Origin of the sequence: Aquabacterium sp., assembly GCF_035476535.1 — a bacterium.
GTDB lineage: Bacteria > Pseudomonadota > Gammaproteobacteria > Burkholderiales > Burkholderiaceae_C > Pseudaquabacterium.
In genome coordinates, this window is sequence record NZ_DATILJ010000084.1 from 1 (window position 1) to 55,338 (window position 55,338).

At 66.9% G+C, this 55,338-nt stretch carries 60 protein-coding genes, 1 tRNA gene and 1 pseudogene (1 of these 62 only partly in view); 36 read left to right on the forward strand and 26 right to left on the reverse strand.

Going from position 1 to position 55,338, the window contains the following annotated elements:
• The 5 genes from kdsB to VLK61_RS08095 form a co-directional block, all read right to left on the reverse strand.
• Positions 1-494, reverse strand: a 494-nt coding sequence (gene kdsB, locus VLK61_RS08075; RefSeq protein ID WP_325419978.1) for a 3-deoxy-manno-octulosonate cytidylyltransferase, incomplete at its 3' end; no start/stop codon positions are given.
• A gap of 18 nt (positions 495-512) precedes the next feature.
• A complete protein-coding gene (locus tag VLK61_RS08080; protein ID WP_325420194.1) occupies positions 513-710 on the reverse strand; it encodes a Trm112 family protein in 198 nt (65 codons plus the stop codon).
• A gap of 2 nt (positions 711-712) precedes the next feature.
• Complete coding sequence (lpxK, locus tag VLK61_RS08085) at positions 713-1,765, reverse strand: tetraacyldisaccharide 4'-kinase (RefSeq protein ID WP_325419980.1); 1,053 nt, start codon at positions 1,763-1,765, stop codon at positions 713-715.
• A gap of 6 nt (positions 1,766-1,771) precedes the next feature.
• Positions 1,772-2,200 carry an ExbD/TolR family protein gene (locus tag VLK61_RS08090; protein WP_325419982.1) on the reverse strand — a complete coding sequence of 143 codons (429 nt, stop codon included), beginning with the start codon at positions 2,198-2,200 and terminating at the stop codon, positions 1,772-1,774.
• A 17-nt stretch (positions 2,201-2,217) separates the two neighbouring features.
• A complete protein-coding gene (locus VLK61_RS08095) occupies positions 2,218-2,865 on the reverse strand; it encodes a MotA/TolQ/ExbB proton channel family protein (protein WP_325419984.1) in 648 nt (215 codons plus the stop codon).
• A gap of 374 nt (positions 2,866-3,239) precedes the next feature.
• Here VLK61_RS08095 and xseA point away from each other — a divergent pair, with 374 nt between their 5' ends.
• The 4 genes from xseA (at position 3,240) to VLK61_RS08115 (ending at position 7,512) form a co-directional block, all read left to right on the forward strand.
• Positions 3,240-4,553, forward strand: coding sequence for an exodeoxyribonuclease VII large subunit (xseA, locus tag VLK61_RS08100; protein WP_414636785.1), 1,314 nt, complete (start codon positions 3,240-3,242; stop codon positions 4,551-4,553).
• 149 nt (positions 4,554-4,702) lie between these two features.
• Entirely contained in the window at positions 4,703-5,287 is a 585-nt protein-coding gene (locus VLK61_RS08105) for a superoxide dismutase (protein ID WP_325419988.1), read from the forward strand.
• A 77-nt stretch (positions 5,288-5,364) separates the two neighbouring features.
• Complete coding sequence (locus VLK61_RS08110) at positions 5,365-6,075, forward strand: response regulator transcription factor (RefSeq protein ID WP_325419989.1); 711 nt, start codon at positions 5,365-5,367, stop codon at positions 6,073-6,075.
• A 3-nt stretch (positions 6,076-6,078) separates the two neighbouring features.
• Positions 6,079-7,512 carry a sensor histidine kinase gene (locus tag VLK61_RS08115; RefSeq protein ID WP_325419991.1) on the forward strand — a complete coding sequence of 478 codons (1,434 nt, stop codon included), beginning with the start codon at positions 6,079-6,081 and terminating at the stop codon, positions 7,510-7,512.
• Between the two features lie 25 nt (positions 7,513-7,537).
• On the opposite strand, the gene VLK61_RS08120 is transcribed toward VLK61_RS08115, so the two are convergent.
• On the reverse strand, positions 7,538-7,999 hold the full coding sequence (locus VLK61_RS08120) for a DUF192 domain-containing protein (protein ID WP_325419993.1): 462 nt from the start codon (positions 7,997-7,999) through the stop codon (positions 7,538-7,540).
• Positions 8,000-8,126: 127 nt separating this feature from the next.
• Positions 8,127-8,312, reverse strand: a complete 186-nt coding sequence (locus VLK61_RS08125; protein WP_325419995.1) for a hypothetical protein — start codon at positions 8,310-8,312, stop codon at positions 8,127-8,129.
• A 152-nt stretch (positions 8,313-8,464) separates the two neighbouring features.
• Here VLK61_RS08125 and icd point away from each other — a divergent pair, with 152 nt between their 5' ends.
• Entirely contained in the window at positions 8,465-9,736 is a 1,272-nt protein-coding gene (icd, locus tag VLK61_RS08130; RefSeq protein ID WP_325419997.1) for an NADP-dependent isocitrate dehydrogenase, read from the forward strand.
• 37 nt (positions 9,737-9,773) lie between these two features.
• On the opposite strand, the gene VLK61_RS08135 is transcribed toward icd, so the two are convergent.
• The 8 genes and pseudogenes from VLK61_RS08135 to VLK61_RS08170 all read right to left on the reverse strand — a co-directional run bounded on the left by VLK61_RS08135 (position 9,774) and on the right by VLK61_RS08170 (position 15,463).
• Entirely contained in the window at positions 9,774-12,167 is a 2,394-nt protein-coding gene (locus tag VLK61_RS08135; protein ID WP_325419999.1) for an excinuclease ABC subunit UvrA, read from the reverse strand.
• A 12-nt stretch (positions 12,168-12,179) separates the two neighbouring features.
• The gene (locus tag VLK61_RS08140; RefSeq protein WP_325420001.1) at positions 12,180-12,590 is read right to left on the reverse strand and encodes a VOC family protein; all 411 of its coding nucleotides are present in this window, start codon (positions 12,588-12,590) and stop codon (positions 12,180-12,182) included.
• 37 nt (positions 12,591-12,627) lie between these two features.
• Positions 12,628-13,077, reverse strand: coding sequence for a helix-turn-helix transcriptional regulator (locus VLK61_RS08145; protein ID WP_325420003.1), 450 nt, complete (start codon positions 13,075-13,077; stop codon positions 12,628-12,630).
• A 79-nt stretch (positions 13,078-13,156) separates the two neighbouring features.
• Positions 13,157-13,360 (reverse strand): annotated as a pseudogene (locus tag VLK61_RS08150) (TonB family protein); the annotation flags it as partial.
• Positions 13,361-13,483: 123 nt separating this feature from the next.
• Positions 13,484-13,924, reverse strand: a complete 441-nt coding sequence (locus tag VLK61_RS08155; protein WP_325420005.1) for a hypothetical protein — start codon at positions 13,922-13,924, stop codon at positions 13,484-13,486.
• Between the two features lie 162 nt (positions 13,925-14,086).
• Entirely contained in the window at positions 14,087-14,716 is a 630-nt protein-coding gene (locus tag VLK61_RS08160) for a DUF3501 family protein (RefSeq protein WP_325420007.1), read from the reverse strand.
• Positions 14,713-15,045 (reverse strand): hypothetical protein, encoded by a 333-nt coding sequence (locus tag VLK61_RS08165; RefSeq protein WP_325420008.1) that lies wholly within the window; start codon positions 15,043-15,045, stop codon positions 14,713-14,715. The genes VLK61_RS08160 and VLK61_RS08165 overlap by 4 nt, the downstream gene beginning before the upstream one ends.
• 193 nt (positions 15,046-15,238) lie before the next feature.
• Entirely contained in the window at positions 15,239-15,463 is a 225-nt protein-coding gene (locus VLK61_RS08170; RefSeq protein WP_325420010.1) for a cold shock domain-containing protein, read from the reverse strand.
• A 250-nt stretch (positions 15,464-15,713) separates the two neighbouring features.
• Here VLK61_RS08170 and clpS point away from each other — a divergent pair, with 250 nt between their 5' ends.
• Entirely contained in the window at positions 15,714-16,070 is a 357-nt protein-coding gene (clpS, locus tag VLK61_RS08175) for an ATP-dependent Clp protease adapter ClpS (RefSeq protein ID WP_325420012.1), read from the forward strand.
• A complete protein-coding gene (gene clpA / locus VLK61_RS08180; protein WP_325420014.1) occupies positions 16,067-18,370 on the forward strand; it encodes an ATP-dependent Clp protease ATP-binding subunit ClpA in 2,304 nt (767 codons plus the stop codon). Before clpS ends, clpA begins: the two co-directional genes overlap by 4 nt.
• A 14-nt stretch (positions 18,371-18,384) precedes the next feature.
• Here clpA and VLK61_RS08185 read toward each other — a convergent pair whose 3' ends face one another.
• Genes VLK61_RS08185 through VLK61_RS08205 form a run of 5 tightly spaced genes read right to left on the reverse strand, consistent with a single transcriptional unit; the run spans position 18,385 to position 21,604 of the window.
• Positions 18,385-19,161 carry a zinc-dependent peptidase gene (locus tag VLK61_RS08185; RefSeq protein ID WP_325420016.1) on the reverse strand — a complete coding sequence of 259 codons (777 nt, stop codon included), beginning with the start codon at positions 19,159-19,161 and terminating at the stop codon, positions 18,385-18,387.
• Positions 19,158-19,925, reverse strand: coding sequence for a UDP-2,3-diacylglucosamine diphosphatase (locus VLK61_RS08190; RefSeq protein ID WP_325420018.1), 768 nt, complete (start codon positions 19,923-19,925; stop codon positions 19,158-19,160). The genes VLK61_RS08185 and VLK61_RS08190 overlap by 4 nt, the downstream gene beginning before the upstream one ends.
• A 7-nt stretch (positions 19,926-19,932) precedes the next feature.
• Complete coding sequence (locus VLK61_RS08195) at positions 19,933-20,436, reverse strand: peptidylprolyl isomerase (protein ID WP_325420020.1); 504 nt, start codon at positions 20,434-20,436, stop codon at positions 19,933-19,935.
• 1 nt (position 20,437) lies between these two features.
• The gene (locus tag VLK61_RS08200; protein ID WP_325420022.1) at positions 20,438-21,004 is read right to left on the reverse strand and encodes a peptidylprolyl isomerase; all 567 of its coding nucleotides are present in this window, start codon (positions 21,002-21,004) and stop codon (positions 20,438-20,440) included.
• Positions 21,005-21,046: 42 nt separating this feature from the next.
• Positions 21,047-21,604, reverse strand: a complete 558-nt coding sequence (locus VLK61_RS08205) for a tetratricopeptide repeat protein (RefSeq protein WP_325420024.1) — start codon at positions 21,602-21,604, stop codon at positions 21,047-21,049.
• 201 nt (positions 21,605-21,805) lie between these two features.
• Here VLK61_RS08205 and cysS point away from each other — a divergent pair, with 201 nt between their 5' ends.
• The 20 genes from cysS to VLK61_RS08305 all read left to right on the forward strand — a co-directional run bounded on the left by cysS (position 21,806) and on the right by VLK61_RS08305 (position 40,100).
• Complete coding sequence (gene cysS / locus VLK61_RS08210) at positions 21,806-23,188, forward strand: cysteine--tRNA ligase (RefSeq protein ID WP_325420026.1); 1,383 nt, start codon at positions 21,806-21,808, stop codon at positions 23,186-23,188.
• Between the two features lie 2 nt (positions 23,189-23,190).
• A complete protein-coding gene (locus tag VLK61_RS08215; RefSeq protein WP_325420028.1) occupies positions 23,191-23,844 on the forward strand; it encodes a DNA-3-methyladenine glycosylase family protein in 654 nt (217 codons plus the stop codon).
• A gap of 153 nt (positions 23,845-23,997) precedes the next feature.
• Complete coding sequence (locus VLK61_RS08220) at positions 23,998-24,969, forward strand: acetyl-CoA carboxylase carboxyltransferase subunit alpha (RefSeq protein ID WP_325420030.1); 972 nt, start codon at positions 23,998-24,000, stop codon at positions 24,967-24,969.
• Positions 24,970-24,995: 26 nt separating this feature from the next.
• Positions 24,996-26,342: a tRNA lysidine(34) synthetase TilS gene (gene tilS / locus VLK61_RS08225; RefSeq protein WP_325420032.1), complete on the forward strand. Its 1,347-nt coding sequence runs from the start codon at positions 24,996-24,998 to the stop codon at positions 26,340-26,342.
• A gap of 59 nt (positions 26,343-26,401) precedes the next feature.
• Positions 26,402-27,682: an aspartate kinase gene (locus VLK61_RS08230; protein WP_325420034.1), complete on the forward strand. Its 1,281-nt coding sequence runs from the start codon at positions 26,402-26,404 to the stop codon at positions 27,680-27,682.
• A gap of 54 nt (positions 27,683-27,736) precedes the next feature.
• Positions 27,737-27,829 (forward strand) — tRNA-Ser (locus tag VLK61_RS08235).
• A 94-nt stretch (positions 27,830-27,923) separates the two neighbouring features.
• On the forward strand, positions 27,924-28,847 hold the full coding sequence (locus VLK61_RS08240; RefSeq protein ID WP_325420036.1) for a LysR family transcriptional regulator: 924 nt from the start codon (positions 27,924-27,926) through the stop codon (positions 28,845-28,847).
• 108 nt (positions 28,848-28,955) lie between these two features.
• Entirely contained in the window at positions 28,956-29,645 is a 690-nt protein-coding gene (locus tag VLK61_RS08245; RefSeq protein WP_325420038.1) for a substrate-binding domain-containing protein, read from the forward strand.
• A 31-nt stretch (positions 29,646-29,676) separates the two neighbouring features.
• Positions 29,677-30,705 carry an amidohydrolase family protein gene (locus VLK61_RS08250; protein ID WP_325420040.1) on the forward strand — a complete coding sequence of 343 codons (1,029 nt, stop codon included), beginning with the start codon at positions 29,677-29,679 and terminating at the stop codon, positions 30,703-30,705.
• A gap of 7 nt (positions 30,706-30,712) precedes the next feature.
• The gene (gene ligK, locus VLK61_RS08255; RefSeq protein ID WP_325420196.1) at positions 30,713-31,396 is read left to right on the forward strand and encodes a 4-carboxy-4-hydroxy-2-oxoadipate aldolase/oxaloacetate decarboxylase; all 684 of its coding nucleotides are present in this window, start codon (positions 30,713-30,715) and stop codon (positions 31,394-31,396) included.
• Positions 31,397-31,410: 14 nt separating this feature from the next.
• Positions 31,411-32,343, forward strand: a complete 933-nt coding sequence (locus tag VLK61_RS08260) for a DUF1932 domain-containing protein (RefSeq protein WP_325420042.1) — start codon at positions 31,411-31,413, stop codon at positions 32,341-32,343.
• Positions 32,344-32,429: 86 nt separating this feature from the next.
• Entirely contained in the window at positions 32,430-34,070 is a 1,641-nt protein-coding gene (locus VLK61_RS08265; RefSeq protein ID WP_325420044.1) for a tannase/feruloyl esterase family alpha/beta hydrolase, read from the forward strand.
• Positions 34,071-34,097: 27 nt separating this feature from the next.
• Positions 34,098-35,015: an amidohydrolase family protein gene (locus VLK61_RS08270; protein ID WP_325420045.1), complete on the forward strand. Its 918-nt coding sequence runs from the start codon at positions 34,098-34,100 to the stop codon at positions 35,013-35,015.
• Between the two features lies 1 nt (position 35,016).
• Positions 35,017-35,433, forward strand: coding sequence for a protocatechuate 4,5-dioxygenase subunit alpha (gene ligA / locus VLK61_RS08275; protein WP_325420047.1), 417 nt, complete (start codon positions 35,017-35,019; stop codon positions 35,431-35,433).
• Entirely contained in the window at positions 35,433-36,278 is an 846-nt protein-coding gene (locus VLK61_RS08280; RefSeq protein ID WP_325420048.1) for a class III extradiol dioxygenase subunit beta, read from the forward strand. The genes ligA and VLK61_RS08280 overlap by 1 nt, the downstream gene beginning before the upstream one ends.
• Positions 36,275-37,234: a Gfo/Idh/MocA family oxidoreductase gene (locus VLK61_RS08285; RefSeq protein WP_325420050.1), complete on the forward strand. Its 960-nt coding sequence runs from the start codon at positions 36,275-36,277 to the stop codon at positions 37,232-37,234. The genes VLK61_RS08280 and VLK61_RS08285 overlap by 4 nt, the downstream gene beginning before the upstream one ends.
• Before the next feature lie 8 nt (positions 37,235-37,242).
• A complete protein-coding gene (locus tag VLK61_RS08290) occupies positions 37,243-38,247 on the forward strand; it encodes an aldo/keto reductase (RefSeq protein WP_325420052.1) in 1,005 nt (334 codons plus the stop codon).
• An 89-nt stretch (positions 38,248-38,336) separates the two neighbouring features.
• A complete protein-coding gene (locus tag VLK61_RS08295; RefSeq protein ID WP_325420054.1) occupies positions 38,337-38,939 on the forward strand; it encodes a helix-turn-helix domain-containing protein in 603 nt (200 codons plus the stop codon).
• Entirely contained in the window at positions 38,936-39,487 is a 552-nt protein-coding gene (locus tag VLK61_RS08300) for a GNAT family N-acetyltransferase (protein WP_325420056.1), read from the forward strand. The genes VLK61_RS08295 and VLK61_RS08300 overlap by 4 nt, the downstream gene beginning before the upstream one ends.
• Positions 39,488-39,524: 37 nt before the next feature.
• A complete protein-coding gene (locus tag VLK61_RS08305; RefSeq protein ID WP_325420057.1) occupies positions 39,525-40,100 on the forward strand; it encodes a class I SAM-dependent methyltransferase in 576 nt (191 codons plus the stop codon).
• 30 nt (positions 40,101-40,130) lie between these two features.
• On the opposite strand, the gene VLK61_RS08310 is transcribed toward VLK61_RS08305, so the two are convergent.
• On the reverse strand, positions 40,131-41,930 hold the full coding sequence (locus VLK61_RS08310; RefSeq protein ID WP_325420058.1) for a feruloyl-CoA synthase: 1,800 nt from the start codon (positions 41,928-41,930) through the stop codon (positions 40,131-40,133).
• Positions 41,931-42,107: 177 nt separating this feature from the next.
• Complete coding sequence (locus VLK61_RS08315; RefSeq protein ID WP_325420060.1) at positions 42,108-42,347, reverse strand: hypothetical protein; 240 nt, start codon at positions 42,345-42,347, stop codon at positions 42,108-42,110.
• A gap of 261 nt (positions 42,348-42,608) precedes the next feature.
• On the opposite strand from VLK61_RS08315, the gene VLK61_RS08320 reads away from it, so the two are divergent.
• From VLK61_RS08320 to VLK61_RS08335, 4 genes are all read left to right on the forward strand, one after another.
• A complete protein-coding gene (locus VLK61_RS08320) occupies positions 42,609-43,622 on the forward strand; it encodes a sulfate ABC transporter substrate-binding protein (protein WP_325420061.1) in 1,014 nt (337 codons plus the stop codon).
• A 177-nt stretch (positions 43,623-43,799) separates the two neighbouring features.
• On the forward strand, positions 43,800-44,633 hold the full coding sequence (cysT, locus tag VLK61_RS08325; protein ID WP_325420063.1) for a sulfate ABC transporter permease subunit CysT: 834 nt from the start codon (positions 43,800-43,802) through the stop codon (positions 44,631-44,633).
• 5 nt (positions 44,634-44,638) lie between these two features.
• Entirely contained in the window at positions 44,639-45,550 is a 912-nt protein-coding gene (gene cysW, locus VLK61_RS08330; protein WP_325420065.1) for a sulfate ABC transporter permease subunit CysW, read from the forward strand.
• Between the two features lie 12 nt (positions 45,551-45,562).
• A complete protein-coding gene (locus VLK61_RS08335; RefSeq protein ID WP_325420067.1) occupies positions 45,563-46,624 on the forward strand; it encodes a sulfate/molybdate ABC transporter ATP-binding protein in 1,062 nt (353 codons plus the stop codon).
• 2 nt (positions 46,625-46,626) lie between these two features.
• On the opposite strand, the gene VLK61_RS08340 is transcribed toward VLK61_RS08335, so the two are convergent.
• Together VLK61_RS08340 and hemP are read right to left on the reverse strand one after the other, a co-directional pair.
• Positions 46,627-47,880, reverse strand: coding sequence for a DUF2325 domain-containing protein (locus VLK61_RS08340; RefSeq protein WP_325420068.1), 1,254 nt, complete (start codon positions 47,878-47,880; stop codon positions 46,627-46,629).
• 43 nt (positions 47,881-47,923) lie between these two features.
• Positions 47,924-48,145, reverse strand: a complete 222-nt coding sequence (hemP, locus tag VLK61_RS08345; protein WP_325420070.1) for a hemin uptake protein HemP — start codon at positions 48,143-48,145, stop codon at positions 47,924-47,926.
• Positions 48,146-48,309: 164 nt separating this feature from the next.
• Here hemP and VLK61_RS08350 point away from each other — a divergent pair, with 164 nt between their 5' ends.
• The 5 genes from VLK61_RS08350 to VLK61_RS08370 are packed head-to-tail and all read left to right on the forward strand — an operon-like array spanning position 48,310 to position 51,966.
• A complete protein-coding gene (locus tag VLK61_RS08350) occupies positions 48,310-49,371 on the forward strand; it encodes an ABC transporter substrate-binding protein (RefSeq protein ID WP_325420072.1) in 1,062 nt (353 codons plus the stop codon).
• Between the two features lie 25 nt (positions 49,372-49,396).
• Positions 49,397-49,981: an SCO family protein gene (locus tag VLK61_RS08355; protein ID WP_325420074.1), complete on the forward strand. Its 585-nt coding sequence runs from the start codon at positions 49,397-49,399 to the stop codon at positions 49,979-49,981.
• On the forward strand, positions 49,978-50,439 hold the full coding sequence (locus tag VLK61_RS08360; protein WP_325420076.1) for a cupredoxin domain-containing protein: 462 nt from the start codon (positions 49,978-49,980) through the stop codon (positions 50,437-50,439). Before VLK61_RS08355 ends, VLK61_RS08360 begins: the two co-directional genes overlap by 4 nt.
• Positions 50,421-51,191 (forward strand): ABC transporter permease, encoded by a 771-nt coding sequence (locus tag VLK61_RS08365; RefSeq protein ID WP_325420078.1) that lies wholly within the window; start codon positions 50,421-50,423, stop codon positions 51,189-51,191. The genes VLK61_RS08360 and VLK61_RS08365 overlap by 19 nt, the downstream gene beginning before the upstream one ends.
• On the forward strand, positions 51,181-51,966 hold the full coding sequence (locus tag VLK61_RS08370) for an ABC transporter ATP-binding protein (protein WP_325420080.1): 786 nt from the start codon (positions 51,181-51,183) through the stop codon (positions 51,964-51,966). Before VLK61_RS08365 ends, VLK61_RS08370 begins: the two co-directional genes overlap by 11 nt.
• A 68-nt stretch (positions 51,967-52,034) precedes the next feature.
• Here the strand turns inward: VLK61_RS08370 and VLK61_RS08375 are convergent, their stop codons facing one another.
• Positions 52,035-55,175 (reverse strand): efflux RND transporter permease subunit, encoded by a 3,141-nt coding sequence (locus VLK61_RS08375; RefSeq protein WP_325420082.1) that lies wholly within the window; start codon positions 55,173-55,175, stop codon positions 52,035-52,037.
• Between the two features lie 15 nt (positions 55,176-55,190).
• Positions 55,191-55,338, reverse strand: the 3' end of a protein-coding gene (locus VLK61_RS08380) for an efflux RND transporter periplasmic adaptor subunit (RefSeq protein WP_325420084.1). 1,079 nt of this gene lie beyond the right edge of the window; 148 of the gene's 1,227 nt are visible here — the last part of the coding sequence; its start codon lies beyond the right edge, outside the window; the stop codon is at positions 55,191-55,193.

The following is a 55,338-nucleotide window of genomic DNA, read 5'->3' on the forward strand; positions in this document are numbered from 1 at the left end:
CGCCACCAGGCGATGGGTGCGCGGGAGAAGTACAGCGCGCGCGACTGCGCATCGAGCACCACCTTGACGACGTTCGGGTTGCTGAACTCGGCCACGTCGTCGATGGCATGGGCGACGGTGGACATCACGCAGTCCGGCCGATCGCGCAGCAGCTGCGCGCAGGCATCGATCATCGCGGCGCCGATCAGCGGTTCGTCGCCCTGCACATTGAGCACCAGGTCGTCGCCGTCCAGTCCCAGCTGTTCGCAGGCTTCGGCCAGGCGGTCGCTGCCGCTGGGGTGGTCGCTGCGCGTCAGCAGCGCCGCCACGCCGTGCTGCGCGCAGGCCTCGACGATGCTGGGGGCATCGGCCGCTACCACCACGCGGGTCGCGGCGCTGGCGGCGGCGGCCTGCGCCACGCGCACGATCATCGGCAGGCCGGCGATGTCGGCCAGCGGCTTGTTCGGCAGGCGCGAACTGGCCAGCCGCGCGGGAATCAGCACCGTGAAGCTCATTGCGTGGTCCTCAGGCGCTCATGGCGCCGCGGTGGCGTCGGGGTCGAAAGTCCGCGCCTCGGACTCCAGCATGATTGGGATGCCGTCGCGGATCGGGAAGGCCAGCCGGTCGGCCGGGCATTGCAGTTCGGTGCCGCGATTCTGCGCATCGCGGGCCAGCGTCAGCGGGCCCTTGCACAAGGGGCAGACGAGCAGTTCGATCAGGCGGTGGTCCAGGCTCATCGGGTGGGTGCGGCGGGCGGCAGCAGGCGCTGCAGCGCCGCCTGGAAGTCGGCGGGCAGGGCGAAGTCTAGCGTTGCCACCCAGACCTGGGTCCGGCCCACGCGGTCGGGCCGCAGCTTGACGGCATCCTTCTCGGTGACGATGACGTCCGGCGTGTCGGGCGGCCAGGGCAGGGTGGCGTAGTCGAAATGATCCGGCAAGGGCAGGCGTGTGATCTTCAGGCCCTGCGCTTCCAGCATCGTGAAGAAGGCTTCCGGCCGCGCCAGTCCGGCCGCCGCCAGCAGTGGCCGGTCGCGCAGGCGCACGACGCGGCTGGTCACCGCGTCGGTGACCCACCAGTCCTGCAGCGTGAAGATGGTGCCCAGTCGGCGCCAGCCGATGAAGCCCGGCAGCGGCGTGCTGGGCTGGCCAGCGCCGTAGATCACCAGCGTGCGCGGCGGCAGCGCGGCGGGTAGGTGCTGGCGCAGCGGCCCGGCAGGCAACAGGCGGCCGTTGCCGATGCCGCGATCGTCGAACACCAGCACGTCCAGGTCGCGGGCCAAGGCCAGGTGCTGCAGGCCGTCGTCGGCCACCAACACGGTGACCGCCGGGTGGGCCTGGCACAGCGCCTGGGCGGCCAGCACACGCTGCCGTGCCACCGCCACCGGCGCACCCGTGCGCAGGTGGATCAGCAGCGGCTCGTCGCCGACTTCGGCCGGGTCGCTGCTGTGGGTCACCAGCCGCGCGCCATCGGTATGGCGGCCGCCATGGCCGCGCGAAATCACGCCGGGTACGTGGCCCATCTGCCGCAGCAGTTGCACCAGCGCGATGACCACCGGCGTCTTGCCGGCACCGCCGGCGATCAGGTTGCCGACCACGATCACCGGCCGCGGCACTGCATGGCTGCGCAGCACACCCCAGCGGTACAGCTGCCGACGCGCGGCGGACAGCCCGGCAAACAGCCACGACAGCGGCAGCAGCACCGCCTGGGCCGGGCCCGGTTGTTGCCACTGCGCGATCCACCAGGCGGCCCGGCGGGCCCGCCCGGACCCTGCAGGGTCCGCGCTCATCGGGTGTTAGCGATTGCCGCCATTCACCTGCGTTGCGAAGGTCAGCCGCGGCAGCGCGGCGCGGCGCGCCGCATCGAGCACGTTGATCACCGACTGGTGCGCGGCCAGGGCATCGGCCGAGACGATCACCACGCTCTGCTCGCCGCTGCCGGCCGCGGCCGCCGCCTGCAGCGCGGCGGTGAGCAGTTCGACACTGCGACCCTCGATCGGCTGCCGGTTCACCAGGTAGCGGCCCTCGGCGCTGACCGACACCAGGATTTCGCCCGGGCGTTCCTTCAGCCGCTCGGCATCGGCCACCGGCAAGGTGATCTGCAGCTCGGAATACTTGCTGTAGGTCGTGGACAGCATCAGGAAGATCAGCACCACCAGCAGCACGTCGATGAACGGGATCAGGTTGATTTCCGGCTCTTCGGGCCGGCGATGGCGGAAGTTCATGATCGACCCGGTGAGGTTCAGACCGCCGGGGTCGACGGGGCGGAACGCAGCGCAAAGCGCAGCAGGTGCGGCACCATGCGCTCGGCCGCCTGCTCCAGCGCCAGCGCATATTCATCGACCCGGCCGCGGAAGTAGCGGTAGGCGATGAGTGCCGGAATGGCGATGATCAGCCCGAACGCGGTGTTGTACAGCGCCACCGAGATGCCGTGCGCCAGCAGCGCTGGGTTCGAGGCCCCGGTGGGCGCCTGGGAGCCGAAGATCTCGATCATGCCGACCACCGTGCCGAACAGCCCCAGCAAGGGCGCCGCGGCGGCAATGGTGCCCAGCGTGTTCAGGTAGCGCTCCAGCTGGTGCACGCTGACGCGGCCGGCGTTCTCGAACACCAGCCGCAGCGTGGACTCGTTGATGCGGGGATCCGCGCTCACCGCGCGCAGCCCGGTGGCCAGCACCTGCCCAAGCACCGAGTTGTCGTTCAGCTTGGCGACCACATCGGCGGCGGGCAGGCTCTGGCGGGTAACGGTGAGCACCTCGTCCAGCAGTTTCGGGGGGGCGATGCGGCGTTCGCGCAGGCTGATCAGGCGCTCGACCACCAGCGCCAGGCCGACCACGGAACACAGGATCAAGGGCCAGATCGGCCAGCCGGCCGCTTGTATGATCGACAGCAAAAGGGTCCTCTTCGGATGTCTTCGGGGGCTTGCGGAAGCCGGGCACACTGCCGGCGTGGCGGGATTATGGCGGTATGCGCCGGGCCGTCTTGGCCGGGAGGCCCGGTGGGTGCGAGGTGCATCCCTTCCGGGGCGGCTGGGCCACGAACTACCTCCCCGCCGAACTATTCACTGCTTCTGTGGATAAGTTTGTGGGCAAGCCGGTGCGCGATGGTCCCGAATGGCGCAGATTCGGCCTTTCGATTAGATTGCCTCATTTTTGCGCAGCATTTTCTGCTTTCAAATCAAGGACTTGCACCATTGCGACAGTTTCGTGACGGGTCTCCGGGCGAGCCCCCGCTTGGTGCGCTGCCTGGGGAAATCCGCAGCGCGGCATGGCCGCGGAGGGGCGCCCAGTGAGCGATGGTCCGCATGTGCACACCTGGACCGTGGCGGCCTTGCTGTTGGCCGCCAGCGACGCGCTGCAAGCTCGCCTGGGCTCGGTGACGATCCGCGGTGAGCTCTCCAGCTTCACCCGGGCCAGCAGCGGCCATTGCTACTTCACGCTGAAGGACGATGAAGGCCAGGCGGCCGTGCTGCGCTGCGCGATGTTCCGGCGTGCCGCCAGCCTGCTGGACTTCCGGCCAGCGGACGGCCAGCTGGTCGAGCTGCGCGGCCGCGTGTCGGTCTATGAAGCGCGCGGTGAGCTGCAATGTGTCGTCGAGGCGATGCAGCGCCTGGGGGCCGGCTCGCTGTACGAGTTGTTCCTGCGCCTGAAGGCCAAGCTGGAGGCCGCGGGCCTGTTCGATCCCGGCCGCAAGCGGGCCATCGACCCGTTCCCGCGCCGCATCGGCGTTGTCACCTCGCTAGGCGCGGCAGCGCTGCACGATGTGCTCACCGCCATCGGTCGTCGTGCGCCGCAGGTCGAGGTGGTGGTTTATCCGAGCGCAGTGCAGGGCAGCGAGGCACCGGCCCAGCTGGTGCGCGCGATCGAACTGGCGGGCGCGCGTGCCGAAGTGCAAACCCTGATCGTCTGCCGCGGCGGTGGCAGCCTCGACGACCTGTGGGCCTTCAATGACGAGCAGGTCGTGCGGGCGGTGGCGGCCTGCCCGATCCCGGTGGTCTGCGGCGTCGGCCACGAGACCGACCTGACGCTGGCCGAGCTGGCCGCCGACCTGCGCGCGCCCACGCCCACCGCTGCCGCCGAGCTGGCCACGCCGCGGCGCGACGAAGCGCTGGCGCGCCTGTCGCAGCTGCAATCGCAGCTGCAGCGCGCGGCCCATCGCCGCCTGGACAGCCAGGCGCAGCGCCTGGATCTGCTGGCTTTGCAGTTGGGCCGGCCGGCCCGCTTGCTGGCGCAGCAACAAGCGCGGCTGGACCAGCTGCGCACACGCGGCCGCTTGGCCGTGGCGCATGCGTCGCAGCTGCGCCGGCTGACACTGGACGACCTGGCGCACCGCCTGCGCAATGCTGTGCAGCGCCGACTGCAGGGCCAGCAGGATCGCTTGACGCAGATGCAATGGCGGCTGCAGGCAGCCGACCCGCACCATGTGCTGGCGCGCGGCTATGCCTGGCTGACCGATGCCGATGGCCATGCCATCACGTCGAGTCGCCGCCTGCAGCGCGGCCAGCGCCTCAGCGCGCAATGGGCCGATGGCCAGGCCCAGGTGGACGTGGTCGATATCCAGCCCACGCCGCCGGCGGATTGAGCCCCGCGCGGGCATGTGCCATGCCCCCGGCAAAGCCCGCGCCGGCAGCGGGATCTCGACCTTGAACGGCCGTGGCCACTGCCTACAATGCGGCCGAACCCAACCCCCGGGGCCCTCGTGGGGCGCCGCTTCTGTCAAGGACACATCGCATGTCAAGCTTCACACTGCCGCCACTGCCGTATGCCAACGACGCGCTCGCGCCGCACATCTCGAAGGAGACCTTCGAGTTCCACTACGGCAAGCACCATCAGGCCTATGTCACCAACCTGAACAACCTGGTGCCCGGCACCGAATTCGCCGGCCTGCCGCTCGAAGACGTGGTGCGCAAGTCCAGCGGCCCGATCTTCAACAACGCTGCCCAGGTCTGGAACCACACCTTCTTCTGGAACAGCATGAAGCCCGCCGGCGGCGGTGAGCCCGGCGGCGCGCTGGCCGCGGCGATCAATGCCAAGTGGGGCAGCTACGCGGCCTTCAAGGAAGCCTTCACGAAGAGCGCGGTCGGCAACTTCGGTTCCGGCTGGACCTGGCTGGTCAAGAAGACCGACGGCTCGGTGGACCTGGTCAACACCAGCAACGCCGCGACGCCGCTGACCGGCACCGACAAGCCGCTGCTGACGATCGATGTGTGGGAACACGCCTACTACATCGACTACCGCAATGCGCGGCCGAAGTTCGTCGAGACCTTCCTGAGCTCGCTCGTGAACTGGTCGTTCGCCGAAGCCAACTTCGGCTGACCGTTCGGGGTTTTCCCCAGATCGGGCCGGTCCTCGACCGGCCTTTTTCATGGAGCGCGGCCTTAGCATTCCGGCCCATGCGAATCCTGCTGGTTGAAGACGACACCGCGCTGAGCCTGGGCATCAGCCGCGCGTTCGAGCGCGAAGGCTGGCGTGTCGACGTGCTGGGCGATGGCCAGCAGGCGATGGCCGAAGGCCTGGCCGGCCAGTACGACGTGGCGGTGCTGGACCTGGGCTTGCCGCGGCGCGACGGTATGGAGGTGCTGCGCCACTGGCGCAGCCGCGGCGCGCGCCTGCCGGTGCTGCTGCTGACCGCCCGCGACGAGCTGAGCGACCGGGTGCAAGGCCTCAACGCCGGTGCCGACGACTACCTGACCAAGCCCTTCGATGTGCCTGAACTGGTGGCCCGGCTGCGGGCCCTGAAGCGCCGCTCCGATGGCCGCATCGACGAGGTTCTCACCGTGGGTGAACTGACGCTGGACCTGGCGCACCGCGAGCTGATGCACCGCGGCGAACGGGTGCGCATGAGCCCGCGCGAAATCGCCCTGACGCAGTTGCTGATGCAGCGCGCCGGCCGGGTCGTGCCCAAGGAAAGCATCATCGGCACGATGTCGAGCTGGGACGCCGACTTCAGCGAAAACTCGGTCGAGGTCTACGTGCACCGGCTGCGCAAGCGCTTCGCCGAACTGGGCGTGGTGATCAAGACCGTGCGCGGCTTCGGCTACGTCATGGAGCCCGCACCGCCGCCCGGCGAGCCGCCGCCCGCGCCGGCCCATGGCCTGGCCTGAGCCTTGAGCACCGCCCCGGGCCGGCTGCCTGCGCACGGCCCCAGCCTGCGCCGCCAGCTGCTGCAGCCGCTGTTCTGGGTCTGGGCGCTGGGCATGGCGATCGCCGTGGCCGGCGCGCTGCTGCTGGCCCGCGCCGCCGCCAATGCGGCCTTCGACCGCGGCCTGCAGGACGAGGCCAGTGCGCTGGCCAGCAAGGTGATCTGGACCGACCGCGGGCCGCTGCTGGACCTGACGCGCCAGGCCATGGAGCTGGTCACCTGGGACCGCGCCGACCGCAATGCCTTCGCGATGATCGATGTCGATGGTTATGTGCTGGCCGGCGAGGGCCGCATCCCGATACCGGTGGCCCTGCTCGGCCACAGCGTGCAGCAGCCCACGGTGTTCGACGATGTCTACGCCGGCGAGCCGGTGCGCGGCGCGGTGTTCACGGTGATGTCGCCGATGCTGGACCGGCGCGTCTCGATCATCGTGGTCGAGAGCACGCGCAAGCGCGCCGATGCGATGCGCGACATCCAGATCGGCATCGTGCTGCCCTCGGTGGCGCTGGGCGCCATCACCTTCGCGCTGCTGGCCTGGGGCATCCGCCGCGGCCTGCAGCCGCTGCGCGACGTCGCCAGCGAAGTGGCAGCCCGGGCCACGCAGGACTGGCGACCGCTGCCGCTGCAGCAGGTGCCGGCCGAAGCGGTGCCGCTGATCGAGCGCATCAACACCTTGCTGGACAACGTGCAGCGATCGATGTCGGTGCAGCGCCGCTTCATTGCCGATGCGGCCCACCAGCTGCGCACGCCGGTGGCCGGCATGCGCGTGCTGCTGCAGGACCTGCAGCAGGAGCTGGCGGCGGTGACGCCGGCCGACGCCAACCGGCCCTGGCAGCCGGTGCTGGCGCAACTGCTGAGTTCAAGCGACCGCATGGCGCGGCTGATCGGCCAGCTGCTGAGCCTGGCCCGCTCGGAGACCTCGCTGGCCGTCGACGCCGAGCACCACACTCAGGACATCGTGCCTGTATTGCGCGAAGCCACCGAGCCGCTGGTGCTGCGGGCCTTGAAGGCCGGCCGCTCGATCACGCTGGAAGCGCCTGACGCGCCGGTGGCGGCGCGCATCCACCCGCTGTGGTTCGGCGAGGTGCTGGTGAACCTGCTGGACAACGCGCTGCGCTACGGCGGCGAGCACATCAGCTTGCGCGTGCAGCCGGCCGATGCGCAGCTGCCGGCGCGCGTCGAGGTCGAGGACGACGGTCCCGGCGTCGCGCCCGAGCAGTTGGGCCGCCTGTTCGAACCGTTCTGGCGCGGCGAGCGCGCCGATGTGCGCAACGACGGCGGCACCGGCCTGGGCCTGGCGATTGCGCGCGAGATCGTCGAGCGCATGGGCGGCACGCTGGAGGCGGCAACGCGGCCGCAGGTGCCGGGCATGCGCTTCACGATCCGGCTGGCGGCCTGAGCCTGCCAGACCGCCGTGCCGCGGGCTACTTTGCGAACGGCGCGCCGCCCAGCTTCATGCCGGCTTTGATGCCGCGCTTGGCAAACCAGCCCTGGTTCATCTCCAGTGCATAACGCACCGGTTTGGCCGAGCAGTGCGAGGCCTCGTTCATCGGCTGCATATCGGCCAGGTTGACGATGCTGCCATCGTCGGCGACGAAGGCGATGCTCAGCGGCAGCAGCGTGTTCCTCATCCAGAAGCATTGCGGCTGCGGCTCCTCGAAGACGAACAGCATGCCCTCGTTGGTCGGCATTTCGCGGCGATGCATCAGGCCGATCTGGCGCTGCTCCGGCGTCAGCGCCACCTGGGCGCGGATGTTGTGCATGCCTGCGCTCAAGGTGATGGCCTGCAACTGCTGCGGCTGGCCGGCGGCCTGGCCAAGAGCCGCGGTGCCGATGAAGGCCAGCGTGAGGGCGGCCACCGAGGCGCCGAACTTGATGGGGATCATGCAGAGACTCCGGATCGGAGCCACGGATTATCGGCGGTGTGCCGCACGTCTGAATGAAAAACGCCCAGCCAAGGCTGGGCGTTTCGGTAGGCAACCACCGCAGGGCGGTTGCCGAGCCAAACCAAGATTACTTCTTGGCAGCGGAAGCGGCCGGAGCGGCTTCAGCCTTCTTGGCTTCCTTCTTCTCGGCCTTGGCGCCGGAAGCGGCGGCAGCCGGAGCGTCGGCCTTCTTTTCTTCCTTCTTGGCGTCAGCGGCGTAGGCGCCGGCGGTGGCGAAAGCGGCGGCGATCAGGGCGGCCAGGAGCTTGTTCATGTGAAAGTGCCTTTCGAAAGTTTGAATTCACCCCGCCTACATTGGGCAGGGCCTCACCGAAACGTGGCGGCCAGCGAGTCGGTTGACAGCACGTGTGACATAAAATCTTTTGGTTAACCCCAATTCGAGCGCAGCGCGCGGAGCCAAACCTCATGTATCAGCACATCAAGGTGCCCGAAGGCGGGCAGAAGATCACCGTCAACGCTGACTTCTCGCTCAACGTGCCCGACCAGCCGATCATTCCGTTCATCGAGGGTGACGGCACCGGCCTGGATATCACGCCGGTGATGATCAAGGTCGTTGATGCTGCGGTGCAAAGGGCCTATGCCGGCAAGAAGAAGATCCACTGGATGGAGATCTACGCCGGCGAAAAATCGACCAAGGTCTATGGCCCCGATGTTTGGCTGCCCGAAGAATCGCTGGCTGCCCTGCGCGAATACGTGGTTTCGATCAAGGGCCCGCTGACCACCCCGGTTGGCGGTGGCATCCGTTCGCTGAACGTCGCGCTGCGCCAGGAACTGGACCTCTATGTCTGTCTGCGTCCGATCCAGTACTTCAAGGGCGTGCCCTCACCGGTGAAGGAGCCCGAGAAGACCAACATGGTGATCTTCCGCGAGAACTCGGAAGACATCTACGCCGGCATCGAGTACGAGGCCGAGAGCGACAAGGCCAAGAAGCTGATCAAGTTCCTGATCGACGAAATGGGCGTCAAGAAGATCCGCTTCCCGAACACCTCGGGCATCGGCATCAAGCCGGTCTCGCGCGAAGGCACCGAGCGTCTGGTGCGCAAGGCCATCCAGTACGCCATCGACAACGACAAGCCCAGCGTCACCATCGTGCACAAGGGCAACATCATGAAGTTCACCGAGGGTGGCTTCCGTGATTGGGCCTATGGCCTGGCACAGAAGGAATTCGGCGCCGAACCGATCGACGGCGGCCCGTGGTGCAAGTTCAAGAACCCGAAATCCGGCAAGGACATCGTGATCAAGGATTCGATTGCCGACGCGTTCCTGCAGCAGATCCTGCTGCGCCCGGCCGAGTATTCGGTGATTGCGACGCTGAACCTGAATGGCGACTACATCTCCGACGCGCTGGCGGCGCAAGTCGGCGGCATCGGCATTGCGCCGGGCGCGAACATGTCCGATTCGGTGGCCTGCTTCGAAGCCACGCACGGCACGGCGCCCAAGTACGCCGGCAAGGACTACGTGAACCCGGGTTCGGAAATCCTCTCGGCCGAGATGATGCTGCGCCACATGGGCTGGAAGGAAGCCGCCGACCTGATCATCTCGTCGATGGAGCAGTCCATCCTCAGCAAGAAGGTCACCTATGACTTCGCGCGCCTGATGGACGGTGCGACGCAGGTTTCGTGCTCGGGCTTCGGACAGGTGATGATCGACGCCATGGGTCCCGCGGCGCCTCAGTAAGGCTCGCTGCATCTGACGCAACGCGTCGGCAGCGCGATCAGCTGCCGACGTAGGCCGCGAGGTGCTTGCCGGTGAGGGTGGAGCGCGCGGCGACGAGCTTGGCGGGTGGGCCCTCGAAGACGATGCGGCCGCCGTCGTGGCCGGCGCCAGGGCCGAGGTCGATGATCCAGTCGGCGTGCGCCATGACCGCCTGGTGGTGCTCGATGACGATGACCGACTTGCCGGCGTCGACGAGCCGGTCGAGCAGGCCGAGCAGTTGCTCAACATCGGCCAGGTGGAGGCCGCTGGTCGGCTCGTCGAGCACGTAGATGCCGCCCTTCTCGGCCATGTGGGTGGCCAGCTTGAGCCGCTGCCGCTCGCCACCGGACAGCGAAGGGAGCGGCTGTCCCAGGCTGAGGTAGCTCAGCCCCACGTCGGCCAGCCGCTCGAGGATCGCGTGCGCGGCCGGCGTGTGTGCCTTGCCGCTGCCGAAGAACGCCTGGGCCTCGCTCACCGACATCGCCAGCACCTCGCTGATGTCGCGGCCGCCGAGGTGGTAGTCCAGCACAGAGGCCTGGAAGCGCTTGCCCTCGCACTCCTCGCAGGGGATGGCGACGCCGGCCATCACGCCCAAGTCGGTGTAGATCACGCCGGCGCCGTTGCAGCCGGGGCAGGCGCCCTCGGAGTTGGCGCTGAACAGCGCCGGCTTCACGCCGTTGGCCTTCGCGTAGGCATTGCGGATCGGGTCCAGCAGTCCGCTGTAGGTCGCCGGGTTGCTGCGTCGCGAGCCGCGGATCGCGCCCTGGTCCACCGTGACCACGCCGGTGCCGGCGGGGATCGACCCGTGCACGAGCGAACTCTTGCCCGACCCGGCGACGCCGGTGATCACGCAGAGCACGCCGAGCGGGATGTCGACGTCGACCTGCTGCAGGTTGTGGGTGCTGGCGCCGCGGATCGAAAGCCTGCCGGTGGCGGTGCGCAGCGTCTGCTTGAGCGTGGCCCGGTCGTCGAGGTGGCGGCCCGTGAGGGTGCCGCTGGCCCGCAGGCCTTCCAGGCTGCCCTCGTAGCAGACGGTGCCGCCCGCCGTGCCGGCGCCGGGGCCGAGGTCGACGACGTGGTCGGCGATCGCAATCGCCTCCGGCTTGTGCTCGACGACGAGCACCGTGTTGCCCTTGTCGCGCAGCCGCAGCAGCAGCTCGTTCATGCGTTGGATGTCGTGGGGATGCAGGCCGATGGTGGGCTCGTCGAAGACGTAGGTGACGTCCGTGAGCGAGGAGCCGAGGTGGCGGATCATCTTGACGCGCTGCGCCTCGCCGCCCGACAGCGTGCCGGAGGGCCGGTCCAGCGAGAGGTAGCCGAGGCCGATCTCCACGAACGAGTCAAGCGTCTGCCGCAGCGTTGCGAGCAGCGGCGCGACCGAGGGCTCGGCCAGGCCCCGGACCCACTCGGCGAGGTCGCTGATCTGCATCGCGCAGGCGTCGGCGATGTTGAGCTTCTTGATCCTGGAGGACAGTGCGGTCTCGCTGAGCCGCGTGCCGCCGCACTCGGGGCAGGTGCTGAACGTCACCACCCGCTCCACGAACGCGCGGATGTGCGGCTGCAGCGCGTCGACGTCCTTGGACAGGAAGGACTTCTGGATCTGCGGGATCAGCCCGGTGTACGTCAGGTTGATGCCGTCGACCTTGATCTTGGTCGGCTCCTTGTAGAGCAGGTCGTTCAGCTCTTTCTTGGTGAACTTGCGGATCGGCTTGTCCGCGTCGAAGAAGCCGCAGCCGCGGAAGATGCGGCCGTACCAGCCGTCCATGCTGTAGCCGGGGATCGCGAGCGCGCCCTCGTTGAGTGACTTGCTGTCGTCGTACAGCGCGGCCAGGTCAAAGTCGGTGACCGAGCCCATGCCCTCGCAGCGTGCACACATGCCGCCGAGGCGGTTGAAGGTCTGCTTCACGGTCTTGGTCTTGCCTTCACCGCGTTCGACGGTGATCGCACCGACGGCCCGGACCGAGGGCACGTTGAAGGCGAACGCGCTGGGCGAGCCGATGTGCGGTTGCCCCAGCCGGCTGAAGAGGATGCGCAGCATCGCGTTGGCGTCGGTCGCGGTGCCGACCGTGGAACGGGCGTCGGCGCCCATGCGCTGCTGGTCGACGATGATCGCGGTCGTCAGCCCTTCCAGCACGTCGACCTCGGGCCGCGCCAGCGTCGGCATGAAGCCCTGCACGAAGGTGCTGTAGGTCTCGTTGATCAAGCGCTGCGACTCGGCGGCGATGGTGCCGAACACCAGCGAACTCTTGCCCGAGCCGGAGACGCCGGTGAACACCGTCAGCCGGCGCTTCGGCAGCTCGACGCTGATGTCCTTGAGGTTGTTCACGCGCGCGCCTTGCACGCGGATCCGATCGTGGCGGTCGGCGCCGCGCTGCGCAGGCGCCTGCGGGTCCTTGCTCTTCACCTTGTTCATCGTGTCCTTGCTTCAGCGCAGCTGGTTGATGCGGATGTGGTTGCCAGCGGGATCGCGAAAGGCACAGTCGCGCACGCCGTAGGGCTGATCGATGGGCTCCTGGATGACCTCGGCGCCGCTGGCCTGCAAACGCTCGAAGGTGCCGTCGAGGTCGGCCGTGGCCAGGATGAGGCGGGCATAGGTGCCCTTGGCCATCATTTCGGCGATGGTGCGGCGCTCGTCGTCGGTGAGGCCGGGGTCGGCGGCCGGCGGCTCCAGGACGATGGACGTGTCGGGCTGCCCGGTGGGGCCGACCGTGATCCAGCGCCTGCCGCCATAGGCGACGTCCTTGCGGACCTCGAAGCCGAGGGTGTCGCGATAGAAAGCCAGAGAGGCGTCCGGGTCGGTGTGCGGCAGAAAGCTGGTGTGGATGGTGATGGCCATGGTGCTCAGTCTCCGAAAGGGGTGAAGTCCATGGCGGTCAGTCTAGTGGCGGGTCGGTGACCGGCGCTTCTCGATTCCTGATCGGTCGAGTGACCTGTTTCGATACGCAGGACGGGATCCCCGCGGTCTCGGGCGCCCCTTGGCGCCGATAGGCACTGGGCGACAAACCAACCAGTTCGGTGAAACGGGTGCTGAAGGTGCCCAGCGACGCACAGCCGACCTCGAAACAGATCTCGGTGACGCTCAAATCGCCACGACGCAGCAGCGCCATCGCGCGCTCGATGCGGCGCGTCATCAGATAGGCGTAGACGGACTCGCCGTAGGCCAGCCGGAACTGGCGGCTGAGGTGCCCGGCCGACATGTGCACGCCGCGGGCGAGCGCTTCGACGTCCAGCGGCTGCGCGTATTCCCGGTCGATGCGGTCGCGAACGCGGCGCAGCCGTGCAAGGTCGCGCAGGTGCTGAGCTGCGGTGGGTCTGCTGGTCACCGGCATGATCCTGCCACGCTGCACCGGCGTGCTCAAGCCCGGCAGCGGGCCATGCGCAGCGACGTGGCTTCGTCGAGCGTCAGCTGTCCAGTTCGAAGACGATGGGCACCGTGGTCCACACGACCAGCGGCTCGCCGTTTTCGGTGTAGGGCTTGAAGCGCGCGGCGCGCACGGCGGCCAGGACCGCTTCGCCCAGCCGATTGGCGCCGGACGATTGCGTCAGTAGCACCTGGCGTGCGCGGCCATGGGTGTCGATCTCCACACGCACGACCAGCCGGCCAGCCCATGGATGCCGATCACGCCTGCCACCAGCGCTCGGCGCGCCAAGGGCGAAGCCTGCTCATGGTCGGGCGACAGCAGCCGCTGCGACAAGGGCGGACGACTTGCACTCACGACGGGCGAGCTCTCAACGCCGGCCTGGTCGTGCGTGTGCCGCGGCCAGCACGTCGTGCGTACTCTGCACGGCGCAGTCCAGCGCGTGGCAGGCCATCGGGTCGTGATGCTTCATCAGCGCATGCAGCCGGGCCAGCGGCAGCGTGGTGTACTCCAGGCACACGCTGCGCCAGTACCAGGGCAGCGCTTCGTCGTGCGCGGTTTGCAGCAGCACGGTCAGCATGCGGCGGTGCACCAGCAACTCGGACAGCACGCCGCAGGAAACCACCCGCCGACCGGCATCCAGATAGTGCCGCAAGGCAGAGGGCCCCATCGGGTTGTAGGCGCAGCGCACGCCAATGCCGATGCGGTCCCAGCGCCGTAGCAGCGCGGCGTCGCGCACGCCGAACGCGTGGGCTAGCGTGCGGCGGGTTACGGGACGGCTTCGTTCGCCAGCGGGGTCGGACTTGCACATGGTGATGCCTCGCGTTCAATGCACCGGCGGCGCGTCGAGGGTCGAAGGGGCTTGCAGTGCCGGCAGCGCGGGGTCGCCGGTCAGGCAGGGGCCGTGTTCGTCGGTGTCGAGTTGATGCATGACAGGCGTCTGGGTGAATTGATTGAGGCGAGCAAGCCTGCGTCAGCGATCGAGCAGGGCTGAGGAAACCACGCCGTCCAGCTTGTGCGTCCCGACCATCAGGTCGCGGCGCAGTCGCTCGATCGTCGCGGTCGGAATGACGCGACGGAATTCGTACTGGCAGTGCGCGCAACCCAGCGTGGCAGGGGCACCGCCCAGCAGCGCGGCGCGCAGCGACTCTGGCAGCTGAAAGCGCAGGAAGTGCACCGCCGATGGCCGCGTCAGGTGGCGGTCGGGCTGGTCTTCGTTGGCCTGTGCGACGACACGGGCGTGGCGCGGCACGTCCACATAAACGGCGTGCGCGGCTTCGTTGAGCAGCGGCAGTTCGCGGCGGCGTTCGCCGGCGTCCGGCAGCTCGATCATCAGCGTTGCCGTCCAGTTGCTGCCGTCGGGCACCAAGTGGGCGTAGGTGTCGATTTCGTGCTGCACGGCGTCCGGATGAGCGAGGCGCTCGACGTGCAGCACTTCCTGGATCTGATAACGGATGATCTGCTCGTCCTCGAACTGCAGGCGCATGCAGGGCCCGAGCGCCACGCTGCGCTCGCGCCGGTGGCGAATGAGCTGCTGCTTCCGGGCGCGCCGGCCGAGGCTGTAGGACTGCAGGCTCATCAGGGTTCCGACCGTGATGTTCATGGTGTCAGTTGGGGGGCGCCTTCGTTGCCCGCCCGTGCCGTGCCGCCGGACGAACTGAAGCGTGTGGGCTGAGCGCGCACGGTGATGTCCAACTCGTCGCGGAACACGTCCTTGATGTCCCGTGCGCCAGCCTTTTCTATGGCCGAGGCGGGCGTCACCGTCACGGTGTTGGGCACCTCGTCCACGTGCCGTTCCGTGCGTGTTGCGGTGACGGTGATCGCAGGCGGGCTCGAGGCGTCAGGGACAGCAGCCTGGGCCAGGGCGGCATGAGGAGCAGCGGTCGCGAGTGCAGCCAGTGCGAGCGCGACGGGTGTCTCATTCAGGTTCATCGTTCAGTCGTGTTCTGAAGGAAGCACGGCTTGCGACGGAGCTGGCGTGTGCGGGCCGACGGCGGTGATGTTCAGTGAACGAATACTAATGCGAATCGTTCCTGTTTGCAATCATGGATTGGCTGTCGCGGCGCAGCAGAAAAAAAAGGCCCGCGAATGCGGGCCTTTTTGCCACGGGGCAGTCGTTGGACGATCAGCCCGATGACATGGACGATGACAGCGGCTTGATGCTTTGTGCCAGGTTGCCTTTCGGTCCCTGGACCAAGTCGTAGATGACCTTTCCGCCCTGTTTAAGGGTGCGGTAGCCATCCATTTCGATCGCTGAGAAATGTGCGAAGACGTCCGGCCCGCCGGCCTCGGGTTCGATGAAGCCGAAGCCTTTGGCGTCGTTGAACCATTTCACGGTGCCTGTTTGCATGTTTATTGCTCCCTGAGATATCTCTACAACCCGGGAAAATTCTGGTCGGTGTCAAAGCAAGGCGTCAAGGCGGTAACCTGGACCGAACGATGTCCAGAATCCCCTACAGTTCCGGCGACCATGTGCTGTGGCGTGGCCGTGCGGTGCAACTGCGGCGTTCACGCGCCGCTTTTCACGGCTTGCGTTCAACCAGGATGGCGCAATATGGCGAGCATCCGACCCGCTCGTACCCAAGTCGATAGAATGAGCCATGCCCGAGGCCGACCCTCCTTCGCCGCCTGCGCCGCCGCCCGTAGCCCCTCGCCGGGACGACGCCGGTGCCGTCGTGGCGGAGCGCAAGACTGCTCGCACCAAACCACCCCAGATGTACCAGGTGGTCCTGCTCAACGACGACTACACCCCGATGGAGTTCGTGGTCATGGTTTTGCAGCAATACTTCAAGCGTGATCTTGAGACGGCCACACAGATCATGCTGAAGATCCATCACGAAGGGCGCGGCGTCTGCGGGGTCTACACCAAGGACGTCGCCGCTACCAAGGTCGAACTCGTACTAGCCGCGGCGCGTCGCGCCGGGCATCCGCTGCAGTGCATTATGGAGGCCGCATGATTGCGCAAGAACTGGAAGTCAGCCTGCACATGGCGTTCGTGGAAGCACGCCAGCAGCGCCACGAGTTCATCACCGTCGAGCACCTGTTGCTCGCGCTGTTGGACAACCCCTCGGCTGCTGAAGTGCTGAAGGCCTGCGCGGCCAATATTGATGATCTGCGCAAGAGCCTGACCACCTTCATCAAGGAAAACACGCCGACCGTCGGCGGCACCGAAGAGGTCGACACGCAACCGACGCTGGGCTTCCAGCGGGTGATCCAGCGCGCGATCATGCATGTGCAATCCACCGGCTCGGGCAAGAAGGAAGTCACCGGCGCCAACGTGCTGGTGGCCATCTTCGGCGAGAAGGATTCGCATGCGGTGTACTACCTGCACCAGCAGGGCGTGACACGGCTGGACGTCGTCAACTACATCGCCCACGGCATCAAGAAGTCCGAGCCGCCGGAGCCCACCAAGCCCAACGAGGGCAGCAACGAGGGCGAGAAGGAAGAGGCCGGTGGCGACGCCAAGGGTTCGCCGCTGGACCAGTTCACATCGAATCTCAACCAGCAGGCCCGCGAAGGCAAGATCGATCCGCTGATCGGCCGCGAATCCGAGGTCGAGCGGGTGATCCAGGTGCTGTGCCGCCGGCGCAAGAACAACCCGCTGCTGGTCGGTGAGGCCGGTGTCGGCAAGACCGCCATCGCCGAGGGCCTGGCGTGGCGCATCACGCAGAACGACGTGCCCGAAGTGCTGGCCGAATCCACCGTCTATGCGCTGGACATGGGCGCGCTGCTGGCCGGCACCAAGTACCGCGGCGATTTCGAGCAGCGGCTGAAGGGTGTGCTCAAGCAGCTGAAGGACCAGCCGAACGCGATTTTGTTCGTCGACGAGATCCACACCTTGATCGGTGCCGGCGCAGCGTCGGGCGGTACGCTGGACGCCAGCAACTTGCTCAAACCCGCGCTGTCCAACGGCGCGATGAAGTGCATCGGCGCCACCACCTTCACCGAGTACCGTGGCATCTTCGAGAAGGACGCCGCGCTGTCGCGGCGCTTCCAGAAGATCGACGTGGTCGAGCCGACGGTCGAGCAGACGATCGAGATCCTGAAGGGCCTGAAGTCGCGCTTCGAGGATCACCACAACGTCAAGTACGCGCTCGGCGCGCTGCAGGCGGCTGCGGAGTTGTCGGCCAAGTTCATCAACGACCGTCATCTGCCGGACAAGGCCATCGACGTGATTGACGAGGCCGGTGCCGCGCAACGCATCCTGCCCAAGAGCAAGCAGAAGAAGACCATCACCCGCAACGAGGTCGAAGAGATCGTCGCCAAGATCGCGCGCATTCCGCCAGCCTCGGTGTCCAGCGACGACCGCAGCAAGCTGAAGAGCCTGGACCGCGACCTCAAAAGCGTGGTGTTCGGCCAGGACCAGGCGGTGGATTCACTGGCCGCCGCGATCAAGATGGCGCGCTCGGGCCTGGGCAAGCCGGACAAGCCGATCGGCTCCTTCCTGTTCTCCGGTCCCACCGGCGTCGGAAAGACCGAGGTCGCCAAGCAATTGGCCTACATCCTGGGCATCGACCTGATCCGCTTCGACATGTCGGAGTACATGGAGCGCCACGCGGTCAGTCGCCTGATCGGCGCGCCCCCGGGCTACGTCGGTTTCGACCAGGGCGGCCTGCTGACCGAAGCGGTGACCAAGAAGCCGCATTGCGTGTTGCTGCTCGACGAGATCGAGAAGGCCCATCCGGACGTCTACAACGTACTGTTGCAGGTGATGGACCATGGCTCGCTCACCGACAACAACGGGCGCAAGGCCGATTTCCGCAACGTCATCATCATCATGACGACGAATGCCGGCGCCGAGACGATGAACAAGGCCACCATTGGCTTCACGACGACGCGCGAGCGCGGCGACGAGATGGCCGACATCAAGCGCCTGTTCACGCCGGAGTTCCGTAACCGCCTGGATGCGACGGTGAGCTTCCGCGCGCTGGATGAAGACATCATCATGCGCGTGGTCGACAAGTTCCTGCTGCAGTTGGAAAGCCAACTGGCGGAGAAGAAGGTGGAAGTGACCTTCACCGACACCTTGCGCAAGCACCTGGCGAAGAAGGGCTTCGATCCGCTGATGGGCGCGCGGCCGATGCAGCGCCTGATCCAGGACACGATCCGCCGTGCACTGGCCGACGAACTGCTGTTCGGCCGCCTCGTCGACGGCGGCCGCCTGACAGTGGACGTGGACGACGCCGGCGAAGTGCAGTTGGACATCCAGCCGCCGCGGCGCAGCGACAAGCCGAAGACCGAACCGACCCCGGCCTGAACGTCCGGGCGGCGTCAGTACGTCGCGGGATCCTGCTGGAAGTAGCGCGCCAGCATCTCGTACAACACGGGATGCTCGGCGCGCATCTCTTTGGGCGTGACGAAGAACGATTCGGCCGCCACCGCGAAGAACTCGTCCACGCTGGTCGCGCCATACGGGTCCAACACGGTCTCGGCATCGTTGTCGACGGTTTCGCAGAAGCGCTCGTACTCGGCATCGATCACCGCGATCCAGTCGTCGCGGGCCCGGGCCGAGGGCAGGGGCGGCACACCATCGGAGTCGCCGTCGCCCATGTCGAGCACATGCGCGAACTCGTGGATCACGACGTTGTAAGCCTGCTCGGCCGTGGCCGCGCCTTCGGTGAGGTCGTGCCACGACAGCATCATCGGGCCGCCGGCCACGGCTTCGCCGCTGATCACGTCGTCATAGACATGGACGACACCGTCGTCATCGACCACTTCACGCTGCACTTGCACTTCGTCCGGATGCACGACGATGCCGACGAAGCTGCGGTACGGTTCGAGGCCGATGTGCAGCACCGGCAAGCAGGCCTGGGCGGCAATGTACACGGCCATGCTGTCGTCGACGACCAGGCCGCCGGCGCCGGTGAATTCCTTCTCGTCAAGGAACAGGCTCGCCAGCTTGCGCAAACGTGCAAGGTCCTCGTCGGCACGTCGCGCCAGAAACGGCAGCCGGGCCAGCGTCAGCGCCCACAGGTCGTCCGGGATGGCGCGGCGTTCGAGCACCCGCGCTTCGCGGTGCGCTCGCCAGCGATCGAGCAGCCGTTTCATCGCGCGGCGAGATCGAGCACTGCCAGGCCTTGTGCCGTCAGGCGCAGTGCCCGTGCGCGTGGCGCCGCTGCATCAAGATCCCAGTCGCCCAGCACATGGCGTGGCTTGCCGCTGGGCAAGGTGTGCACGGCGGGACGGTGCGTGTGGCCGTGCACCATCATGTCGGCGTCCGCTGCAGCGAGCCACGCGTCCGCAGCCGCGCCGTCGACATCGAACCATTGGCCAGGCACCATGGCCGCCTGGTGGGCGGCGCTGGCATCGCGCATCGCACGTGCCTGGCGCTGGCGCTCGGCCAGCGGCTGTGCCAGGAAGCGCTGCTGCCAATCGGCGCCGCGCACTTCCTGCCGGAAGCGCTGGTAATCGACATCGGCCAGGCACAGCGCATCGCCATGCGTCAGCAGCAGGCGATGCTGCCAGGCTCGCAGCAGCGTCGGGTCGGCCAGGCGCTGCACGCCGCAAGCCTGCAGCATCACATCACCGACCAGGAAATCGCGGTTGCCGGGCAGGAAGGCCACGCTGCGCCGTGCGGTGGCCTGGCGCAGCACCTCGCAGCACTGCTGCTCGAACGCATCCAAGCGGGCATCGTCGCCGACCCAGACCTCGAACACGTCGCCCAGCATCAGCACCGCATCGGCCGGCGTGTCCAGCAAATGCTGCCGCCAAACGTCGAAAGTACGCGGCATGTCGGCGTGCAGGTGCACGTCCGACAGCAGGTCGATCGCCGACCAGCGCGGGTCGGCCCGCCATTCGGCGATCGGCGTCACGGCGGGATCAGTCGACTTCGACGACCTTCTCGATCACCACGTCGGTGGTCGGCACGTCGTCGTGAGATCCCTTGCGGCCGGTGGCCACGCGCTCGATTTGGTCGACGACCTCGGTGCCCGCCACCACCTTGCCGAACACCGCATAGCCCCAACCCTGCGGCGATTCGGACTTGAAGTTCAGGAATTCGTTGTCGGCCGCGTTGATGAAGAACTGCGCCGTGGCCGAATGCGGCGCGTTGGTGCGTGCCATGGCCAGTGTGTACTTGTTGTTCTTCAGGCCGTTGTTGGCCTCGTTGTTGATCGCTTCGCGCGTGGGCTTCTGGTTCATGCCGACGGCGAACCCGCCGCCTTGGACCATGAAGCCCTTGATGACGCGGTGGAACACCGTGCCGTCGTAGTGGCCGCTGCGAACGTAGGCCAGGAAATTCTCGACGCTGGCCGGTGCCTTCACGTCATCGAGCTCGATGCGCAGCGTGCCTGCACTGGTGGTCATTTCGACGAATTTGCTCATGTCACTTCTCCAATGTGGCCTTGTTGATCACGACGGGGGTCGTGGGAACGTCCTGGTAGTCGCCCTTGGCGCCGGTGGGCATGGCCTTGATCTTGTCGACCACCTCCATGCCTTCGACCACGCGGCCGAACACCGCGTAGCCGTTGCCATCGCGCGAATTCGCGGCGTCGAGGAACAGGTTGTCGTTGACGTTGATGAAGAACTGCGCGGTGGCCGAATTCGGCGCCGCCGTGCGGGCCATGGCCAGCGTGCCGCGCTGGTTCGACAGGCCACCGCGTGCTTCCAGCGGAATAGGCGGGCGGGTCGGCTTTTCCTTCATGTCGGCACTGAAGCCGCCGCCCTGGATCATGAAGTTGCCGATGACACGATGGAACACCGTACCGTTGTAGTGGCCGGCCTTCACGTACTGCACGAAGTTGTCGACCGTCTTGGGCGCTTTCTCGGCCTCGAGTTGCAGCACGATGTCGCCCTGGTTGGTCGACAGCCGCACCTTTTGGGCGCTGGCAGCACCGCTGAGGGCGAGACCGATGGCCAGGCCGAGGGCCCAGCGATGGGGGGCGTAACGCATGTCGGGAAGTCTCCTGTTCGGGGGCTGTTCGGTGCTGCGGATTCAGCGGGCAGCAAGTTCGCGCACCAGGCGCAGTTTGCGTTGCAGCGACGCGTCCACCCGGGCGGCCGCGCCGGCTTGTTCATAGGCCCGCAAAGCCAGGCGAACGAAAACGTCGCCCAGATTTTCGCGCGCGGCCAGGTAGGCCGGGTCGTTGCGCAGTGCGGCTTCCAATAGTTCGCGCGCGCTGTCGAGCTGGCCGCGTGCAGCATGCAGCACGGCCAGGTTGTTATAGGGCTCGGGCAGGTCGGGGTAATCCTGCGTCAGGCGCTCGAACACCGCCATGGCTTCGGGCTCACGCTGCGTTTCCGACAACATCACGCCGCGCAGAAAGCGCAGCCGGGCGTTGTCGGGTTGCGCCGCAATGGCCTGGTCGATGCGCTGGAAGGCCAGGCTGCGGTCACCGGCACGGAAGATGCGTTCGATTTCGCGCGACAGGTCCGGCGGCTCACCCGCAGCCAGCACGGCGGCCGAGCACAACAACGCGGCCAGCACGGCCACGGCAGAACGGATCGACGACGAGTGCAGCACGTAGCGAAAGAGGGCGGAACAGACTGGCACGAAGCGCGGCAACGCACGAAGGTTTTCGCGGCAGGGCGCCGCTATACTGGATTCGATTGTATGGCCGGGCGCATGCCTTCCGCAGGGCAGGCCTGGATGCCGGGCCGACAGCACCGCGCCGCACCCCCACCTCGCAGACCTTGCGCCGTCCCTGTTCATATCCGGACTGCACGGCCGCTCCCTTGTTTCCCGCTTCGACCGATGACTCTGAGCCTTTACAACACGCTGACCCGCCGCGTCGAGCCTTTTGCCCCGATCGAACCTGGCCATGTACGCATGTACGTCTGCGGCATGACGATCTACGACCTGTGCCACATGGGCCACGCGCGCATGATGATGGCCTTTGACGTGGTCTACCGCTGGCTGCTGGCCAGCGGCTACCGCGTGACCTATGTGCGCAACATCACCGACATCGAGGACAAGATCATCAAGCGCGCAGTCGAGCGCGGCATCACGATCCGCGCCTTGACCGACGAAATGATTGCCGCGATGCGCGAAGACATCGGTGCCATCGGCGTGGCCACGCCCACCTTCGAACCGCGGGCCACCGACCACGTGCCCGGCATGCTGGACATGATCGGGCGCCTCGAAGCCAAGGGCCTGGCCTACCGCGCGCCGAACGGCGACGTGAACTACGCGGTGCGCAAGTTCGAAGGCTACGGCAAGCTCTCCGGCAAGTCGCTCGACGAGTTGCGGGCCGGTGAACGTGTGGCGGTGCGCGACGGCAACAAGGATGATCCGCTGGACTTCGTGCTGTGGAAGGCGGCCAAGGCCGACGAGCCGGACGATGCCAAATACGATGGCCCCTACGGCCCGGGCCGCCCCGGCTGGCACATCGAGTGCTCGGCGATGAGTTGCGCGATGCTCGGCGAGCACTTCGACATCCACGGCGGCGGCATGGACCTGCAGTTCCCGCATCACGACAACGAAATCGCGCAGAGCGAAGGCGTGTTCGGTCAGCCCTTCGTCAACTACTGGCTGCACAACGGGTTCCTCAACGTGGACAACGAGAAGATGTCCAAGTCGCTGGGCAATTTCTTCACCATCCGTGACGTGCTCCAGCGCTACGACGGCGAGACGCTGCGCTTCTTCATGTTGCGCACGCACTACCGCAGCCCGTTCAACTTCAGCGACGCCAACCTCGACGACGCGCGCAGTGCGCTGCGTCGCCTCTACACCGCACTCGATGGTGTGGATCTGCCCGCCGACAACGCCGCGATCGACTGGACGCTGACCCCGGCGGCAGCATTCCGCGCGGCGATGGACGATGACTTCAACACGCCGGCCGCGCTGGCGGTGCTGTTCGATCTGGCGAGTGAACTGAATCGCATGCGGGCACCGGCCACGGCCTCGCTGCTGCGCGCGCTGGCCGCCACGCTGGGCTTCCTGCAGCAGACTCCCAAGGCTTATCTGCAAGGCGGCAGCGGGCTGGACGAAGCGACGATCGAAGCGATGATCGCCGCACGTGCATCGGCCAAGCAGGCGAAGAATTTCGCCGAGGCCGACCGCATCCGGCGTGACCTTGCAGCGCAGGGCATCGAACTGAAGGATTCGCCGCAGGGCACCACCTGGGTGCGAGCCTGATCGTGCCCAAGAGCCAAGCCGCGGGCGTGACGCCCGACTATTGGGACGAGGCCTGCCGCCATCTGGCCAAGCGCGACCGGGTCATGAGGAAGCTGATTCCGCAACTCGGCGAAGGCCGGCTGCAGAGCCGGGGTGACGCCTTCACGACGCTGGCGCGCTCCATCGTCGGCCAGCAGATCTCGGTGAAGGCCGCGCAGTCGGTGTGGGAACGCTTTGCAGAAACCGTCGGCGGTGTCTCGACGCGGCTGGCGCCAGCGGCGGTGCTGCAGGTGGAGGTGCCGGCCTTGCGTGCGGCTGGTCTGTCGGCACGCAAGTCAGAGTACCTGGCCGACCTGGCCCGGCACTTCGAATCCGGCGCCGTGCATGTGCGGCAGTGGCAGCAGATGGATGACGAGGCCATCATCGACGAACTTGTCGCCATCCGCGGCATCGGCCGCTGGACGGCCGAGATGTTCCTGATCTTTCACCTGATGCGGCCGAACGTGCTGCCGATCGACGACCTGGGGCTGATCAAGGGCATCAGCGTCAACTACTTCAGCGGGGAACCCGTGTCGCGGGCCGAAGCGCGCGAAGTGGGGGACGCCTGGGCCCCTTACCGCTCGGTGGCCACATGGTACATTTGGCGCAGCCTCGACCCGCTGCCGGTGGACTATTAGATTGGAGCCCCGGTCGCCTGGCGGCCGCCCCCGAGCGGTCTATTGAATCCGACCGGGCAACCCAGATCTGATTCGGCCCTTCGACGCGAGCCCGTTCCCCTGGCCTTGCGGCCTGTCCCCGGGGAACTCAATCAGTGAGAACTTCTGCAGGCCATGAGCAAACGACACTTCCTCGAGTTCGAGCAACCGATCGCCGAGCTGGAATCCAAGATCGAAGAGCTGCGCTACGTGCAGAACGAGTCGGCGGTCGACATCTCCGACGAGATCGAGCGCCTCGACAAGAAGAGCGCGCAGCTCGCCAAGGACATCTACGCGAACCTGTCGCCCTGGCAGGTGACGCAGATTGCGCGGCACCCGCAGCGGCCGTATACGCTGGACTACGTCAACGAGATCTTCACTGACTTCCAGGAACTGCACGGCGACCGCTCGTTCGCCGACGACGCATCGATCGTCGGCGGCATGGCGCGCTTCAATGGCCAGGCCTGCATGGTGCTGGGCCACCAGAAGGGCCGCGACACCAAGGAGCGGGGCTTGCGCAACTTCGGCATGTCGCGCCCCGAGGGCTACCGCAAGGCTTTGCGGCTGATGAAGCTGGCCGAGAAATTCGGCCTGCCGGTGTTCACCTTCGTCGACACGCCGGGCGCCTACCCCGGCATCGGCGCCGAGGAGCGCGGCCAGTCCGAGGCCATTGGCCGCAACATCTTCGAGATGTGCCAGCTGGAAGTGCCGATCATCACCACGATCATCGGTGAAGGCGGCTCCGGCGGCGCGCTGGCCATCAGCGTGGCCGACCAGGTGCTGATGCTGCAGTTCTCGGTGTACTCGGTGATCTCGCCCGAAGGCTGCGCTTCCATCCTCTGGAAGACCTCCGAGCGGGCCAGTGACGCGGCCGAAGCGCTGGGCATCACCGCGCATCGGCTGAAGGCGCTGGGCCTGATCGACAAGGTGGTCAGCGAGCCTGTCGGCGGCGCGCACCGCGACCCGCGGCACATGGCCTCGCAGCTCAAGCGGGCGCTGGTGGATGGCCTGCGTCAGGTCGCCGACCTGAAGCCGAAGGAACTGCTGCAGCGACGCTACGACCGTCTGCAGGCCTACGGCCGCTACACCGACACCAAAGAGCGCTGATCGCCGTGCCCGGAGCGCCGGGTTCCTTGCAAGACAGCAACGCGCGTCCGCCCGGCATGGCCACGGTGGCCGTGGCCTTCAGCGGCGGCCGTGACTCCCTGGCGTTATTGCACGCAACGGTTCGTGCCGCGAAGGACTGCGGTGCGCAGGTGGTCGCCTTGCATGTGCACCATGGCCTGATGGCCGAAGCCGATGCCTGGGCGCAATCGGCCATCCGCTTGTGTGGCCGCTGGCAGCGTGCCGGCTGGCCGCTGCGGCTGCGCTGGCATCGCCTGGACAGTGCTCCGGCGCGCGGTGACAGCATCGAAGCCTGGGCGCGACGTGAGCGTTATGCCGCGCTGGCGCAGTTGGCACGGGAAGAGGGCGCGACGCTGCTGCTGCTGGCCCAGCACCGGCGCGACCAGGCCGAGACTGTGTTGCTGCAGGCCTTGCGCGGCGCCGGGCCGCGCGGTCTGGCTGCAATGCCGCGCGTGGTCGATCGTCATGGCCTGTGCTGGGCCCGTCCCTGGCTGGACCAGCCGCGTGAGGCGATCGAAGCTTATGTGCGCCGGCATCGGCTGAAGCCGATCGACGACCCGTCGAACCTGGATCCGCGTTTCGCTCGCAGCCGCCTGCGCCTGCAGGTTTGGCCGGCACTCTGCGCTGCCTTCGAAGACGCCGACATCACGTTGACCCAAGTGGCCCGGCGAGCCCAGGAGGCCGATGCGGCGCTGGCCGAACTGGCCGCGATCGACCTGGCGGCGAGCGCGACGGCGAACGGCTTGCAGCGGCCGCGCTGGCTGTTGCTGTCGGCCGCGCGCCGGGCCAATGCACTGCGCGCCTGGCTGGCCGCGCTAACCGCGCAGACCACGCATGAGGGCCGCGGCGCGCCGGAAGCGCTGGTGCAGCGCTTGCTGACGGAGTGGCCAGAGCGCGCCAACGGCCGCTGGCCGGCCGGCGCTGGCCGCGAGCTGGTGTCGTACCGCGGCGTGCTGCGGCTCGCGGTCGAACTCCAGCCGGCGGGTCAGGCGCAGCGCGTCGACCTGTCGCAAGCCGGGCGCGTGTCGCTGCCCGCCTGGGCGGGCGAGTACCGGGTCGAACCGGTCGACCAAGGCGGCGTACCGCCCTGCGCCTTGCGAGAAGCCGAACTTCGCCCGCGCAGCGGCGGTGAACAGTTCCAGCGGGCGCCCAACACCCCGCCGCGCAGCTTGAAGAAGCAGTACCAGTTGGCCGGCGTGGCGGCCGATCTGCGCCAAGGCCCGCTGGTCTGGGCCGACGGCCAGCTCGTCTACGTGCCCGGCCTCGGCATCGACGCTCGCGTCGTGGCGCCTGCCGGAACCCCGCAGCTGCGCCTGCAGTGGCTGCCGAATCAACGCGCACCCCGCGCCGGCTAAAATCGCCGGTTCGCGTTCCGGGGCTACGCGACCCTTCAGCTCCGACATTCCCTCAAGACATGGCACTGATCGTTCACAAGTACGGCGGAACGTCGATGGGCTCGCCCGAGCGCATTCGCAGCGTCGCCAAGCGTGTCGCCAAATGGGCGCGCGCCGGTCACCAGATGGTGGTCGTTCCTTCCGCGATGAGCGGCGAAACCAACCGCCTGCTCGGCTTGGCCAAGGAAGTGCAGCCGGGAGTCATCGACGCCGCCGCGATGCGCGAGCTGGACATGATTGCCGCCACCGGCGAACAGGTGTCGGTGGGCCTGCTGGCGCTGGCGCTGCAGGCCGAAGGCATGCCGGCGGTCAGCTACACCGGCTGGCAGGTGCCGGTGAAAACCGATTCGTCCTACACCAAGGCGCGCATCGAAAGCATCGATGACGTGCGCGTGCGTGCCGACCTGGCCGAAGGCAAGGTGGTGGTCATCACCGGCTTCCAGGGCATCGATGAGGACGGCTCGATCACCACGCTGGGCCGCGGTGGTTCGGACACCTCCGCCGTGGCCGTCGCCGCCGCGATGAAGGCCGCCGAATGCCTGATCTACACCGACGTCGACGGCGTCTACACCACCGACCCGCGCGTGGTGCCCGAGGCCCAGCGCCTGCACACCATCAGCTTCGAAGAGATGCTGGAGATGGCCAGCCTGGGCTCCAAGGTGCTGCAGATCCGCTCGGTCGAATTCGCCGGCAAATACCGCGTGCCATTGCGCGTGCTGTCGAGCTTCACCCCCTGGGACATCAACATCGACGAGGAAGCGCGCTCGGGCACGCTGATCACTTTTGAGGAAGACGAGAAAATGGAACAAGCCGTCGTGTCCGGCATCGCGTTCAACCGCGACGAAGCCAAGTTCACCGTGGTTGGCGTACCGGACAAGCCCGGCATTGCGTACCAGATCCTGGGCGCCGTGGCCGAGGCGAACATTGATGTGGACGTGATCGTGCAGAACGTGTCGCACGATGGCCGCACCGACTTCTCGTTCACCGTGCATCGCAACGACTACCAGCGCACGATGGACCTGCTGAAGAACAAGGTCGTGCCGGCCACCGGCGCGATGCAATTCACCGGCGACGCCAAGATCTGCAAGGTGTCCATCGTCGGCATCGGCATGAAGAGCCATGTCGGCGTGGCCGCCAAGATGTTCCGCACGCTCAGCGAAGAGGGTATCAACATCCAGATGATCACCACCAGCGAGATCAAGACCTCGGTGGTGATCGACGAGAAGTACATGGAGCTCGCGGTGCGAGCGCTGCACCGCTCCTTCGGGCTGGATGCGCCGGAAGCGGCCGCAAGCAACTGAGTGCAGCGCGCGGATTCGACGCGGCAAACTCGCTGCTAGAATGCGCGCTGGCCTGGAGTCGTGACCGAGTGGCCGAAGGTGCTCCCCTGCTAAGGGAGTATGTGGGCAAAACCTGCATCGAGGGTTCGAATCCCTCCGACTCCGCCAAAGCCTTCGAACGCCATGCCCGTCAAACGGCATGGCGTTTTTGTTTGCGGGCGCCGTCAGCGCCGCAACTGCAATCGGCGAAGATCGGCCCGCCGTGAACCTCAAGCAACTCGAATACTTCGTGCATGTCGCCGAGCTGGGCAGCTTCAGCAAGGCCGCGCTGGTGCTGGACATCGCCCAGCCGGCGCTGAGCCGGCAGGTGCGCGCGCTGGAGATCGACCTGCGCGAAACCCTGCTGCTGCGCAACGGCCGCGGCGTCGTGCTGACCGATGCCGGCCAGCGCCTGTTCGAGCACGGCATCAACATCCTGCAGGCCGTCGCCCAGGCGCGCGAGGACATGGGCGCCTCGCGGGATGCGCCGGTCGGCCGCGTGACGATCGGCGTGCCGCCGACCATCGGCCGCCAGCTGACCCTGCCTTTGATCGACGGCTTCAAGCGCCGCCTGCCGGGTGCGCGGCTGGCCATCGTCGAGGGGCTGTCGACCCACATCGTCGAATGGATCACCACCGGCCGAGTCGATGTCGGGCTGCTGTACAACCCCGAGGCCCAGCCGGGCCTGGAGATCACGCCGGTGCTCGAAGAGCCGCTGTGCCTGGTGGGCCGGGCGACCGATGCAGCCATGCCGCGCGGCCCGCTGCCGATGCGCCTGCTGGCCGGGCTGCCGCTGATCATGCCCGAGCGATCACACGTCATCCGCCGGCTGCTGGAGACGCAGGCGGTGCTGCTGGGACTGAAGCTGGAGATCGCCTGGGAGGTATCCAGCATTGCCGCGATCATCGATCTGGTGTGCGCCGGCTACGGCAATGCGGTGTTGACGGCGAGCGCCGTGGCTGCCTCCGGCCGCGCCGATGAACTGGTGGCGCAGGCGCTGGTCGAACCGCCGTTGACCAGTGTGCTGTGCCTGGCGGTCTCGGCCCACAAGCGGCCAGGCCCGCTGATGCGCCACGCCACGCGGCTGTTGACCGAGTTGGCGCGCAGCCTGCCGCAGGCCGCCGCCGCGCAATCCCGGCCTGGCTGACTGCTTGAGCCATGCCGCGCTGCGATACCTGATATCGGGCGTCTCGGCTAGGCCAGCAGGGCATCGCTCGCGAGAATGCAGCGCAGTGACAGCCTTTCGGGAAACCCCATGAGCTCAACGATCACCGGCATCTCGTCGATGGCGACCCGCCAGGTGCTGGCGGATCTGGCTGTTGCATTCGAGCAGTCCCAGGGCTGCCAGGTGGCGATCGAATCGGTCGGCGGCGTCGACGCCGCGAAGCGCGTGCAAGCCGGCGAAACCTTCGATGTCGTGGTGCTGGCCGCCAACGCCATCGATGCGCTGATGGCCGGCGGCCACCTCGTTGCCGGCAGCAAGGTCGACCTGGTGCGCTCGGGTGTGGCCATCGCCGTGCGCGCCGGCGCGCCGCGGCCGGACGTGGCCTCGGAGGACGCGCTGCGCCGCGCGGTGCAGGCGGCGCGCAGCCTCAGCTACTCCACCGGGCCCAGCGGTGTGCACCTGGCCAAACTGTTCGAGCGCTGGGGCCTGGCCGACGAGATTCAATCGCGCATCGTGCAGGCGCCGCCCGGTGTGCCTGTCGGTACTTTGGTTGCGCGCGGCGAGGTCGAACTGGGCTTCCAGCAGCTCAGCGAGTTGATGCACCTGCCGGGGATCGAGGTGATCGGGCCCTTGCCGCCGGCTGTGCAGATCCTCACGACCTTTTCCGCCGCCATCGGCGCGCATTCGATGCAGCCGGACGCGGCGCGCCGCTTGCTCGAATTCATGGCCTCGCCGCAGGCAGCAGACACCCAACGCCGCCACGGCATGGCGCCGGCTTGAACAGCCCTTCGCGAACACCTGGAGACAAGCGATGATCATCGACGTACACGGTCACTACACGACAGCACCCAAGGCGCTTGAAGACTGGCGCAATCGCCAGATCGCGAGCATCAAGGACCCAGCGCTAGCGCCTAAAGTGAGCGAGCTGAAGATCAGCGACGACGAGCTGCGTGAATCGATCATCACGAACCAGCTGAAGAAGATGCAGGAGCGCGGCAGCGACCTGACGATCTTCAGCCCGCGGGCCAGCTTCATGGCCCACCACATCGGCGACTTCCAGGTCTCGTCGACCTGGGCGGCGATCTGCAACGAACTCTGCTTCCGCGTCAGCCAGCTGTTCCCGGACAGCTTCATCGGCGCGGCAATGCTGCCGCAATCGCCCGGCGTCGACCCCAAAACCTGCATTCCCGAACTGGAGAAGTGCGTCAAGGACTACGGCTTCGTCGGCATCAACCTGAACCCGGATCCCTCGGGCGGGCACTGGACCTCGCCACCCTTGAGCGACAGGCACTGGTACCCGATCTACGAAAAGATGGTCGAGCTGGACATTCCGGCGATGGTGCATGTCTCGACCAGCTGCAACGCCTGCTTCCACACCACCGGTGCGCACTACCTGAATGCCGACACCACGGCCTTCATGCAGTGCCTGACCAGCGACTTGTTCAAGGACTTCCCCACGCTGAAGTTCCTGATCCCGCATGGCGGCGGTGCGGTGCCCTACCACTGGGGCCGTTTCCGCGGCCTGGCACAGGAGCTGAAGAAGCCGCTGCTGCAGGATCATCTGCTGAACAACATCTTCTTCGACACCTGCGTCTATCACCAGCCGGGCATTGACTTGCTGACAAAGGTGATCCCGGTCAAGAACATCCTGTTCGCCAGCGAGATGATCGGCGCCGTGCGCGGCATCGACCCCGAGACCGGTTTCTACTACGACGACACCAAGCGCTACATCGAAGCCTCGACCTTGTTGACCGCGGAAGAAAAGCTGCAGGTCTACGAAGGCAACGCGCGCCGCGTGTTCCCGCGCCTCGATGCGGCGCTGAAGAGCAAAGGACTGTGACATGAGCATGAACAACCTGGGCATCGTCAAGCGCAACATCCAGCGCGCCGACAAGGCCGCCGTCGAAGCGCTGTCGCGCTTCGGTGTCGCGACCATCCATGAAGCGATGGGCCGTGTCGGCCTGATGAAGACCTACATGCGGCCGATCTATCCCACGGCGCAAGCCTGCGGCACAGCGGTGACGGTGCTGCTGCAGCCCGGCGACAACTGGATGCTGCATGTGGCGGCCGAGCAGCTGCAGCCCGGCGACATCGTCGTCGCGGCCTGCACCACCGACAACGAAGACGGCTTCTTCGGCGACCTGCTGGCCACCAGCTTCAAGGCCCGCGGCGCCATGGGCCTGGTGATCGATGGCGGTGTGCGCGATGTCAAGGACCTCACCGAGATGGGCTTCCCGGTGTTCAGCCGCGCCATCAGTTCCAAGGGCACGGTGAAGGCGACGATCGGCTCGGTCAACGTGCCGGTGGTCTGTGCCGGCGCGCTGGTGAACCCGGGCGACGTGGTGATCGCCGATGTCGACGGCGTGGTCGTCGTGCCGGCCGCGGTGGCGCAGCAGGTCGCCGACGCCGCTGCGGCGCGTGAGGCCAACGAGGCCGACAAGCGCGCCAAGCTGGCGTCGGGCGTGCTGGGCCTGGACATGTACAAGATGCGCGAGCCGCTGGCCGCCGCGGGCCTGAAGTACATCGACTGACGGTGACAGCGCCGATGGACGCCCGTTCAATGCAGATCGGCCTCGTCGGCTACGGCGAGGTCGGGCGCATCCTCGCCGAGGACTTGCGCAAGCTGGGCGTGGCGGTGTCGGCTTTCGACCTGAAGCTGCTGTCCGACAGCAGCACGGCGCCGATGCAGGCCCATGCTGCGGAGCACGGCGTCACGCTGCGCGCCTCTCACGCGGAGCTGGCCACCGCGGCGGACCTGATCCTGTCTGCCGTCACCGCCAGCCAGGCCGTGCCGGTGGCCGAGGCCTGTGCGCCGTCCGTCCGCGCAGGGACCTATTTCCTCGACTTCAACTCGGCCTCGCCGGGTGCGAAGATCCGTGCGGCAGGCTTGATAGCCGCTGTGAATGGGCGTTATGTCGAAGGCGCGGTGATGACCTCGATTCCGCCTTACCGCATCAAGGTGCCCTTGCTGCTGGGTGGCCCGCATGCGGCCGCGCTGCAGCCGATCCTGGACAGCCTGGGCTTCGCCGCCCGCATCGCCAGCGAGAAGCTGGGTGTGGCCTCAGCCACAAAGATGTGTCGCAGCGTGATGATCAAGGGCCTGGAGGCGATGGTGATCGAGAGCTTCACGACGGCGCGCGCCTACGGTGTCGAAGACCAGGTGATCGCGTCCTTGTACGAAACCTTCCCGGGCGTCGATTGGGAAAAGCAGGGCGCCTACTTTTTCCAGCGTGTCATCGAACATGGTCGGCGCCGCAGCGAAGAAGTACGCGAAGTGACTGAGACCGTGCGCGAGATCGGCCTGACGCCGTGGTCGGCCAGCGGCACCGCCGAACGCCAGGCCTGGGTGGCTGACCTGGCGGATGCGTCGCTGTTTGGTGAACGCGGCACACCGGGTTTTGCACGCAGCGCCGATTGGCGCGTGGAAGCCGACCGCCTGCTGGGCGCGGTGAATCGCAAGAAAACTGGAGGCAGCTGATGCGGTTGACTTTGCTTCCCCTCGCCCTGTTGGCCGGCTGCGCGGCAGCCCCTCAGCCGCCAACGCAGGCTCGCAGTGCCACTGCGGTGCTCAAGTGTGCCGACCTGACAGAGCGCTTCCAGCACGCCGACACCCGGCTCACCAAGGTGGAGGCGCTGGCCGAAGGTGCCGTCAAGCCGCCGGGCATCGTGGAAGCCATGCCGGCGCACTGCGTGGTCAGCGGTGCGATGGAAGAGCGCACCAGCCCCGTCGATGGCAAGCGCTACGCGATCAGCTTCGAGATGCGCCTGCCCACCGCGTGGAACGGCCGCTTCTTCTACCAGGCCAACGGCGGGCTCGACGGCTTCGTGACACCGGCCTATGGCGACACGCTGGGCGGCGGTCCGCGCAGCAATGCCCTGCAGCGCGGCTTCGCAGTGATCAGCTCGGATGCCGGCCATGCGCTGGAGCGCAACGTACCCGGCATCGGGGGCGGCACCTTCGGCATCGACCCGCAGGCGCGGCTGAACTACGGCTACCAGGCCGTGGCCAAGCTGACGCCGATGGCCCACGCGCTGATCGCGCGTTACTACGGCAGGCCCGCCGACACCTCCTACCTGGTCGGCACGTCCAACGGCGGCCGTCACGGCTTTGTCGCGGCGGCGCGCGACACCGGGCGCTACGACGGCATCGCGGTCGTCACACCGGGCTGGCGCCTGCCGCGTGCGGCGCTGGCCCAGGTCTGGGGCGCGCAGCAGTTCGCGAAGGCCGCGCCCATCGATGCCAAGACCGGCCGCCCGGACCTGAAAGCCAGCATCAGCGCGGCCGACATGGCGCTGGTCTCTGCCCGCGTGCTGGCGCACTGCGATGCGCTGGATGGCCTGGTCGACGGCATCGTGGCCGACACCATCGCCTGCCAGCGCCAGTTCGACATCCAGCGTGACGTGCCCACCTGCGCGGCCGCTGCGCCGAATGACGGCTGCCTGAGCACCGCGCAGAAGACCGCGCTGGCCGCCGTCTTCGCTGGCCCGACGCTGCGCGACGGCCGCGCCGTCTATGCGCCGCTGGCCTGGGACGCCGGCCTGCGAGGTACCGATTGGCGGACCTGGAAGCTGGAGCACAGCGTCGGTCCGCGGGATGCCGTCGCGATGGCCTATGTCTTCAGCACGCCGCCGGCTTCGCCCACCGTGGTGAGCGGGCAGGGCACGACACTGCAGGATTTCGCGCTGGGCCTGGATGTTGAACGCGGCATTGGCATCGTCGACGCGGTGGCAGCGCCCTACACCGAATCGGCGATGCAGTTCATGACGCCGCCCGACGCGCAGCGCATGGCCAGCTTCGTCGCACGCGGGGCCAAGCTGCTGGTGGCGCATGGCGTGGCGGACCCGGTGTTCTCGGCACTGGACAGCGTGAACTGGTACGAGGCCTTTCGCGCCCACCATGGCGCGTCCACCGAGCGCACGACGCGCCTGTACCTGGTGCCCGGCATGAACCACAGCCGCGGCGGCATCGCCACCGACCAGTTCGACCTGCTGACACCGTTGGTGGCCTGGGTCGAACGGGGTGAGGCGCCGCAGGCGCTGATCGCCACGGCGCGCGGGCCGGGCTCGAACCTTCCGAACCCGGAGCTGCCGGCCAATTGGTCGGCCCAGCGCACACGGCTGCTGTGCCCATTTCCCCAGGTGGCGCGCTACCGCGGCCAGGGCGACGGCGAACTCGCCGCCAACTTTCACTGCGTCGCCCCCTGACGCGCTGCCAGATCGGAGTATCCGCGCATGACCTTCGAAAAGACCCCGGGCTGGCTGGACTGGTATGCCGGTCCTGCCAAACCCCGCTTCCAGGTGCCGGCCGGTGCCGTCGACGCCCATTGCCACGTGTTCGGACCCGGCGCGGAATTCCCGTTCGCGCCCGAACGCAAGTACACGCCCTGCGACGCCAGCAAGGCGCAGCTGTATGCGCTGCGCGACCACCTGGGCTTTGCCCGCAATGTGGTCGTGCAGGCCACCTGCCATGGCGCCGACAACCGCGCGATGGTCGATGCGCTGCTGCATTCAAACGGCAAGGCGCGCGGCGTGGCAACCGTCAAGCGCAGCATCGGCGATGCCGAATTGCAATCGCTGCACGATGCCGGCGTGCGCGGCGTGCGTTTCAACTTCGTCAAGCGCCTGGTCGACTTCACGCCCAAGGACGAGTTGATGGAGATCGCCGGCCGCATCGCCACGCTCGGCTGGCATGTGGTGATCTATTTCGAGGCAGTGGACCTGCCCGAACTGTGGGACTTCTTCACGGCGCTGCCGACCACGGTGGTGGTCGACCACATGGGCCGGCCCGACATCAGCAAGCCGGTCGATGGGCCGGAGTTCGCGCTGTTCGAGAAATTCATGCGCGAGCACCCGAATGTCTGGTCCAAGGTCAGCTGCCCTGAACGCCTGTCGGTCGGCGGCCCCAAGGCGCTGAACGGCGAGCAGGCGGCCTACCGCGATGTGGTGCCGTTTGCGCGCCGCATCGTCGAGAACTTCCCCGACCGGGTGCTGTGGGGTACCGATTGGCCGCACCCGAACCTGAAGGACCACATGCCCGACGACGGCCTGCTGGTCGACTTCATCCCGCACATCGCAACCACGCCCGAACTGCAGCGCAAGCTGCTGGTCGACAACCCGATGCGCCTGTACTGGCCCGAAGAGGTGAACTGACATGGCCCTTTACAAACCCTATCTGGACGTGCCCGGCACGACGATCTTCGACGCCGAACAGTCGCGCATGGGCTATCACCTGAACCAGTTCTGCATGTCGCTGATGAAAGCGGCGAACCGCGAGCGCTTCAAGGCCAACGAGCGGGCCTACCTCGACGAATGGCCGATGACCGAAGAGCAGAAGCTGGCGGTACTGGCCCGTGACCTGAACCGCTGCATCGCCGCCGGCGGCAACATCTATTTCCTCGCCAAGATCGGCGCCACCGATGGCAAGAGCTTCCAATACATGGCCGCCAGCATGACCGGCATGACGCAGGAAGAGTACGCCGCGATGATGCTGGCCGGCGGCCGATCGGCCGAGGGCAACCGCGTTGTCGGCGAACAGGCCCGCGGCGAACACACTGGAGCAAAGAAATAATGGCCCGCATCACCGCCAGCGTCTACACCTCGCATGTGCCCGCCATCGGCGCGGCGCTCGACCTGGGCAAGAGTTCCGAGCCGTACTGGCAGCCGCTGTTCAAGGGCTACGAGCCGTCGAAGCAGTGGATGAAGGACAACAAGCCCGACGTCATCTTCCTGGTCTACAACGACCACGCCACGGCGTTCAGCCTGGAGATGATTCCCACCTTCGCGATCGGCTGCGCGGCCGAGTTCCAGCCGGCCGATGAAGGCTGGGGCCCGCGCCCAGTGCCCCAAGTGATCGGCCATCCGGAGCTGGCCTCGCACATTGCGCAGTCGGTGATCCAGGACGACTTCGACCTCACCATCGTCAACAAGATGGACGTCGACCATGGCCTGACGGTGCCGCTGAGCCTGATGTGCGGCCAACCAGAGGCCTGGCCTTGCCCGGTGATCCCGTTTGCGGTGAACGTCGTGCAGTACCCCGTGCCTTCAGGCCGGCGCTGCTACAACCTGGGCAAGGCCATCCGCAAGGCCATTGAGTCCTACGACGAAGACCTGAACGTGCACATCTGGGGCACCGGCGGCATGAGCCACCAGCTGCAGGGCCCGCGTGCCGGCTTGATCAACAAGACCTTCGACAACAACTTCCTCGACCGGCTGATCGCCGACCCCGAAGGCCAGGCCGCCGTGCCCCACATCGACTACGTGCGCGAGGCCGGCAGTGAGGGCATCGAGCTGGTGATGTGGCTGATCGCACGCGGTGCGATGTCCGACAAGCCGCCCACCGTGCGCCACCGCTTCTACCACGTGCCCGCCAGCAACACCGCGGTCGGCCACCTGATCCTGGAGAACAACACATGAGCAAGACCATCAAAGTGGCGCTGGCTGGCGCCGGCGCTTTCGGCATCAAGCACCTCGATGCGATCAAGCTGATCGACGGCGTCGAAGTGGTTTCGCTGGTCAGCCGCGAACTGGAGAAGACCCGGGAAACCGCGGCCAAGTACGGCATCCCGCACGTCACCACCGATCTGGCCGACAGCCTGGCGCTGAAGGAAGTCGATGCGGTGATCCTGTGCACGCCAACGCAGATGCATGCGGCGCAATCCATCGCCTGCCTGAAGGCCGGCAAGCATGTGCAGGTGGAGATTCCGTTGGCTGACCGCTGGCAGGATGCGGACAGCGTCGTGGCGCTGCAGAAGCAGACCGGCCTGGTGGCGATGTGCGGCCACACCCGGCGCTTCAATCCCAGCCACCAGTGGGTGCACAAGAAGATCACGGCGGGCCAGTTCAACATCCAGCAGATGGATGTGCAGACCTATTTCTTCCGCCGCACGAACATGAACGCGCTGGGCCAGGCGCGCAGCTGGACCGATCACCTGCTGTGGCATCACGCGGCGCACACGGTGGACTTGTTCGCCTACCAGACCGGGTCGCCAATCGTTGCCGCCAATGCGATCCAGGGCCCGATCCATCCGAGCTTGGGCATCGCGATGGACATGTCGATCCAGCTGAAGAGCGCCAACGGGGCGATCTGCACGCTGTCGCTGAGCTTCAACAACGAAGGACCGCTGGGCACCTTCTTCCGCTACATCGGCGACACTGGCACGTACCTTGCGCGTTATGACGACCTGTTCAACGGCAAGGAAGAGAAGATCGACGTGTCGACCGTGGATGTGTCGATGAACGGCATTGAGCTGCAGGACCGCGAGTTCTTTGCCGCGATCCGTGAAGGCCGCGAGCCGAACGCCAGCGTGGCGCAGGTGCTGCCCTGCTACAAGGTGCTGCACCAGTTGGAGCAGCAGCTCAACGCTGCCTGAGCCGGGTGATGCAGCAGCGCAAGATCGGCGAATTCAGCGTCTCGGCCATCGGGCTGGGCTGCATGAATTTCAGCCATGCCTATGGCACACCGCCGTCGGCAGATGTGTCCGAGCGCGTGCTGCTGCAGGCGCTGGATGCCGGCGTCACGATGTTCGATACCGCGGCGCTGTACGGCTTTGGCGCCAACGAGACCTTGGTCGGCCGGGTGTTGAAGCCGCACCGGCAGCGCATCACGCTGGCCAGCAAGGGCGGCATGGCGGGTGTGCAGTTTCCGGATGGCATCAAGCGCGTCATCGATGGCCGGCCCGACACCATCCGTCGCAATTGCGAAGACAGCCTGAAGCGCCTGGGAACCGACGTCATCGACCTGTACTACCTGCATCGCTGGGACAAGCGGGTGCCGATCGAAGAATCGGTGGGGGCAATGGCCGATCTGCGTCGTGATGGCAAGGTCAGGGCGCTGGGGCTGTCGGAGGTGTCCGCTGCCACGCTGCGGCGTGCCCATGCCGAACATGCGATCGCCGCGGTGCAGACCGAATATTCGCTGTGGACACGCAACCCCGAGATTGCCGTGCTGCAGGCCTGCCGCGAGATTGGAGCGGCCTTCGTCGCCTTCAGCCCGCTGGCACGCGGCTACCTGAGCGGCCGCTTGCTCGATGTCGCCAGCTTCGACGCCAAGGACATCCGGCGTGCGATGCCACGCTTCGCGCCCGAGGCCTATGCCACCAACCTGCGGCTGCTGGACGGCTACCGCGCCATCGCCGACCAGGCCGGCTGCACGATGGCGCAATTGGCCCTGGCCTGGTTGCTGTCGCGTGGTGAGCATGTGATCCCGATTCCCGGCACCACACGTGAATCGCATCTGGCCGAGGATCTGGGCGCCGAAGCGGTCAGGCTGACACCGCAGACTCTCTCGGCGCTCGATGCGCTGATCAACGAAGGCACCGTCACCGGCCCGCGCTACAACGAAGCTGGCCAGGCTGACGTGGACACCGAGCAGTTCGTGCGCTGACGACAAAGCCTTTGGCGATTCGCAGCAGATGGGCTTGACAGCGTCATCCAGTATGCTGGACACTTTGTCCAACTCAAGGGATCTGCCGCATGTCCAGCCACAATGTCAACGACCGCATCGCCCGCCGCGTGCATGCGCTGCGCACGGCGCAGAACCTGTCGCTCGATGCGCTGGCCACGCGCTGCGGTGTCAGCCGTTCGATGATCTCGCTGGTCGAGCGTGGCGAAAGCAGCCCGACGGCGGTGGTGCTGGAGCGTCTGGCCACCGGCCTGGGCGTGATGCTGGCATCCTTGTTCGATGAAGCGCCGGAGCAAGCCGAACCCGTCGTGCGACGCGCTGCGCAGCTGAACTGGACCGATCCGCAATCAGGCTATGTGCGCCGCAACCTGTCGCCACCCGGCTATCCGGCGCCGCTGCAACTGGTCGAAGTGAGTTTTCCGCCCGGCGCGCGCGTGGCCTACGAAACCGGCGCACGCGAACGGCCGGTGCACCAGCAGCTGTGGGTGATCGAAGGCGCGGTGGACATCCAGTTGGGCAATCAGCAGCACCAGCTGGCCACCGGCGATTGCCTGGCGATGCGGCTGGACCAGCCCATCGTTTTCAGCAATCCGCATCGTCATCCGGCGCGCTACCTCGTCGCGATCACTGACGACACCTCGGCCCCATCCACGACCCGGAGAAGCACGCCATGAGCACTGGCATTTCCCCCGAAACCCGCATCACCCGCCTGGAGAGCGCCAGCGATGACGGCGCGGTGCAACAGCTGAGCGATGTGCTGATCGACTGCGTCGACGGCGATGCGTCGGTGTCTTTCATGTGGCCGCTCTCGCGCGGGCATGCGCTGGCCTTCTGGCGCCGCATGGTCGCCAGCGCGGCGGCGGGTGAGCGCATCTTGCTGCTGGCGCATGACGAGCAGGGCGAGGTCATCGGCACCGTGCAGGTGGTGCTGGCGCAGCCCGACAACCAGCCGCACCGCGCCGAGATCGTGAAGATGCTGGTGCACCGCCGCGGCCGCAAGCAAGGCTGGGGCGCGGCGCTGATGCGCGCGGCCGAAGCCGCGGCGCTGGAGGCCGGCAAGACACTGCTGGTGCTGGACACCGCCAGCGCCGATGCCGAGCGGCTGTATACGCGCATGGGCTGGCAGCCGGCCGGCCACATTCCGGGTTATGCACTGCTGCCCCGCGGCGGGCTCTGCGGCACGACCTTCTTCTACAAGGCCATCGGCGCCGGCGCGCGGTAGCATCACGCCCTTTCTTGTCCAACAGCAGGTCCTTGCCGTGCCTTTCAGTCAAAGCAGCCAGATCAGCACCATCGTCGGCTGCGTCGAGCGCCTTCGTCCCGCGTCCGTGCTCGATGTCGGCGTCGGCATGGGCCAGTACGGCTTCCTGCTGCGCAACAACCTGGAGAACATCGGCCTGTTCGAGGTGAACGGCCGCGACGCGCGTCAGGCGCCGCGCGAGCGGTGGACCGTGCGCATCGACGGCATCGAAGGCTTCGCCGGCTACCTGACACCGGTGCACCAGTGGGCCTACAACGACCTGCGCATCGGCGATGCGTTGAAGCTGTTGCCGACGATCGCCGACGGGGCATATGAGCTGGTGATGGCCATCGACATCCTGGAACATTTCGACACCGCCGAGGGCATCACTTTCCTGCAGCACTGCCGCCGCATCGCGCGGCGCATGGCGCTGGTCAGCACGCCCAAGGACTTCATCGAGCAGCATGTCGAGGCCAATCCCTTCGAGGATCACCGCTCGGTGTGGACGCAGGCCGATCTGGCCGCGCAGGGCTACACCACGGTGCTGCCGAACGACGAGAGCTGGGTCGTGGCCTGGCAGCCTGCCGCGGCCTGAGCTTGCAGCCGGCACGCTGCCGGCCGATCGTCACAAGCGCACGGTGCGTTCGTCCGGCACGTTGCTGTACAGCGCCATCACCTCGGCAGCGCGCCGCCGCAGCACCGCGCCTTGGTTGATGTAGCCCTTGTCGGTGATCTCGCCGGCGTCGGCATTGGGCGCATCGTCGAGCACCCGGGCGCGCAGCGGCGTCTGCGACGAGCCGCCGCCTTCGTTGCGCAGGCTTTGCAGCGCGCTGCGCAGGCGCTCGGCCAGCACGCCGGGCGCCAGTGCCTTCGCGGCCGGGCTGGGGAAGACTAGCAGGCCCACCTCTTCGCGGTCATGCCCGGTCACCACCACATCGGCGGCCAAGGGCGTCAACGCGGTCACGGCGCGCAAGCGCAGCGTGCCCACTGAGACCCAAGTGCCGCTCATCAGTTTGAAGTCCTCGGCCACCCGGCCATCGAAGGCCACGCCGGCCTCGGGGCGTTGTTCGTCCATCAGCCGGCCGGCGTCGCCGATCAGGTAATAGCCCTGTTCGTCGAAGGCCTTGGCGCTTTGTTCCGGTGCGTCGCGATAACCCGGAAAGACATTGGGTCCGCGCACCCGCATTTCCAGCTTGCCGCCATTGGGCACGAACTTCAGCTCGACACCCGGCAGCGGCGCGCCGATGCAGCCGGCGCGTTCGATGGGCCAATGCACTGCCGTCAAGGACGGCGAGGTTTCGGTGGCCCCCCAGGCCGAGGTGAACCAGACCGGACGCGAGCGGGTGCGGCGCGCCACGCCTTCGAGCCGTTCCCAGATGCTTTGCGGCAGTGCAGCGCCGGCGTAGAACACGGCTTCGAGCTGGTCGAAGAATGCGTGCGCAAAGTTGTCGTCCTGCTCCAGGTAGGGCAGCAGCATGTCAAAGCCGCGTGGCACGTTGAAGTAGAAGTTCGGCTGTACCTCGCGCAAGTTGCGCACGGTCTTGTCGATCATGCCGGGCGCCGGGCGACCTTCGTCGATATACAGGCTGCCACCATGCGCCAGCACCATGTGGAAGTTGTGGTTCGCGCCGAAGGTGTGGCTCCAGGGCAGCCAGTCCAGCAGCGTCAGCCGATGACGGTTCAGGAAGGGCCAGACCTGGGCGATCTGCTGCTGGTTGGCGGTGAGCATGCGGTGGGTGTTGATCACCACCTTCGGCAGGCCGGTTGAGCCGCTGGTGAGCAGGTATTTGGCGTGATCGTCCGGCCGAACCGCGTCGTGCGCAGCCTGCACCGCAGGGGTTTCCTGCGTGCCGGCAAACACGGCGAAGGCCAGCGCGCCAGGGACCTGATCTGCATGTTGGCTGAACAGGCGTGGTGCGCTGCCGGACCAGCTGGCCATCGCCGGACCATAGACACCGGGCTCCGCAGCGTAGACCAGGGCAGGGCGCAGGCTGTCCAACATGCCGTGGACCTTGCTGTAGTCCCGGGTCAGGCGGCAGTAGGCACTGGAGATCGTGCACACCGGCCGGCCCACATGCATGCCGGCCAGCAGCAGCAGGGCGTGGTCGATGCTGTTGTCGCTGAGCACGACGATGGGCGCGCCGGCCGGCAGCGCCATGTCCAGCAGCGCCTGGGCCAGGCCGCCGACGAGGCGGCGGGTGTCGCGGTAGCTCAGTTTGCGCCAGTCGCCGCTGGTGTCCCGTTCGGCCAGGAACAGGGTTTCGGGCGTGGTCAGGGCCCAATGATCGAGCCAGGCACCGATGCAGCGCGCATAAGGCTGCAGCGGCTCGGGGTGGCGCAGCAGGAAGCCACCGCCGGGCAGATCTTCGCGGATGGCACGTTGGGGCGCCAGCGAGGAAGGATCATTGAACAGGGCGAAGGACATGCGGGTCTCCGAAGCGATGGCGGTCGAAATTTGCAATATTATGCCTATTCAACACCATTGTTTGAGAAATTCGGCGGAACGGAGCAATATAGTGCTTACCCTTGGGCATAAGAAAGGCGGCTCGAGGCCGCCGTTTCAGCTGACCGGGTCGCCGGTCTGGTCATCAGATCTTGCCGCTCAGGCCTTGCTGCCGCCTTCGGCGTCGGCTTCCTTGCAACTGGGCGAGCAGACGAATTGCGCCTTGCCGAGCAGGCGGCGGGACTTCAGGGCACTGCGCGGGCGATGCTTGCCGCACAGGAAACAGGACATCGTGGCGGCGCCAAAAGCACCTGCGGCTGTGAACGGGGAGCCAGGGGTCTTGCTGCGGTAGCGCAGCCCGTCGGAATCAATCGAGGTCTTGGTGTCGGCTTTGGACATTGGGGTGCGGTGTGAGTGGGGCGGCTTCGTCGAAGTGGGACCACCTCAAAGGAAAGCAAGAACCGACCCGGTAAACATTATGCCATGCACTGCAAAATTTGACATAAGTGCACTCCCGGCGACCCCTCGTGCGCGCTACTTGACACCGGGCTCATATCTGCAAACCGCATAACCAAGCGCGGAACGCTTTGTTTCCTGAGCGGTGTTGGAAACCTAGCATCTGTCCCATCGACACATCGCCCGATCAGCGGGACGCCACCCATGCCTGCCCTCCTGTTTGCCCGCCGCAGCCTGCTGGCCTTGGCCCTTGGCGCCACGGCGCTCAGCGCCAGCGCGAAGGACATCACGCTGCTGAATGTCTCCTACGACCCGACGCGCGAGCTGTACGCCGACTTCAACAAGGCCTTTGCCAAATACTGGCAAGGCAAGAGTGGCGACACCGTGACGGTGAAGCAATCGCATGGCGGTTCGGGCAAGCAGGCCCGTTCGGTGATCGATGGGCTGGAGGCCGATGTCGTGACGCTGGCGCTGGCCTACGACATCGACGAAGTGGCCGAGAAGGGCAAGCTGATTCCCGCCGACTGGCAAAAGCGGCTGAAGCACAACAGCGCGCCCTACACCTCGACCATCGTGTTCCTGGTGCGCAAAGGGAACCCGAAAGCCATCAAGGACTGGGACGACCTGGTCAAGCCCGGCATCAGCGTGGTCACGCCGAACCCCAAGACCTCCGGCGGCGCGCGCTGGAACTACCTGGCGGCCTGGGGTTATGCGCTGAAGAAGAACGGCGGCAGCGAAGCCAAGGCGCAGGAGTTCGTCGGCAAGATCCTGGCCAACGTGCCGGTGCTCGACAGCGGCGCGCGCGGCTCCACCACCACGTTTGTCGAGCGCGGCATCGGCGACGTGCTGCTGGCCTGGGAGAACGAAGCGCTGCTGGCGCTGAAGGAGCTTGGCCCGGCGAAGTTCGACATCGTCGCGCCTTCGCTGTCCATCCTGGCCGAACCGCCGGTGACGGTGATCGACAAGGTGGTCGACAAGCGGGGCACGCGTGCGGTGGCGCAGGCCTATGTCGACTACCTGTATTCGGCCGAGGGCCAGGACATCGCCGGTCAGAACTACTATCGCCCGATCGACGCGGCCGCTGCCGCCAAGTACGCCAAGCAGTTCCCGAAGGTCAGCTTGTTCACGATCGACGAGGTGTTTGGCGGCTGGGCCAAGGCGCAGAAGACGCACTTCGCCGATGGCGGCACCTTCGACAAGGTCTACACCAAGCGCTGAGGCGTCTGTCACGCCTGACAGGGGCACGCGCGCGCCTCACATGGGATCGCGGCCTCCCTCGTTTTCCGCATAAGCATTGGCGATTTCGGTCGTTGGGCCGGCGCCGGCCGGCCCCTAGCATTCCGCATCCGCTGTTGACTTTCCAACACCCGCGCGACAACACGCAGAGGCCGCCCCTTGTTCTTCACCCGCACCCTGCTCAAGCGCCACAGCGTGCTGCCGGGCTTTGACCTCGCGCTCGGCTTCACGCTGCTGTACCTGAGCTTCATCGTGTTGATTCCGCTGTCGGCGGCGTTCCTGAAGACCTTCACGATGACCTGGCCGGCGTTCTGGGATGCGGTGAGTTCGCCGCGTGTCGTGGCGTCTTACCGCTTGACCTTCGGCGCATCGCTCGCCGCAGCCGTGCTCAATGCCAGCTTCGGGCTGATCGTCGCCTGGGTGCTGGTGCGTTATGAATTCCCGTTCAAGCGCATCGTTGACGCACTGGTCGATCTGCCCTTCGCCTTGCCCACCGCGGTGGCCGGCATCGCGCTGACCGCGCTGTATGCCAAGAACGGCTGGATCGGCCAGTTCCTGCCGTTCCAGGTCAGCTTCACGCCGGTGGGCGTGTTCGTGGCGCTGACCTTCATCGGCCTGCCCTTCGTCGTGCGCACCTTGCAGCCGGTGCTGGAAGACCTGCACAAGGAAACCGAAGAGGCCGCGGCCACGCTGGGCGCCAGCCGCTGGCAGACCTTCGCGCGCGTGATCTTCCCGACGCTGATGCCGGCGCTGCTGACCGGCTTTGCGCTGGCCTTCGCGCGTGCGCTGGGCGAGTACGGCTCGGTGATCTTCATCGCCGGCAACATGCCGCTGATCAGCGAGATCACGCCGCTGCTGATCATCACCAAGCTGGAGCAGTACGACTACGCCGGCGCCACCGCCATCGCGGTGGTGATGCTGGTGGCGGCCTTCGTGCTGCTGCTGGCGATCAATGCGCTCCAGGCCTGGGCCCGCGCGAGGCAAGGGCGTTGAACACCATGAGCACCCCATCCTCCGCACTGCCTCTGCCCGTCGCGGCTTCGCGCGGCATTTCGCCGCGCAGCATCCGCGCCGCCACCGCCGAGCCCACCTGGGTCAAGTGGGTCCTGATCGGCTGCGCACTGGCCTTCCTGACCTTCTTCCTGTTCGTGCCGCTGGCCATCGTCTTCGTCGAGGCCTTCAAGAAAGGCGTCGGGGTCTACCTGGCCGCCGTCGTCGAGCCCGATGCGCTGTCGGCCGTGAAGCTCACGCTCATCGCCGCCGGCATCTCGGTGCCGATGAACCTGGTATTCGGCATTGCCGCGGCCTGGTGCATCGCGAAGTTCGAATTTCGCGGCAAGAACCTGCTGCTGACCTTGATCGACCTGCCGTTCTCGGTGAGCCCGGTGATCTCGGGCCTGATCTATGTGCTGATCTTCGGGCTGCAGGGCTGGTTCGGCGGCTGGCTGCGCGACCATGACCTGAAGGTGATCTTCGCGGTGCCGGGCATCGTGCTGGCCACCACCTTCGTGACCTTCCCGTTCATCGCCCGCGAGCTGATTCCGCTGATGCAGGCCCAGGGCACAGAGCAGGAAGAAGCCGCCCGCGTGCTGGGTGCCAACGGCTGGCAGATCTTCATGCGCGTGACGCTGCCCAACATCAAGTGGGCGCTGCTGTACGGCGTGATCCTGTGCAATGCGCGGGCGATGGGCGAGTTCGGTGCGGTCAGCGTGGTGTCCGGCCACATCCGCGGTTCGACCAACACGATGCCGCTGCACATCGAGATCCTCTACAACGAATACCAGTTCGCTGCCGCCTTCGCGGTGGCCTCGCTGCTGGCGCTGCTGGCGCTGGTGACGCTGGTGCTGAAGTACCTGGTGGAGCAGCGGGTGAAGGCCGAAAAACGTGTGGCCGGCGAACGTGCCGAATAGGCGGGAAGTCCCATGAGCATTGAAGTCAGAAACCTCAACAAGCGCTTCGGCAAGACCGTCGTCTGCGACAACCTGACGCTGGACATTCCGGCCGGCGAGCTGGTGGCGTTGCTCGGGCCCTCGGGTTCGGGCAAGACCACGCTGCTGCGCATCATCGCCGGGCTCGAGGTGCCGGATTCCGGTACCGTGCTGTTCCATGGCGCCGATGCCACCTTCGCCGATGTGCGGGAGCGCCAGGTCGGTTTCGTGTTCCAGCACTATGCGCTGTTCGCGCACATGACGATCTTCGAGAACGTGGCTTTCGGGCTGCGCGTGCGGCCGAAGGCCACGCGCCCCTCGGAAGCCGAGATCATCCGCAAGGTCACCGAGTTGCTGAAACTGGTGCAGTTGGACTGGATTGCCGACCGCTACCCGCACCAGCTCTCCGGCGGCCAGCGCCAGCGCATTGCCTTGGCGCGCGCCCTGGCGGTCGAGCCCAAGGTGCTGCTGCTGGACGAGCCCTTCGGCGCGCTGGACGCCAAGGTGCGCAAGGAGCTGCGCCGCTGGTTGCGCCGGCTGCACGACGAGATGCATGTCACCAGCGTCTTCGTCACGCACGACCAGGAAGAGGCGATGGAGGTTGCCGACCGCATCGTGGTGATGAACGAAGGCCGCATCGAGCAGGTGGGCTCGCCCGACGAGGTCTACGACCAGCCGGCCACGCCCTTCGTGCTGCAGTTCCTGGGCGACGTGAACCTGTTCCATGGACGCCTGGGTTCCGCCGGCCATGGACCCGGCGCCGCGGCCGCTGAAGAAGTGAGTTATGTGCGGCCGCATGAGCTGCAGATCATCATGGCGCCCGAGCCCGGTGCGATCGAGGTGACCCTGGCCCAGGCCTTGACGGTGGGGCCGAACACGCGGCTGGAATTCAGGCGCGGCGATGACGCCGGCTTCGTCGATGTCGAGTTGCCGCGCGCCGAATACTTGGCGCTGCGCGAACAGCTGGGCCTGAAGCCCGGCTCGGCGGTGCACCTGCGGCCGCGCCGCGTCACGCGCTTCGCCGAGGAGCGCATCGATCCGGCCACGCTGATCTGAGCCTAGGGCAGGCCCGCGTCCACGTTCGGCGCGCTGCGCTGCACTGCTTCGCCGAGCGCGCGCTCCAGCGCGGCGCGGCTGGGCGTTTCGACAAACAGGCAGCGCTTGCCGGTGCGCTTGCAGTGGTCCTTCACGCGCCAGTAGGCGTCGTGGCTGATGCAGCCCGTCTGGCAGATCACCAGGTCAGCCGCGGCGAGCGTGGCATCGAGCTTGAGCACGCTGTCCTGCTCGCCGCCGTCGTGGTGCAGGAAGCGGCCGCCGGTGCGCTCGATCAGTTGGCGGTAGGCCGGCACGCTGGCGGGCCGGCCGCCGACGCACAGGATCGCGCGCTCGCTCAGCGCCGGCGTGCTGCAGGCGGTGTCGGCGGGCGCTGCCGGCGCCGCTGGCATGCTGCGGCGCTGCAGGGCCAGATCGTCCGTGGCCTCGGCCGCCCGGCGACGCTGACGTTCGGCTTCCTGCTCGGCTTGCAGCAGCGCACGCTGCAGGGCATGGATCTGTTCGGCCTGGCGGCGGTTGTCTTGCGCCAGTTCGAATCGCGTACGCAGCTCGGGCGCGCTGGACTCCAGCGTGGCGAGCTGCTCGCGCGCCTGGGCCAGCGCGGTGTCGCGCGTGATCAGTTCGGCCCGCAGGCGCACCAGCCCGGTTTCGGCCTGCTCGGCGCGCCGCGCATGCTCCGCAGCCTGCGCCGTGCAGCGCCGCTGGGCTGCGGCCAGTTCACGCGTGAGCACGGCGTTTTCGTCGATCAGCGCCTCGAAGCGCGCCAGGTCCACGCGTGTCGCCGTGCCCAGCTGATGCTGCAGCATGTGCACGTCGCCGAGCACCCGGTGCTCCAGCGTGGGGGTGCAGCGCGGGTGCGACAGGGTGGCCCAGAAGGCGCCTGCGATGTCCTTGCCGGCCGAGGCTTCATACCACCAAGCGGCCAGTGCTGCTTCGGTCTTCAGCTTGCCGGCGCGCTGCAGTGGCACGGCATAGCGGCGGTCCAGTTCCCGCTGCAGGGTTTCGGCCAGCGGCGTGCGCTGCCGGCATTCGGCGATCACGCCGCAGTGCAGTTCATAGTCATCGGCCAGCGCTTCTCCGCCGAGTACTTTGTTCGTCAGGCGGCGCAATGCCGCCAAGGGCAAACACACGCCGACCACCGGGCAGTGGGCATGGCCCTCCAGTTCCCACAGGCGACGGCGACGTGAGCCGGCAGCAGGCGGAATCGGCGGTTCTCGATCGGGCTCGCGCAGCACGGTGATCCTTTCGTGATCAGGCACGGGCTGGCTTGCGGCTGGCGTGTGCGGGGGAGGGGAAATGGGGCTATTTGGTGAGGATGAGCTTGCCCAGCGAGGTGATGCGCAGGCGGTACAGCGCATCGCCATGCGCGATCTCTATTTCGTCGGTACCACCGAACAGTGCGCTGCTGTGCAACCTGGGCTTGCAGAGGCCCGCGGTGTCAGCGGCGGCAGGCGTCTCGTGCGGATCTTGGCGCCGGTGCGCAGACGCAGTGCGGGGCGAATGGAGGTCGGGCGGAGGGGTCATGACGGGTCTTGGGCACTCCGTGCCAAGAGCGCAGCGTTGGGTGGAACTGAACTGTAATGCGAAGCATTCGCAATTACAACCTGCCCGTTCAAATCCGAACACTTGCACCGCCCACCAGCGTCATCGCTGAAAATGACCGATCCTCAGCACGGAGCGCCTTCCCCGTGAGCCCCATCCCCGAGCCTCACCCCCTCCTGCAGTGCCCGCCCTGGCTGCAGCGCCGGCAGTTGCTGCGCAGGGGCCTGGCCGCCGCGCTGCCGGCCCTGGCGCCGCCTGCGCAGGCAGCGCCGGCCAAGCCGCTGGTCGTGGGCGGCCTGCCGGTGACCTGCAACCTGACGCTGCCGGTGGCCTGCGTGGCCAAGACCACCAGCAATGCCGCCGACAAGAGCGGCGCCCCGCAGAACGAGTTCGAGTTCAGCAAGTACAACGGCTGGCCGGAGATCAAGGAATCGCTGATGGCCGGCCGCATCCAGGCCGCCTACATGCTGGCGCCGCTGGTGATGGACCTGGCCGACAAGAAGATCCCGGTGAAGATCGTTTCGCTGGGCCACCGCTCGGGCGCGGTGATCATGGTGCGCACCGATTCGCCGTACCAGCGCTTCAAGGATCTGGCGCGCAAGCGCATCGCCATCCCCAGCCGCTTTGCGGTGGACTTCCTGTTCCTGCGCAAGATGCTGGCGCAGGAGGGCATGACACCCGCCGACATCGAGCTGGTCGAGATGGCGCCGCCCGACATGCCGGCCGCGCTGTACGCCAAGGCGGTGGACGCCTACTGCACCGGCGAGCCCTTCGGCGCGGCCGCGCAACGTGCGGGTTATGCGCGAGCGCTGCGCATGACCCGCGACGAATGGCGCAACTACATCTGCTGCGTGCTGACGGTACGGGAAGAGCTGATCCGGGACAACCGGCCGCTGGTGCAGGACCTGGTCAACCATGTGCTGGCGGCCGGCCAGTGGTTGGACCAGAAGCAGGACAACCGCAACAAGGCCGTGACCATCGCCGCCGGGCGCAAGTACTTCAATCAGGACCCGAACATCATCCGCTTCGTCATGGAGAATCCGACCGACCGGGTGACCTATGGCGATCTGCGCATGATCCGCACCGAGTTCGAGGAACTGATGCAGCTGTCGATAGCAGCCGGCACCCTCAAGCGGCCGGTGGCTTACGAGACCTACATGGACGAAAGTTTCACCAAGGCAGCCCGACCGGCCGCCATCCCGCTGTGATGGGTCTTGAACGAGGCGAGCGAACGTGAACCTGTTGAAACTCACCGGCACCGCGCTGCTGCTGTGCGCCGCCCTGCAGGTGCCTGCGGCAAGCCCGGCAACCCCCCTCAAGGCTGGCGTTTTCGAGCCACCGCGCCAGGCCCCGGAGTTCGCGCTGCGCGGCTCCGACGGCAGTGTGCTGAAGCTTGCGCGCTACCGCGGCAAGGTGGTGATGCTGGCCTTCGGCTTCACGCATTGCACGGAGGTCTGTCCGATCACGCTGGCCACGCTGGTGCAGGCGCGCAAGGCGCTGGGCCCGGCCGCCGAAGCCGTGCAGGTGCTCTACATCACGGTGGATCCCGAGCGCGACGACGCCGCCCGCATGAAAACCTACCTGGCGGCCTTTGATCCCAGCTTCGTCGGCGGCACCGGCCAAGCCGAAACGCTGGCTGCCGTGCGCACGAACTACGGCATCGTCGCCAACAAGGTGGCCTCGAAGGCGGGTTATGCGGTGGACCATTCGTCCTCGGTCTACCTGATCGACCGTGCCGGCAAGCTGCGCGCGATGATGCCCTACGGGCGCAGCGCCAAGGACTATGCGCACGACCTCCAGTTGCTGTTGACGCAGTGAGGCTGCTGGCGCGCCCGTTCTGGGTTGTCTGCGCGCTGCTTGTGCTGCTCGCGGCGCTGCTGCTGGCTGCGCTGGCCTGGGCAGCGCTGGCGCCGGTGGTGGTCGACAGCCGCGACGAGCTGTTCGAGATCCCGCGCGGCACCTGGTCGCGCCGCATGGGCGGCAACAAGGTCGAGATCCTGCCGGACACCATCCGCCTCACGCTGGGTGCCAAGGACGTGCTGTTGCTGCGCAACCAGGACGAGGTGCCGCAGGTCTTCGGCCCGGTGCTGATCATGCCGGGCCAGAGTTTCCGCCTGCCCTTCGAGGTGGCATCGACCTACAGCTTTGCGTGCACTGCGCATGCCAGCGGGCAGATGAGCGTGATCGTCGATCCGCGCCCGACGCCGGGCTGGCCCCGCTTGCGGTGGCGCCTGGCCCAGCTGATGAACCAACCCTGGTGGCCCAAGACAACGTGACACTGAAAAAGATCCTGCCGCCGCTGGCGGTCATCGCCGCGCTCGTCGCCTTCTGGTGGATCGTGGTCGTGCAGACCGAGAGCGCGATCTTCCCGACGCCCTGGCAAGTGCTCACCGGCGCGCTGGAACTGGCGCAGGACGGCACGCTGTGGGAGCACATCGCCGCGTCGCTGTTCCGCGTCGGCACCGGCTTCGGGCTGGCCGTGCTGCTGGCCATTCCGCTGGGCCTGTGGATGGGCTGGGTCGGCGGGGCCTACCGCACGCTGAACCCGATCTTCCAGATGCTGCGGCCGATCTCGCCGATCGCCTGGATCCCGCTGGCCATCCTGTGGTTCGGCGTCGGCGATGTGTCGCCGATCTTCCTGATCTTCATCTCGTCGGTGTTCCCGATGATCGTGCAGACGACCTCGGGCGTGCACACCATCGAACGGCGCTACCTGCGCGCGGCGGCGAATTTCGGTGTTTCGCGCGCGGTGCTGTTCCGCCGGGTGGTGATTCCCGCAGTGCTGCCGGAGATCATCGTCGGCATGCGCATCGGCATCGGCGTGGCCTGGCTGGTGGTGGTGGCGGCCGAGATGATTGCGCTGCGCTCGGGCCTGGGTTACCTGATCATGGATTCGCGCAATGCCGGCAACCGCTACGACCTGGTGATCGCCAGCATGATCATCATCGGCCTCATCGGCCTGCTGCTCGATGGCTTCACCCGCCTGCTCGAAAGGCTCAAGACTGTGAGATGGCGCTATGTCCGATAAGCAGATCGGCAAGACCGGCAAGATCGTCGTCGACCAGGTCCGCAAGGGCTTTCCGTCGGACACCGGTGAACTGCCGGTCATCGGCGGCGTGAGCTTTGCGGTGGCCGATGGTGAGTTCGTCGCCATCGTCGGCCCCTCGGGCTGCGGCAAATCGACGCTGATGAACATCATCGCCGGCTTCGAGCGTGCGGACCAAGGCGTTGTGCAGGTGGACGGCGCCGCGCGCGACGGCCCCAGCCCCAAGGGCATCGTGATCTCGCAGCATGGCTCGGTGTTCCCCTGGCTCACCGTGCAGCAGAACCTGATGTTCGGTCTAACTTGCAAAAACAGCAGCAAGAGCAACGGCGACGGCCCCGGCGACAAGGCCGCGCTGGCCGATCACTACGCCGCGATGGTCGGCCTGAAGGGCTTCGAGTCCAGCTACCCGCACGAGCTGTCGGGCGGCATGCTCAAGCGCGTGGAACTGGCGCGCGCCTTCGTCGTGAAGCCCGAGATCCTGTACATGGACGAGCCGTTCTCGGCGCTCGATGCGCTGATGAATCTGCGCATGCGCACCGAGCTGCTGCGCATCCTGGAAGAAGAGCGCCACACGGTGCTGCTGATCACGCACGATGTCGAAGAAGCCATCTACATGGCCGACCGCATCATGGTGCTGTCGCCCCGGCCGGCGACGATCCAGGCCACGTTCAGCGTGGACATGCCGCATCCGCGCAAGCTCACCAGTCCGCAGGCGCAGGCGCTGCGCGAGGCGATTCTGCGGGAGTTGGGCTTGTAGGCGGCCTGGGAAGGCGCGCATCTGCAACAGTGCCATCGCCCCCTGCGATCTGCGCCGTCGATAGAACATCACGGCGTTGCGAGACCGGCTGCGCCAGCGCCGCCGCCGGCCTCACGCAGGCGCTGCCTCGCCTCGGCGCGCGACTCCGACCATTCGTAGATCAGCGGCAACAGCAGCAGCGTCAGCAGCGTGGAGGTGATCAGCCCGCCGATCACCACGGTGGCCAGCGGGCGCTGCGTTTCGGCGCCCACCCCGGTCGAGATCAGCATCGGCACCAGGCCGAGGATGGCCACCGAGGCCGTCATCAGCACCGGCCGCAGGCGCAGAGCCGCACCCTGGCGCACGGCGTCGCGGATCGACAGGCCGTGCCGGCGCTGCTCGTTCAGGAAGCTCACCAGCACGATGCCGTTGAGCATCGCCACGCCGAACACCGCGATGAAGCCGATGGCCGATGGCACCGAGAGGTATTGCCCGGTGCTGAACAGCCCGACGATGCCGCCAATGATGGCAAACGGCACATTGGCGATGATCAGCGTGGCATGCCGAACCGAGTTGAACGCGGTGTACAGCAGGATGAAGATCAGCGCGATGGTCAGCGGCACGATCAGTCCCAACCGGGCCATCGCGCGCTGCTGGTTCTCGAACGCGCCGCCCCATTCCACCCAGTAGCCGGTGGGCAGCTTCACCTTGGCCTGGATCGCCGCATCGGCGTCCTGGACGAAGCCGTCCACGTCGCGGCCCTGCACGTCCATCTGCAGCACGGCATAGCGCTGCAGCGCTTCTCGGCGCACGAAGGTGTAGCCCTCGGCCAGCGTGATCTTCGCCACCTGCGAGAAAGGCACCAGCGCACCTTCGGGCGTGCGGATCGGGATCGCGGCGATGGCCGCCGGGCTGCTGCGGAACTCGTCGGCCAGCCGCACCGCGATGTCGAAGCGGCGCGTGCCCTGGATCAGCGTCGAGACCGTCTCGCCGCCAATGCCGGCCTGCACCACCGCGAGGATGTCGTCGGCATTCAGGCCGTAGCGCGCGGCCGCTTCGCGGTCGACCTGGATCACCATCTGCGGCTTGCCCTTGTTGGCTTCGGCGGACAGGTCCGCCACGCCGGGCACGGTGGCGATGACAGTCTTCAGCTTCGCCGACAGCGCTTCGAGCTGGTCCAGGTCCTCGCCGTAGACCTTCAGGGCCAGCGTGGCGCGCACGCCGGAGATCAGCTCTTCCACGCGCATCTGGATCGGCTGCGTGGCGCCGAACACGGCGGTGGCCACTTCGGCCTCCAGGAACTCTTGCATCTCCCGGCCGAGCGCCACGTACGACTGCTTCGTCGGCCATTCGTCCTTGGGCTTCAGGTCGAGCAGCACTTCCATGTAGTTGACATCGGCCGTCTCTCCCTTCTCGGCGCGGCCGATGGTGGCCAGCACTGAGCGCACTTGCGGGTACTTCTTGCGCAGGCTGGCGTCCATCACATGGGCCACGCGGATCGATTCATCCAGCGATGTCGACGGGATGCCGACCACGCGGAACATGATCGCGTCCTCCTGCAGCGTGGGCATGAACTCCTTGCCGAGGAACGGGAACAACGCCAGCGAGCCCAGCAGCAGCACGACGGCCGCGCCGATCACCGTCTTCTTGCGGTCCAGTGCCCAATCGAGCAGCGGCAGGTAGAGCTTCTTCGCGCCGCGCACCAGCCAGGTGTCCTTCTCTTCCTTGGGCCGCAGGATCAGCGTGGCCAGCACCGGCACCAGCGTCAGGCTCAGCAGCAGCGAGCCGGCCATCGCGAAGGTGATGGTCAGTGCCATCGGCTTGAACAGCTTGCCTTCCAGCCCGCTCAGCGAGAACAGCGGCAGGAACACCACGATGATGATGCCGATCGCGAAGGCGATGGGGTTGGCCACCTCGCGCGCCGCTTGCCGCACCACCTGCGTGCGGTTGATCGGCTGGCCCGAGGCGCGTGCATGCGACAGCAGGCGGAAGGCGTTCTCGACCATCACCACCGCGCCGTCGACCATCATGCCGATGCCGATGGCCAGCCCTGCCAAGGACATCAGGTTGGCCGACATGCCGAAGCGCTGCATCATGATGAAGGCGAACAGCATGGCCAGCGGCAAGGTCACGACGACGACGATGGCCGAGCGGAACTCGCCGAGGAACAGGAACAGGATCACCGCGACCAGGATCGATCCTTCGATCAAGGCGCCGGTCGAGGTCTTCAGCGCCTTGTCGACGATCTCGGTGCGGTCGTACACCGCGGTGAGCGTGATGCCTTTGGGTAGCGCCGCTTGCGCGATGGCAAGCTTCTGCTTCACGGCCGCGACCACAGTCGCCGCGTTTTCATTGATGCGTGCCAGCGCGATGCCGAGCACCGTTTCCTGGCCATTGCGCGTGACGGCGCCAAAGCGCACCGCGGGTGCCTCTTTCACATCGGCCACGTCGCGCACGTAGACCGGTGCGCCGTTGCGCTCGGCCACGACGATGGTGCCGATGTCGGCCGCATTGCTGACCAGGCCGAGACCGCGCACCAGGTACTGCTCGACACCGATGTTCAGGTACTGGCCGCCGACCTGCTTGTTGTTGGCCGCCAGCCGTTCCATCACCTCCTTGAAGGAGAGGCCGTACTTGACCAGCCGCCGCGGGTCGATCTGCACCTGGAACTGCTTCTCGTGGCCGCCCCAGGTGGTGACATCGTCCACGCCCGGCGCGGTGCGCAGGATCAGCCGCACGGTCCAGTCGTGCAGCGTGCGCAGATCCATCGCGCTGAGCTTCTTGTCAGCGTCTTCGATCGTGTACCAGAACACCTGGCCCAGGCCTGAACTGTTGGGGCCTAGCGCCGGCTCGCCGTAGCCCTGCGGCAGGCGGCTCTTCACCTCCTGCAGCTTTTCACCGACCAGCCGGCGCGCGACACCGATGTCGACGTCGTCGGAGAAGTAGATGCCGACATACGACAGGCCGAACAGCGACACCGAACGCACGACTTCCACATTCGCCAGGCCGGCCATCGCGCCTTCGATCGGCACGGTGAGCAAACGCTCGATGTCCTCGGCCGCAACGCCGGGTGATTCGGTGTAGATGTTCACCTGCGCCGGCGTGACATCGGGGAAGGCATCCACCGGCACCTGGCGCCAGGCCATCACGCCCAGGCCGGTGAGCACGACAAAGGCCACCAGCACCAGCAGCTTGTAGCGCAGGCTGGCATCAACGATTGCATTGAGCATGGTGTGTGGTTCCTCTCAATGGCCGTGGCCGAGCTGTGACTTCAGCTTGCGGGCCTTCAGCGCATAGGCGCCGGCGATCACCACCTGCTCGCCGGCCTGGATGCCTGACTTCAGAAGGGTGCGGCCGGCGATGCGCTCGCCGGGTTCGACGGCGCGGGCCTCG

What these genes read in the sequence shown, in the direction of transcription:
- VLK61_RS08310 (WP_325420058.1), bottom strand. Translation starts at nt 41,930, where the DNA reads ATGTCCTTCGCCCTGTTCAATGATCCTTCCTCGCTGGCGCCCCAACGT.
- VLK61_RS08260 (WP_325420042.1), top strand. Translation starts at nt 31,411, where the DNA reads ATGGACGCCCGTTCAATGCAGATCGGCCTCGTCGGCTACGGCGAGGTC.
- clpS (WP_325420012.1), top strand. Translation starts at nt 15,714, where the DNA reads ATGCCCGAGGCCGACCCTCCTTCGCCGCCTGCGCCGCCGCCCGTAGCC.
- VLK61_RS08165 (WP_325420008.1), bottom strand. Translation starts at nt 15,045, where the DNA reads ATGAACCTGAATGAGACACCCGTCGCGCTCGCACTGGCTGCACTCGCG.
- VLK61_RS08375 (WP_325420082.1), bottom strand. Translation starts at nt 55,175, where the DNA reads ATGCTCAATGCAATCGTTGATGCCAGCCTGCGCTACAAGCTGCTGGTG.
- icd (WP_325419997.1), top strand. Translation starts at nt 8,465, where the DNA reads ATGTATCAGCACATCAAGGTGCCCGAAGGCGGGCAGAAGATCACCGTC.
- xseA (WP_414636785.1), top strand. Translation starts at nt 3,240, where the DNA reads ATGGCCGCGGAGGGGCGCCCAGTGAGCGATGGTCCGCATGTGCACACC.
- VLK61_RS08170 (WP_325420010.1), bottom strand. Translation starts at nt 15,463, where the DNA reads ATGCAAACAGGCACCGTGAAATGGTTCAACGACGCCAAAGGCTTCGGC.
- clpA (WP_325420014.1), top strand. Translation starts at nt 16,067, where the DNA reads ATGATTGCGCAAGAACTGGAAGTCAGCCTGCACATGGCGTTCGTGGAA.
- VLK61_RS08335 (WP_325420067.1), top strand. Translation starts at nt 45,563, where the DNA reads ATGAGCATTGAAGTCAGAAACCTCAACAAGCGCTTCGGCAAGACCGTC.
- VLK61_RS08220 (WP_325420030.1), top strand. Translation starts at nt 23,998, where the DNA reads ATGAGCAAACGACACTTCCTCGAGTTCGAGCAACCGATCGCCGAGCTG.
- VLK61_RS08270 (WP_325420045.1), top strand. Translation starts at nt 34,098, where the DNA reads ATGACCTTCGAAAAGACCCCGGGCTGGCTGGACTGGTATGCCGGTCCT.
- VLK61_RS08200 (WP_325420022.1), bottom strand. Translation starts at nt 21,004, where the DNA reads ATGCGTTACGCCCCCCATCGCTGGGCCCTCGGCCTGGCCATCGGTCTC.
- VLK61_RS08300 (WP_325420056.1), top strand. Translation starts at nt 38,936, where the DNA reads ATGAGCACTGGCATTTCCCCCGAAACCCGCATCACCCGCCTGGAGAGC.
- VLK61_RS08105 (WP_325419988.1), top strand. Translation starts at nt 4,703, where the DNA reads ATGTCAAGCTTCACACTGCCGCCACTGCCGTATGCCAACGACGCGCTC.
- cysW (WP_325420065.1), top strand. Translation starts at nt 44,639, where the DNA reads ATGAGCACCCCATCCTCCGCACTGCCTCTGCCCGTCGCGGCTTCGCGC.
- VLK61_RS08195 (WP_325420020.1), bottom strand. Translation starts at nt 20,436, where the DNA reads ATGAGCAAATTCGTCGAAATGACCACCAGTGCAGGCACGCTGCGCATC.
- VLK61_RS08230 (WP_325420034.1), top strand. Translation starts at nt 26,402, where the DNA reads ATGGCACTGATCGTTCACAAGTACGGCGGAACGTCGATGGGCTCGCCC.
- lpxK (WP_325419980.1), bottom strand. Translation starts at nt 1,765, where the DNA reads ATGAGCGCGGACCCTGCAGGGTCCGGGCGGGCCCGCCGGGCCGCCTGG.
- VLK61_RS08090 (WP_325419982.1), bottom strand. Translation starts at nt 2,200, where the DNA reads ATGAACTTCCGCCATCGCCGGCCCGAAGAGCCGGAAATCAACCTGATC.
- VLK61_RS08155 (WP_325420005.1), bottom strand. Translation starts at nt 13,924, where the DNA reads ATGTGCAAGTCCGACCCCGCTGGCGAACGAAGCCGTCCCGTAACCCGC.
- VLK61_RS08370 (WP_325420080.1), top strand. Translation starts at nt 51,181, where the DNA reads ATGTCCGATAAGCAGATCGGCAAGACCGGCAAGATCGTCGTCGACCAG.
- VLK61_RS08280 (WP_325420048.1), top strand. Translation starts at nt 35,433, where the DNA reads ATGGCCCGCATCACCGCCAGCGTCTACACCTCGCATGTGCCCGCCATC.
- VLK61_RS08160 (WP_325420007.1), bottom strand. Translation starts at nt 14,716, where the DNA reads ATGAACATCACGGTCGGAACCCTGATGAGCCTGCAGTCCTACAGCCTC.
- VLK61_RS08135 (WP_325419999.1), bottom strand. Translation starts at nt 12,167, where the DNA reads ATGAACAAGGTGAAGAGCAAGGACCCGCAGGCGCCTGCGCAGCGCGGC.
- VLK61_RS08290 (WP_325420052.1), top strand. Translation starts at nt 37,243, where the DNA reads ATGCAGCAGCGCAAGATCGGCGAATTCAGCGTCTCGGCCATCGGGCTG.
- VLK61_RS08295 (WP_325420054.1), top strand. Translation starts at nt 38,337, where the DNA reads ATGTCCAGCCACAATGTCAACGACCGCATCGCCCGCCGCGTGCATGCG.
- ligA (WP_325420047.1), top strand. Translation starts at nt 35,017, where the DNA reads ATGGCCCTTTACAAACCCTATCTGGACGTGCCCGGCACGACGATCTTC.
- VLK61_RS08110 (WP_325419989.1), top strand. Translation starts at nt 5,365, where the DNA reads ATGCGAATCCTGCTGGTTGAAGACGACACCGCGCTGAGCCTGGGCATC.
- VLK61_RS08320 (WP_325420061.1), top strand. Translation starts at nt 42,609, where the DNA reads ATGCCTGCCCTCCTGTTTGCCCGCCGCAGCCTGCTGGCCTTGGCCCTT.
- cysS (WP_325420026.1), top strand. Translation starts at nt 21,806, where the DNA reads ATGACTCTGAGCCTTTACAACACGCTGACCCGCCGCGTCGAGCCTTTT.
- VLK61_RS08120 (WP_325419993.1), bottom strand. Translation starts at nt 7,999, where the DNA reads ATGATCCCCATCAAGTTCGGCGCCTCGGTGGCCGCCCTCACGCTGGCC.
- VLK61_RS08125 (WP_325419995.1), bottom strand. Translation starts at nt 8,312, where the DNA reads ATGAACAAGCTCCTGGCCGCCCTGATCGCCGCCGCTTTCGCCACCGCC.
- VLK61_RS08285 (WP_325420050.1), top strand. Translation starts at nt 36,275, where the DNA reads ATGAGCAAGACCATCAAAGTGGCGCTGGCTGGCGCCGGCGCTTTCGGC.
- VLK61_RS08315 (WP_325420060.1), bottom strand. Translation starts at nt 42,347, where the DNA reads ATGTCCAAAGCCGACACCAAGACCTCGATTGATTCCGACGGGCTGCGC.
- VLK61_RS08245 (WP_325420038.1), top strand. Translation starts at nt 28,956, where the DNA reads ATGAGCTCAACGATCACCGGCATCTCGTCGATGGCGACCCGCCAGGTG.
- VLK61_RS08185 (WP_325420016.1), bottom strand. Translation starts at nt 19,161, where the DNA reads ATGAAACGGCTGCTCGATCGCTGGCGAGCGCACCGCGAAGCGCGGGTG.
- VLK61_RS08140 (WP_325420001.1), bottom strand. Translation starts at nt 12,590, where the DNA reads ATGGCCATCACCATCCACACCAGCTTTCTGCCGCACACCGACCCGGAC.
- ligK (WP_325420196.1), top strand. Translation starts at nt 30,713, where the DNA reads ATGAACAACCTGGGCATCGTCAAGCGCAACATCCAGCGCGCCGACAAG.
- hemP (WP_325420070.1), bottom strand. Translation starts at nt 48,145, where the DNA reads ATGACCCCTCCGCCCGACCTCCATTCGCCCCGCACTGCGTCTGCGCAC.
- VLK61_RS08250 (WP_325420040.1), top strand. Translation starts at nt 29,677, where the DNA reads ATGATCATCGACGTACACGGTCACTACACGACAGCACCCAAGGCGCTT.